The organism is Vagococcus bubulae (genome assembly GCF_003950315.1).
GTDB classification, from domain to species: Bacteria; Bacillota; Bacilli; order Lactobacillales; family Vagococcaceae; genus Vagococcus; species Vagococcus bubulae.
On the sequence record NZ_NGJT01000007.1, the window covers coordinates 1 to 57,671 of the forward strand.

The following is a 57,671-nucleotide window of genomic DNA, read 5'->3' on the forward strand; positions in this document are numbered from 1 at the left end:
AGGTAGTGAACTTACTAATATGGCAATTTTTTTCAACAATTGAACATTGTGCTGTCCAATGATGGCAGCATTTTCTACAATAAAAACGTTGTTTCTTGAGCTTTAAAATAGTAGGTAGGTTTTGATATGGCAATAAGCGAATAGTCACTTCTTTTTTCCCGTTTTTCACAATGATAGAGTTTCCTTCTCTATCAACAATAGAGGAGTGGCAATTCTTACAAGCCGAAGGCATAGGGGAATAAGTCCCTTTAATAATGAGAGTGTTCATTCCATTGATGTTAGCTTCCTCTGTACTAATTAAATTTAAATTGTCATCTGTTATTCTTAGCATTTTTTTGATATGATTATTCATGACATGTCGTCCTTTCTATCTGATATTTTTGTTTGGTACTTAAATTTTACTAGATAGACGGCATGTTTTTAAATAAAATAAACTAAAAAAGGCTGATGAATCAGATTTTGATTCATCAGTCCTTTAAATTATAGAGCCGTTTTTGCTTGAAATCATCTTTTTTTATTGACAAAAACTATATCATTCTATAATATATCAGTTAACGATATATTATAGAATGATATAGTTAGATATGGATTAAAGGAGAGTGAAAAAATGGAACCTATGACAGACTCGACATATTTAATCTTGTTAAGTTTATTAGAGCCAAGACATGGCTATGCAATAATGAAAGGTATTAGTGAGATGACGCATGATAGTGTAACAATTGGACCAGCAAGCATGTACACTATTTTAAAAAAATTAGAAAAAAAAGGAGATATTCGTCTCAAAGAGGATAAAGATAGAAAAAAAATATATGTGATAACTTCTCAAGGGCAAGAAGAATTGATAAAAGAAGTTGACAGACGACGTATGTTTTATGAAGCGGGACGTTCTCTATTAATGGGAGATAGGGTGGATGTGTATGATATGGAAAAACACGAAAATTAAACTATCTAAAGGTTTAGCTTTTTACGCTGAAAAAGAAAGCATTTACTTTTCGAAAGAAGCTAGTAGGGGATGGCAACTAAAAAAAATTAGTCCTTTAGGATTTTATGTATTTAAAAAAGCAGCAGAAGAAGAATCAACTTGGGTAATTGATTTTTATAGTGGGAAAAAAGAAGATATTAATGAGTATGTTGAGTTTTATCAAGATTCAGGTTGGTCGCTAGTCGAAAATTATCGAAATCGTTATTTTGTATTTAAATCAACTGGTAACCATGTTTTTAATTATACTGACAGACAAACTTATAAAGAACGTTTGAAAAATGAAACAGTCTGGATGTTGTTACAGTCTTTATGGGCCTTTTTTCCAAGTTTGTTTATATATCTAATATTGTTTTATTTCAATCATTTTGATATGAGCTTGTGGTTAAGAGCAATAATTAGTGGTGTTCTATTTTTGGGGATTATTTTTCCAGTGATGTTAGCTGTTTTGCTATTATATTTCAAAATGATGTATCGTAAACGGCCAGAATTGTATAACAATCCCAAGGCAATAGATAAAAGCCAAAAATTTGGAAGAGATATGGTTATTGCGATGATTATTGGGGCTCTTTTCGGATTTATTAGTAGTATGTTATTTTTTAATCAATAGGAGGGGAAAGAATGTTAGAAGTAGAAGGATTAACAAAATATTTTGGGGATATGGCAGCAGTAGATGATGTGTCTTTTCGTATACCTGATGGTAAGATTTTAGGATTAATCGGACAAAATGGTGCGGGGAAATCAACAACATTTCGTTTGATTTTAAACTTTTTAGATGCAGATGATGGAACGATTTTATGGAATGGAAAACCATTAAAAGAGAAAGATTATGATGTTATTGGTTATTTACCAGAAGAAAGAGGACTTTATCCTAAAGTAACCATTGAAGACCAGTTGATTTATTTTGGTCGACTACGTGGAAAAAAGAAAAAAGAAATTGTTCCACTAATTGATAAATGGATGGAAAAGTTTCAAGTAAAAGGGAAAAAAACAGATAAAGTAAAATCGTTATCTAAAGGAAATCAACAAAAGGTTCAGTTGATTGCAACACTTATCCATGAACCTAAATTGATTATTTTAGATGAACCATTTAGTGGATTAGATCCAGTAAATGCTGAGCTTTTAAAAGAAGGTATCATCGAATTAAAAGAAAACGGTTCTTGCGTTATTTTTTCTAGTCACAATATGGAAAATGTTGAAAAAATTTGTGATCATTTAGTCATGTTACGAGATGGTGAAATGGTGCTTGATGGATCTGTTCAGGCCATTAGAGAATCTTTTGGTAGAACTCACTTAGAGATAGAAACACCTCTATCTAAAGAAGAATTAGAATCTATTCCTGGGGTATTAAGAGTAGAAAATCCAAGAGAAAATTATTATCATCTAAGGTTGGAGTCTTCAGATGTAGGTAGAGAAGTATTTGAAGAAGCAATCAAGGTGACTGATTATATTCCAATATTTAATCAGCAGCCACCGACGTTAGAGGAAATATTTAAATTAAAGGTTGGTGAAGAGGATGAATAAATTTTGGGTTGTTGCACTTGAAACGTATAAGAAGCATGTTAAATCAGCAAGCTTTATTATGATGGTTTTAGCACCGTTTTTATTAATTGGTTTTTCTTTAGGAATGGGTTATTTTGGAGATAAATTTTCAGATGTAAATGAAATAGCGATTGTTTCGGATGATAAGGCTATTAGTGAAACCTATAGAGAAATGGCTAAAGATGATTTCGATATAAATAAGAAGATTACGACAGAATCTGAGGCAAAAAAAGCACTTGAAAACGAAGAAATTGACGGGTATCTTTCTATTTCGGTTTCTGAAAATCAATTAAAAGGACAATATACAGGAGTAGAAACACTTGGAACAACGAATCAACAAATGTTACTTGGCTTTCTAAATCAAATGCAACTAGGCATTAATTCAGGTTCATTAGGGTTAACGCAAGAGCAGGTGACAACACTATTATCTCAAGCGACTTTATCAGAAAAACAAGTCAAAGTGTCAGATGGCCAGATTAAGGAAAATAAAGATAATCGGATGGCATTAACACTAGTGGGATTCTTTATTGTTTTAGCGATGTATATGATTGTCTTACTATATGCTTCTATTACAGCGCAAGAAGTAGCCTCTGAAAAAGGGACACGCATTATGGAAATTATTTTGTCCAGTACAACGGCAGCAAAACATTTTTACGGGAAAATTATGGGTATTTTTCTTGTGATTTTAACTCAAGTGTTAATTTATCTATTTTCTGGCGTGATTGCTTACATTTTAGCAAAAGATATGGATATGGTAAAAGGATTTTTGGAAACAGTGTCAATTGATGAATTAATCAAAGGAATTTTAGGTTACAATCTCTTATATTTACTATTAGGTGTGTTAATCTATACGATTTTATCAGCTTTTACAGGCTCATTAGTAAGCAAATCAGAAGATGCTGCAAAAGCTGTAACACCTGTGACTTATTTAATTATGATTGCCTCGTTACCAACAATGATGTTAGGAATGTCTGATCCACAAAATATGCTAATTAAAATCTTTTCATTCATACCGTTTTTCTCATCATTTGCTATGCCTGTTAGAATCGCAAATGATAGTGTCACCAATACAGAAATTCTTATTTCTTTAGGCATACTATTAGTTGGCATTATTTTATTACTTAGACTTTCAGCTAAAGTATACAAATCAACTGTTTTAATTTATAGTGATAAGAGTATGATGCAAGTATTTAAAGATGCGGTAAAAGTGACAAAAACAAGATAAAAGAAACGCTTGGAAAATTTTTCCAAGCGTTTTTCGTTATGTCATTTTTACATTTAAAAGATGGTCTGTATGTGTTACAGTACCTGTTTTTGTTAAAACGAATGTGTCAATATCATCCATGTTGGTTAAAATGACAATCATAGAAGTTTCTTTTTTCGCTTCTTTAATTTGTTCTAAATCAACCATGGCTAATAAGTCACCTTGTTTTACTTTCTGTCCTTGTGTTACTTTAACATCAAAAGGTTTTCCATCAAGATTGACAGTATCAATTCCCATGTGGATTAGAACATCTAGTCCATTAGTTGTTGTGATACCAATGGCATGTTTTGTTGGGAAAACAGTGGTAATTGTTCCATCAACTGGAGAATAGATATGACCATCACTTGGATCAATAAAGTAACCATCACCCATCATTTTTTCTTGGAATACAGGATCACTTACTTCTTCTAATGTATGAGCTACACCATTTGCAATAGAAGTTAAACTCACTTCTTTTACTTGGCTTGTAGGTTTGACAATAATATCCTCTGTTGTTTCTGCTAAGGTGTTTTTTTCTAATTGTTCTTTTGGAATACCAAAGAAGTAAGTCGCTAAAAATCCACCAGCATAAGCAGCAAGTAAACCTAAAACATATCCCCACCATCTACCATTCGCAATTAATGGAATTAAGGCTACACCAGAAGGGCCAATAGCAATCGCGCCAATATTTCCAACTAATCCAACAACAGCACCACCAATACCCCCACCGATACAAGCAGTAATAAATGGACGGCCTAAAGGTAAGGTTACGCCGTAAATTAAAGGTTCACCAATACCTAAAATCCCAACAGGTAAAGCTCCTTTAATCATTTCGGTTAATTCTTTGTCTTTTTTGCATCGAACCCATAGTGCAATCGCAGCTCCGACTTGACCAGCACCTGCCATTGCTAGAATTGGTAGTAGCATGGTTTGTCCTGTTTCATTAATCATTTGGACATGGATAGGTGTTAGTATTTGATGTAAACCAAACATCACCATTGGTAAGAAGAATGTTCCTAAAATAAAACCAGAGAATGCTCCACCAACGTTTAGTACCCAATTAATCCCACCAACCATACCATCAGAGATAAATCCAGCTAGAGGCATAATAAAGAATATTTCAATTAGTCCAATAATAATCAAAGATAGAGTTGGAGTCACAATAATATCTATCGAATCAGGAATGACTTTATGTAATCTTTTTTCAACAAGAGAAAGTAACCAAACAGCAAAGATAACACCTAAAATCCCACCTTGGCCAGGAGAAAGAGCTTGCCCTGTAAAGAGATTTTTAAGTGGTGCTTCAGGGTTCATACCTGTTAACATGACAACAGCCCCAATAACCCCACCTAGAGTAGGTGTTGCTTTAAATACTTGAGCAGCGTTAATCCCTGTATAAATAACTAAATAACCAAACATCCCATTTTTTAGAATATTCATCACGTCGATATATTGTTGCCAAGTTGCCCCATTAATACTACCAGCTGTTACTAAGTTGGTTAAAATCGCAGCAATCCCTGCAACAATACCAGTACCAACAAAAGCTGGAATCATCGGAACGAAAATGTTAGAAATGTCCTTAAGAATGACTTTTAAGGTAGATTGTTTTTGCTTGGCTTTTTGAGCTTCTTTCATTTCTCTTGCTTTCTCATTAACCATTTCTTTTCCTGAATGGGCTTCAGGGAATGTTTCACCTAAATCAACGCCAGCCATATCAACCATCTCTTTAGCTACTTTATTGACTTTTCCTGGTCCAATGATAATTTGTAATTGTTCATCATCGACTACTCCTAGTACACCAGGAATAGCTTTTAAGCCATCTAAATCAACTAAATCACGATTTTTAAGAGTCATTCTAACGCGTGTCATACAATGAACAATAGAGACAACGTTTTTCATGCCACCAACATGATCGTAAATTTGTTGTGATAATTCGTTTAAACTTAATTCATTCTTTGCCATAGTGATTCTCCTTTATAATGTTTTTTTTATAAAACCTTTAGCCTGAGTTAACTTGTCCATTGCGTCATCTTTGCTACTGTTTGTCAAAATCATGACAATAGCTAATTTGACATCTTCATCTGCTTCATAAAAATACGTTTCAGCTGTCTCATAATCCACTTCTGTTGCTTGCATAATAATGCGTTTTGCACGCTCTACGAGTTTTTCGTTAGTTGCTTTTACATCGACCATTAAATTATTAAAAACTTTTCCAATTCCAATCATGCTAATAGTTGAAATCATATTTAAAACGAGTTTTTGAGCCGTTCCTGATTTTAATCGAGTGGATCCTGTTAAAAATTCTGGACCAACGCTAACTTCAATTGGAAAGTCAGCACTTTGGCTAATCAATGCATTTTTATTACAAGATAAGCTTGCTGTTTTTGCCCCTATTTCTCTAGCGTAGTTGAGACCACCAATCACGTAAGGAGTTCTACCACTTGCGGCAATCCCAATGACCATATCGTGTTTTGAAAGATTTAAATCAACTAAATCTTTTCTACCAAGTTCCATGGAATCTTCAGCCCCTTCGACTGCAATAGTCATCGCTTTTTCTCCACCGGCAATTAAACCAACCACCATATCAGGACTAACGCCAAAAGTTGGGACACATTCAGCTGCGTCTAAAACACCGAGCCTGCCACTTGTGCCAGCTCCCATATAAATAAGACGTCCTCCTTCGTTAAAGGCTTCAATCGTCTGAATAATCACTGGTTCAATGCTAGTTAATTCCTTTTTAACTGCTTCGGCTACTTTTTCATCTTCTTTATTCATTAATAAAAGGGCTTCTTTGACACTCATCGTATCTAAACCTAATGTATTTTGATTACGTTGTTCAGTAGTTAAATTAGTTAAATCAACTTTACTCATTATCATCATCCTTTCTTAATTCATAACTCATGCCTGCTTTGATGTGATCTATTAAGGGAATATCCTTTTCAATTACATGGGCAACAACATTTACTTTTCCATCTTTAGGTAAGTTAGTTTTTGTGATTTGTAATTCTCCCATATAGCGTAAATATTCGTGATTATCTAACGTCACACTCCCTTTTGAGCGTGGTAGGATTTTTTTGGGGGGAATATCAGGTATTTGTTTAAATCGTGCATTGGCACTTCTTATCACATCACGTGCTTCGTCTTGGCGATTGTGATGTTGACCAAGAAAGAGAGAGCTAAATTTTTCATCAATGGTATCAACATGGAGAGTGAGTGTATCATTTTGTAAAAACTCTTTAAACTGAGATTGTGTAACCTCGCTTAAGCCACCATCTCCGATATATACTAAGTCTGTATAGCTTCCTAAAAGACTCAGCGCGTTTGCCAACGGATGAAGATAACGATGTTCTTCTAGTGTAGGTAAGCCTGCATAAAGTGGGCCTCGTAAATCATCATCACCTGGAACGAAACCTTGAATAGTAAATCCACCTTCTTTTAGCCATTGATTTTTTTCTACATACCACGTTTTATCTAACCCTGTTTCTGGGCGAGGGTAGTAGTTATGCCACGCTTCTAGTTGAGAAAAATTTGCGTTGAAATGACGTAATTCATCAATGTCTTGTTGTGTGATAGTACTAGCATTTAATCCAACTGTCATATGGTGAGAGCACTTGGCAATTATGTCATTTGAAATATGGTAATCCATTCGAAGACCTGTCACACCAATATGTTTTAATTCATCAAGACGATCAATAGAAAATCCTGCTTTAGACAAAGCGTCACCTGATATGTCAACCATTAAATTAAGGTTGTTTTTTTTAGCTTCCTTTCCAAGTTCAATTAGTCTGGAATAGTAGGTAGTGGCATCATCTTCCGGAATATGTAGCGAAGTGAAAATACCTGTAAATCCAATTGTTTTCATTTTTTCTATGTAGCTTTTTTTTTCATTTGATAAAGGTTGATTCATAAAAATAGAAAAACCAAACATGACGATTAAACTCCTTTCTTTGCTGTATTCGTTTTCATATAAGATAACTCTATTATATCTTAATGGAATATTTTTTCAATAAAAATATTATGAATAATAAAATATTATTTCTTAACAATGAGATATATTTTGTGAATAAACCATATCAAGTGACGAATAAAAGAAGATTGTTTAAAATAGTGAGAAATAGTAAAGGAGATGATTTTAATGGAAGAAAAAGCCATATTTGCTGGTGGGTGCTTTTGGTGTATGGTAAAGCCATTTGATGAGTTACCAGGAATTATTAAAGTGGTTTCTGGTTATACAGGTGGTCATACGGTTAATCCAACGTATGAAGAAGTATGCAGTGGAACAACAGGTCACACAGAAGCTGTTGAAATTACATTTGATTCTGAAATAATTAGTTATAAAGACTTGGTTGAGATTTATTGGCATCAAACAGACCCAACGGATGCTATGGGGCAATTTGTTGATAGAGGTGATTCTTATCGTCCAGTTATTTTTTATGAGAATGATGAACAATATGAAATAGCAAAAGAATCGAGGGAAAGATTAGAGAAAAGCGGAAAATTTGATCAACCCATTGTGACACAAATAGAAAAAGCTCAAATTTTTTATCCTGCAGAGGAGTATCATCAAGATTTTCATCGTAAAAATAAGGATCATTATCAAAAATATCGTGAAGCCTCAGGACGAGATCGGTTTATTGATACAAATTGGTAAAAGAAAAAAGTGCGTTGCGTTTTTACGCAAGGCACTTTTTAAAAATGGAAATCAACAATTTGAGTTCCGTGTACTTCTTTTACTTTTAGAAAAGAGGTCACCGTATCAACATTTTTATAGGTGATACCACCACCTGGTAAAATAGTAATTCGATTGTTAGCATAGGAAATTAAATCATTAATGTATTCTAAATGTTGCTCGATTGGAACAATAGGTGATCCACCGTGAGTTAAAATACGAGTGACACCATGATTACTTAGCCAATCGATGGCTTCAAATTGATCATCACGACTCATCACATCAAACGCCATATGAAAGGTTACTTGCATGCCTTCAGAAGCTTCTAATAAAACGGACATGGCTTCTTCATCAATTTTATTTTGTTCGTTTAAACAACCAAATACTACCCCGTCAACACCAAGTTGTCTTGCTTCTAAAATATCTGCTTCCATAATTTTTAATTCAATGTCAGTATAGACAAAATTTCCACCACGAGGTCTGATAATCGCCATCACAGGAACGCCTTTTTCACTACAGTAGGCCATGGTTTCTGCTAAGACACCTTTACTGACTGTTGTTCCACCGACAGCTAAATTATCACAAAGTTCAATCCTTGTTGCACCTGAAGCAATCGCATTTGGAATATTCGTAAAATTTTCAGCACAAAATTCTTTAATCATCACAAACAAATCCTCCGAGTTTCATTCATTCTTGTAATCTTAGTATAGCATAAACCATCATTTGTCGATGAAAATTATGGTATGATAGTTGTAACATTTATTTAGGAGTTTAGATATGCTAAAAAAGAAAAAAGAGTACGCGATAGACCACTTAAAAATGACAGTGGATGCATTGGAGTGTCCCAAATGTCATAGTGCATTTAATTTATTAGATAGTGGATTGGTTTGCCAGAATAACCATCATTTTGATTTGTCGAAAAAAGGGACGATTCATTTTCCGCTTCATCACATGGAAAGTGATTATGATCATCAAATGCTTGAACATCGACGCAATATGATTCAAAAGGGGTTATATCAGCCGATTGAAAAGGAAATAGCCCGTATTATTTCAAATCAAGGGGAAATTGATTTATTAGTAGATATGGGGGCTGGAGAAGGAAGTGTCTTAGAGAGACTAATCATAAACAATGATATTTCTGGTACTAAGATGGGGTTTGATTTATCCAGGGATGGTGTGGTATTAGCAAGTGATTTTTCAAAAGAGGCTTTTTGGTTTATTGGAGATGTCACGAATATGCCATTTAAAGACGAGAGTGTAGATACTTTATTAAATATTTTTTCACCTAGTCACTATGAAGAGATGAGTCGTGTGTTAAAAAAAGAGGGACTGGTGATTAAAGTAATCCCAGAAGAACAGTATTTAAAAGAATTACGTGAGCTATTTTATTATGATGAGCAAGCTAAACAACAATATAGTAATGAAAAAGTGTATCAAAAATTTCTAAAAGATATGCAACTAATAGAAGAAAAAAGAATCACCTATCAGTTTGTTGTGGAAAAAGAAGATTTTCAAGATGTTTTAATGATGTCCCCAATGCATTGGGGAGCCAGTATTCAGGCAAAAGAGCATGCTCGTGATAATTATTTTCAGAAATTAACAATAGATGTGAAAATATTGGTTGGTAAAAAACAATGATTTGCAAAACTAAGGTTGTTTTTTATAGTTGTTAGTGCTACAATAACATCAAGTCATTTTCAGCGGTTTTTATCAGATTCCTGTTCTGATAAAAGTTGGTGAGATGGCAAACCGCCAACGTAGCGACTCGCAGTGAACTAACACCGAGACGATACGTTTTTTTTATGCAAAAAAATAGGAAAGAAGAGACCCAAAACAATGAATCATATCGTATTATTCGAACCACAAATACCGGCAAATACCGGAAATATTGCACGAACTTGTGCTGCTACAAATTCACCACTACATTTAATTGAGCCATTGGGCTTTTCGACTGATGATAAACATTTAAAACGAGCAGGGCTTGATTATTGGAATGATGTGAATATTACATATCACAAAAACTTAGAGGCTTTTTTAGAAACATTAGGCAATTCGCCATTACATTTGGTCACAAAATTTGCTAGACATACTTATAGTGATGTGGCGTTTAATGATGGGCGTGACCATTATTTTATTTTTGGAAAAGAAACAACAGGATTACCAGAAACATTTATGAGAGAAAATGAAGAAAAATGCATCCGTATTCCAATGAACGATGAACATGTTCGATCATTGAATTTATCGAATACTGTTGCGTTAGTTGTTTATGAAGCATTAAGACAACAGGCGTTTCCTGATTTAGAAGCAGTCCATATCTATGACAATGATAAATTAAGCTAGGAGTTAATTGAATGAAATTATATTTTGTCCGTCACGGAAAAACAGAATGGAATTTAGATGATCGATTACAAGGAGTGAAAGACTCTCCTTTATTGCCACAAAGTTATGAAGACATGAAAAAATGTGGTCAAGCGTTAAAAGAGATTCCGTTTAAAGCAGTGTATACAAGTCCTATTAAACGAGCAAAAGAAACGGCTGAGGGCATTGTGTCACAATTTGACTATGATATCCCTATGTATGAAAGACCAGGCTTTGTAGAGCTTAGTTTTGGAGATTTAGAAGGAGCAAAGTTTTTAACAGCAAAGGAAACGTTTCCTAATGAGATGTTTTATTTGAGAAATCACCCAGATAAGTATGATCCATCCGCTTTTAATGGAGAAAATTATGATTCAATGATTAAAAGAAGCACTACTGTTGTAAAAGAAGCAATAGAAGAAAATGAAACTGGTCCATTGTTGTTTGTTGGGCATGGTGCCATGTTAATTGCTTGTATGCGAACACTTTTAGGTGTACCAATTGAACGTATTCGTGAAGTTGAGGGAATGTTAGATAATAATAGTGTGACAGTCTTATCTTTTAATGACGGAGAATTTACTTTAGACGATTGGAACAATACAGATTTCTTATCATGATAGATGGAGGTGACGACAATGGAAGAAATGCCAGAGACTCCTTTTTTAAAAGGAACGGTTGAAGCGATTTTTTTTGAAAATGCCACAAATTTTTATAAGGTCATGTTGGTAAAAGTAAAAGAGACTAATACAACTTATGATGGTGATGAGATTGTTGTCACTGGAACATTTGGTCAGATTCAAGAGGGAGAGCCGTATTGTTTTTATGGAGAAATCGTTAATCATCCAAGATATGGAGAGCAATTAAAAGTAGAGCGTTACGAGCAGGATAAACCAACCTCAACAGAAGGATTGATAAACTATTTATCAAGTAGTAAGTTTCCTGGGATAGGGAAAAAAACGGCTCAGACAATTGTTGAGTTGCTTGGTGAAACGGCTATTGATGACATTTTAGATAATCCAGATTTACTTGATCAAGTTGCAGGACTTAATCAAAAAAAGAAAGAAACACTGGTGTCTTCTTTAAAAGAAAATTACGGAATGGAACAAATTGTTGTCGGTCTAAATCGTTATGGTTTTGGAAACCAGCTAGCTTTTACTATTTATCAATATTATAAAGGCGATACGTTAAAAATTATCGAAGAAAACCCTTATCAATTGGTAGAAGATATTGAGGGAGTAGGGTTTAAAAAAGCCGATATGTTAGCAGAACGAATTGGAATTTCTGCTACTTCTTCAGAACGTATTCGAGCAGCATTAGTTCATGAGTTATATCAAGGTTGCTTAAATGCTGGTGATACTTACATGGAAGCGAAGCAATTATTATCAGCTTCAATTCAGGTGTTAGAAAATAGTCGACCTGTTGAAATTAATCCACAATTAGTCGCGGATGAGGTAATTCATTTAGCTGAAGAGGGTGTGATTATTCAAGAAGGGACTCGTTTGTTTGAAAAATCGTTGTATTTTTCTGAGGTTGGTACGGCTGCATCTATCAAACGATTACTTGAAAAAAAGAAAAAGTTACCTTATAAAGAAAAAGAAATTGATGCCACGATTAAAATGATTGAAAAGCAAAATGGCATCAAGTATGGTAATAGTCAAAAAGAAGCGTTGAAAGAAGCCATTATGTCACATTTCTTTATTTTAACAGGAGGACCTGGTACAGGTAAAACAACCGTAATCAATGGACTTGTTTCTTTATATGCTGAATTAAATGGTCTTTCTCTAAATTTAGAAGATTACACGCAAAAGATATTCCCAATTCTTTTGGCCGCACCAACTGGTCGAGCAGCTAAACGGATGAATGACATGACGAGGCTTCCAGCCAGTACCATTCACCGCTTATTAGGTCTGACAGGTCGAGAAAAAGAAGGCGTAGAAGAGGCTAGAGAACTTGAAGGTGGACTGTTGATAGTCGATGAGTTGTCAATGGTGGATACATGGTTAGTTAATACATTATTAAAGTCTATACCAAATAACATGCAAGTCATTTTTGTAGGGGATAAAGATCAGCTGCCTTCAGTTGGACCAGGTCAGGTACTAACAGATTTGTTACGAGTAGAAGAAATACCCAAAAAAGAATTAGTGGATATTTATCGACAAGATGATGGCTCCTCTATCATTTCATTAGCACATCATATAAAAAATGGTGAGGTACCAAATGATTTAACAGAAAACAAAAAAGATCGGTCGTTTATTCAATGTCATGTTAATCAAATCGAGTCAGTTGTTGAACAAGTGGTATCACGAGCGAAAGATAAAGGCTTTTCTAATCAAGAAGTGCAAGTATTAGCGCCAATGTATCGTGGAAAAGCAGGGATTGATCAATTAAATATCATGATGCAACAGATTTTAAATAGCAACGATACAGGCGAAAGAAAAGAAGTAAAATGGTTGGATAAGTTATATCGTATTGGCGATAAGGTACTTCACCTTGTGAATAGTCCAGAGGTGAATGTTTTTAATGGTGATATGGGAGAAATTGTCGGGATTACTTATGGAAAAGATACAGACGATAAAGTAGATGAGATGACGATTTTATTTGATGAAACAGAAGTGGTTTATAAACGGAATGAATGGCAAAAAATTACATTAGCTTATGCGTGTTCAATTCATAAATCACAAGGTAGCGAGTTTCAAATGGTGATTTTACCGTTAGTGAATCAATATGGTCGAATGCTTCAAAGAAAACTTCTTTACACAGCTGTGACAAGAAGCCGGGATTTTTTGATTTTACTTGGTGAACCAGATGCTTTTGTTAAAGCGATTGAAAGTCAAACACTCGAGCGACAAACAACCTTAGCAGAACGGCTTGTTGAAAGTGATGAGTTACTAGTTAAACGAGCTAAAGAGGAAGAAAATTATCTAGGTGAAAAAGAGCAAGAAGTCAAAGAAACTCTACACCATAAAGTAGAAGAAAAACTTGAACAGTTACCAGAAAAATCAAAAGTTAAAGAAGTGTCTTTATTTGAAAAAGTAGATGAAGAGACTCCTAAAACATATAGACTAACCATGGATAATTATTTATCTATTGATCCAATGATTGGAATGGATAATCAAATACCTCAAGATTTTGAAATAAAAAATAGAGGCTGACCCAAAAGTAATTTATTAAGTAAAAATCACCAAACTAATAAAACAGAAATCCCATGAAATCAATATTTTAATAAACTGATTTCACGGGATTTTTTCTATTTTAAGACTTCTGGGTCAGCCTCATTTTTACATCCAAAATAAACGCTGAGTGGTTTTAAAACGTAACTTAAAGTTTCTTTCTCCTAATTCTTCACCATCTGCTTGACCGACTTGTGCAACAGGACAAGTGAGTGTTAACTCTGAATCAACAAAGCGGTGTAGATGTGGTGACGTTAGATGTTGTTTAAAAAATAATTTGATAATTAACCATGCTAAAGATAAAGGAAAAATCTTTTCGACAATAATTAAGTGAATATCCTCTGTATAAGCTGAAGCTGTTGGGTCAATTGCAACGCCACCACCAAAATAGGGATGATTTGTTGTCGTGCATAAAAAAGCTTTTTTAAATTCTTTCTTTTCAGTACTTGTTTCAACAATTAATGGAAAAGAAGGCTGTTTAAAAATAGATGATAAAGCAGCACTAACATATGATAATGAGCCTAGTTTCATTTGATTTAAGAGTGATTTAGCTTTTGAATGATTGGCTGTTGCGACTATTTTGGCATCAATTCCGACACCGACATTGTTTAAAATAAGCCGAGTATCATTAGAGTCAACGTCCGTTGCTTCCATTAAACTAATTGGTTTTGGTTTTTGAACAGCTAATAATTGTGTTAAAGCCACATCTATTTTTCTTGAAACCCCAACACCACGAGCAAAATCATTGCCAGAACCACTTGGTAAGTAGCCAATGGGAATAGTCGGTTCGTGTTTTAAAGCATTGACTACTTCATGCAGAGTGCCATCTCCACCTAAAACCACGAGTAAATGTTCAAATGGTTTATTGTCTTTATAAGGTGTGAGAACACCTTTTAATAATTCTTGTACAATTTCTCTTTCATGACCTGCATACTCAGTTAGGTAAGTTTGAAAGGGAATTTCTTTTGCAATTAATTGCTTTTGAACTTCTTTATATTGTCTAGCTCCTTTTCCTGAACCAGCGTGTTGATTTACTAACAAATGCAATACTAATTTTTCCATAGAGCAACTCCTTAAATTCTGACCGGTTCTACTAATAAACACGAAAAGAATGATTAAATCTCTTTCTTAAGACATAATTGGTCTTTCAGTTGAATACCATGCTCGAAAATAGGTGTCGAATAGTTTTTGAGAAAGTAGTCAGTCTGAATGTCTGTAATACGAAAGCCGTGTTTTTGATAAAAATAAAGTTGCCAGATACTTGTAGAACCTGTACAAACTTCAAGTGTAGAGTAATGGTTTTCTTTTGCAAAATTTTCAGTAAAAACTAATAGAGAAGACCCGATGCCTTGATGTTGATACTCTTCAAGGACAGAAATATTTAAAATTTCTAATGTGTTCTCTTTAGTCTGATTTAATGCTAGAACGCCTACAATTTTATTATTATAAAGGCATTCGAACAAAAAAGCACGATAAATATATGAATTAATCATATCCTCATCTGGATCTGCTTGTTTTAATAAAGAGAAATGCTGTGTTGTAATCGTTTTGATTTTTTGAATAATAAGTGACATCATTTTCTTCCTTTTTGTTAGTCATGCTCTTATCATACCAAAAAACTTTGACATTTTGGTAAACAAAAGGTAGGATAATATCGTTATGTTGAATAACCGCAGTTCGTTCATACCATCCTGCGATATCAAAACTAGGAAGGGAGAAAAAGAAAAATGGAAAAATCAGTATCACAATCAAAGACAACGGTATTAGTTGTTAATGGGTTAATAGCAGCACTTTATGTTGTGTTAACACTTGTTGTAGCCCCTATTGCGCAAGGACCGATTCAGTTTAGAGTATCTGAGAGTTTGAATCATTTAGTTGTGTTTAATAAAAAATTATTATGGGGTGTTCTTTTAGGAGTCTTGACATTTAATTTGTTCTTTTCTGAGGGAGGCATGATGGATGTCTTATTCGGCGGAGGTCAAACATTGTTGGCTTTAAGTATCACAGCTATATCAGCTAGATGGATTAAAAGTGAGAAAAAACGAATGGTCGTTAATATCATCGCATTTTCAGTGAGTATGGTATTAATCGCTATTATGATTAGTATTTTATCAAAACAACCGATTGGCTCCAATTTTTTCTGGGGAATATATGGCTCATTGTTTTTAAGTGAATTAATCATTATGAGTATATCAGCCCCTATCATGTTTGGGATTAATCGTATGGTTCACTTTGAAAAATTTTAATAAAAACGTAAATAAAAATGCAACCAAATTTAATTGGCTGCATTTTTTTAATTTAAAGGTTGTTGTAAATCTTCAACTTGTGCGACGAAGAAATCTTTTTTATTTAATGCTTTGATGATTAAATCACATGTTTCTTTATCCGTATCAGCTGGTAGCGTGATAATAGTTCGACGGATGTACTCATCACGACCAACATCAAGTGTAATACAACTTGCAATATCAGAGTATTTAGAAATAATTTTCGTCATGTTTGCTAAATCACCTTTACGGCCAGTTGAAGCAATCGTTAATGCGAAGCGTCCTTCTTTAACGTTCCATGATTGAGATAAGATACCTAATAAACTACTATGTGTTAAAATACCATAAAATTGGTCATTGGCATCTAGGACAGCAATATATGGTAATTCTTTAATAGTAAAAAAGATTTTAAAGAATGATGAATTTAAATGGATAAATTTAGTCGCATTTTTAATCAAATGAGTAACCGGTAAATTCATGTCACCACCGTTTGATTTATGACGATATATATGCATTTTATAAATATTTCCTCTAAAAAATTTTCCTGTTTCGTCAAGCACAGGGACGCAACGAAAACCAGACTCTTCTAAGATGTTTAACGCATCTTCTAGCGTACATGTCTCACTAACAGTCGTGAGTAATCTTTTAGGAATACAGACTGATTCAATTAACATAATAAGTAGCTCCCTTCATTTTTCATTACAACCTAATAATACCATAAACAAACAACGAAATAAAAGAACAATAACTTGTTCAGTAAATGAACGTGTTTGACAAATCTTATGTTAAACGTTATAATTTAAAAGTTATTAATACAGTGGGAGGATTCTACCCTTGGCACAAAAAAAATCAGCACTTGCTTGTACAGTTTGTGGTTCTCGTAACTACTCAAAAGCTGTTAGTGATTCACAACGTACTGAGCGTTTAGAAGTGAAAAAATTCTGTAAGTATTGTAAAAAGCACACACTTCATAAAGAGACAAAATAGTCAGAATTTAAGGAGGAGAAAAAGGATGAAATTTTTCAAAAGCGTTATTGAAGAGATGAAACTTGTTACTTGGCCTACTCGTAAAAAATTAGTTAAAGATGTGATTACAGTGATTCAATCCACTATCTTATTTGCACTATTTTTTGCAGCAGTTGACTTCTTATTAGCGAAACTTTCATATCTTGGACTAAAAGGTCTGTAGATATGACTAGAAAAATGCACATTTGAGTGTTACAATTAGGTTGAAAGAAAAACTTCGGCTCTCTGAGGTTTTTTTATTTTATCATGAAAAGGATGGTTGAATTCTGTGGAATCGTTTGAAAGACAGTGGTACGTATTACATACATATTCAGGTTATGAAAACAAAGTAAAAACAAATATTGAATCTCGCGCACAAAGCATGGGGATGGAAGACTTTATTTTTCGTGTGGTTGTTCCAGAAGAAGAAGAAAGAGAAATTAAAAATGGTCAAGAGAAAGTAACAGCTAGAAAGACTTTTCCAGGCTATGTATTAGTTGAGATGATTATGACGGATGAATCATGGTATATCGTACGTAACACACCAGGAGTAACAGGATTCGTTGGCTCACACGGTGCCGGAAGTAAACCAGCTCCATTATTACCTGAAGAAGTGACTCATATCTTAGGTAAATTAGGCATGAGTAAACGTGTCACAGATTTAGATGTTGAACTAGGTGAAACCGTTACTATTACAGAAGGAGCATTTTCTGGGTTAACTGGGGAAATCACTGAAATTGATTTAGAAAAACAAAAATTAAAAGTAAATATTGATATGTTTGGTCGCGAAACAAGTACAGAATTAGACTTTGATCAAGTAGATAAACTATAAAAACCGATATTTTTATCGGTTTTTCTTTTCATGTTTTTTCCTATTAAGGAGGGATTTTCATGCGTTTGAAAAAATTTTTAATTCCTATGATTTTTTTATTAGTTGTTTTAACAGCTTGTCAAACAAAACCACAGGAGAAAAAATCTATAACGGCGACAACTAGTGAAAAGATAGAAAGCAATATAAATTATACGAATGTTCCCACACTATTTATCCATGGAGCTGGTGGAGGACGAGGATCAATGGGACATATGATTAACCGTTTAGCTAGTCAAGATGTTGCGACAAAATCACTTGTTATCATTGTGTCAAGTGATGGGAGTATTTCAACTGAAAATAAATTAGACTCAAATCAATTTTCTGAGGATAATCCAATGATACAAGTTTTATTTCGAGATAATCGAAATAATGAATGGGAACAAGCCAGATGGATAAAATTGGTATTAGAATTTTTACAAAAAGAGTATGGTATGAAAGAAGCGAATATTGTAGGTCATTCTATGGGTGGAATTAGTGGATTGAGATATTTATTACAAGATAGCCAAACGACTGATTTACCTAAAGTTAATAAGTTAGTTGCAATAGGCTCACCATTTAATGAGTTTATTGATACGTTAACTAGTCAAAGTTTAGATGATTTATTAACTAGTGGGCCAAATGAAAAAAGTGATCGTTACATTCTCTATGAAAATGAATTAAGTGGGTTATCTAAAGAGATTAGTCTGTTGTTAATTGCAGGAAAATTATCTGATGATAATTTGAGTGACAATGTAGTCCCACTTAGCAGTTCTTTAGCTGTTAATGCGATGTTATTAGAGCATGGTAATCAGGTAGAACATGTATTGATAGAAGGAAAAGGTGCGGATCATAGTGGACTTCATGAAAATCAGGAAGTGGATGAGATAGTGAGTCAATTTTTATGGGATAAAAAATAAACTATTGACATTTATCAAATAAATAGATAATATGAGTAAAAGTTTTACATTTTATGCAAGTAGGGAATAAGAACTGCGTTTAGAAAGTCGATGGTTGCTGAAAATCGATCCAGCTTATTTATCTGAATTACACATAAGATGAATCTAATTAAATATAACTAAAGAGATGAAGATAGATGGACTATCTTTAAATTAAGGTGGTACCGCGAAAAAAGTCGCCCTTATGTTTAAATGCATAAGGGCGACTTTTTTTATTATAACAAAGGAGAATGGTCATGAGTTGTGGTGGGATGATACGATATCGTTGCATTTGATAAATAAAAAATTTATTAAATGAAAAGAGGAATTATCATGCAAAAGAAGATTAGTTTACTAGAAGCAAGTATTGTATTATTAATTATTTTATGTTGTATTTCAATGGGAGTTATAGTATTTAAACTCTCTCCCAATGTTGTGATATTATTTGCTATTGCGTTGACCATTGGGTATATGGTCATAAAAAAGATGCCATTAGAGTGGGTCAATGAAGGGATTGTTAGTGGATTAAAACCAGGTATTATCCCTATTTTTATTTTTTTATTAGTTGGTGCACTTATTGCGGTTTGGATACAGGCAGGTATTATCCCAACGATTATGGTGATAGGGTTTAAGCTACTCAGTGTAAAATGGTTTATTCCGTCTATTTTTCTTGTATGTGCGATAGTAGGGAGTGCAGTAGGCAGCGCATTTACTGTCATGTCAACAATTGGTATTGCTTTTTTTGGCATCGGTGTCACATTAGGATTAAATCCGCCACTAATTGTAGGCGCAATCGCTTCAGGAGCAATTTTTGGAGATAAGATGTCGCCACTCTCTGAGTCAACTAACTTAGCCTCAGCTGTCGTAGAGGCAGATTTATTTGATCACATAAAAAATATGATGTGGTCTACTATTCCAGCTTTTTTAGTATCATTGATTTTATTTACCGTTATTGGCAAATCAGATGCTACAGCAGAATTAACAAACGTTAAAGAAGTGACACAAGTACTTGAAACAAATTTCCATATATCCATGTGGTCACTCATTCCTATTTTACTGATGTTAATCTGTGCTTGGAAAAAATTACCAGCGATTATCACAATTTTGTTAAATGTTATCGTGGCAGTGGTGATGATTGTAATCCAACAAGGAAATATTGATTTAGCTAATTTAGCGAGTGTCGTTGAAAACGGCTTTGTATCAAACACGGGTAATGAACAAGTGGATATGCTATTGACTCGCGGTGGAATAAACAGCATGACGTTTACTGTATTATTAATTATCTTAACCTTATCTCTTGGTGGGATTTTGATGAAAATAGGGTTAGTTACAACTGTTATTGACTCATTAGCTAAACGTTTAACCTCACCAAGTCAATTGATTATTGTGAGTTTACTTTCTAGTATAGGCGTTAATATTTTTATTGGTGAACAGTTATTATCCGTTATTTTACCAGGTAATGCCTTTAAAGAAGTATACAAAAAAATGGATTTAGACCCAGTTGTTTTAAGTAGGACATTAGAAGACGGCGGAACGGTAATTAATTACTTAATTCCATGGGGGATAGCGGGAAGTTTTGTCGCCAATACATTTGGGGTTCCAACAATGAGTTATTTGCCATTTGTATTTTTTAGTTTGTTATCACCTATTTTTTCTATTCTAAGTGCATTAACTGGAATCGGAGTTAAGCACACAAAAAAAGTTGCCAATTAAGGCAACTTTTTTTGTATCTTAGTAAAGCATCTTATTAGTTAAAGCTTTAACGGGTTTATATAGCAGTGACACAATGATAATAGCGGCAATAGCATTAATCACCGTAATATATAAAGTTGAAAAACTAGCGAATGCTGAAACACCAAACGCATTTCCCATCATTAGTTGAATCACTAAATTTTTCAGGAATGTCATAGTAATTTTTGCGATTGCTGCAATAATCATTATAACAGGGATAAACCAGGCTTTATTTTCATATTTTTCAAAACGGTGATAAGCAAAGGTTAAAGCAGCACCGACAACAAAACTTTCTAATATAAAATAAGGTGCTTCAGCAGCAAATCCGTTTAAAATGTCAAAAATGGCAAACCCTATCCCTCCTGCTAAGGATCCTTTGAAAAATCCGAGTGTTAAAACAGCTAATGATAGAATAGGTAGTCCAAAGTGAAAGAAAGGATTCCCAACAAGAGCGGGTAGCGGCACACGTATACTTGTACCCACCACTGTTAAAGCGGCAAATAATCCCATTAAAGTTGTTTCTTTGATACTCCATTTAGTACTTGTCATCATTTAAAATCATCTCCTAAAGTCATTCGATTTGTTGCTTCTTGAAACGCACCATGCCAAACATATCCTGTGAAATCATTTAAATAGATTCCCTGTTTGATAGCACTTGTAACATAATTTTTAGCAAGTTTAACACTTGACTCCATACTTAATCCTTTTGCTATACCAGCTGTGATTGCTGCAGCGAATGAACATCCTGCACCATGATTAGTATTGGTTTCTAATTTATCTTCATGGATAAATAGAAAGTGTTTCCCATCATAAAATAAATCCGTAGCAATATTCCCTTTAAAACGTGCCCCACCTTTGATGATGACTGATTTTGCTCCTAGCTTAAATATTTTTTGAGCGGCAAGTTTCATATCATCTTCTGTTTCAATGACAGGCATATCAGCTAAAATGCTTGTTTCAACTAGATTTGGTGTGATGATATCAGCTAGTGGGATTAACTTTGTAATCATCGCCTCTACTAAATCAGGTTGCAAGACTTCTTTGTTTGTTTTGACAGCCATAACTGGGTCTAAGACAACATGTGGTTGATTGACTTTTTTGATAGAGGATTCTAACAAATCAATCACTGGTAAACTACCAAGTAATCCAATCTTTAAAGCATCTAGTGGGCCACCAGAAAAAGCTGTCTCTAATTGTTTTTCTACAATTTCAATAGGGATAGGATAAATAGAAGGTATTTTTGTTTTAGGGCTAACAGTTAAAATGCTAGTAATGGTACTTAAACCAAACGTGCCATACTCTTCAAAGGTTTTTAAGTCAGCTTGGATTCCTGCGCCACCTCCAGCGTCAGAACCAGCCACTGTAACTATTTTTTTGACCATAAATTTTCGCTCCTTAGTGATGTTGTACTAAAGTTTATCATGTTCATTTAAAAAAACTACATCCAGTTTTAAAAAACTGGACCCATCCAATTTATGATATACTAAAATATAAAGAGGTGGTTTTATGGAAATAAAAATAGATAAATCCTCCCGTACGCCTTTATATCGTCAAATTATGAATCAATTAATCAAACAAATAAATGACGCTATTTTATATGAAGGGGATCGTTTACCATCAGAAAGAACATTAGCTAATCAACTAAATATTAATCGAAGTACAATTGTTCGAGCATATGATGAACTAGAGGCACAAGGATTTGTAGAAAAAAGAGCGAGTAGCGGAACATATATTTTAAGTCAATCAGAAGAAACAAAAGAAAACCATTTAAGACAGAGGATTCAATACAATGATATTAGATATCAAAAAAATGATTACGAACAACAAATTGAGACATTGTTATTAAGTAAAAAGTATGATGTATTAGATGGCTACACTGGAGAATTACCTTATCGTTTAATCCCGAACATCAGTTTACCGAATGTCAATTGGCAATCTTTTTTGTCAGAAGAAGTATCTGAGTTAGGGTATTTACCTTTAAGAAAAATGATTGCTCAATTAGTATTTAATCAGTATTCTCACCAACCTAAATCTCAAGAACTGATGCTAACAGCTGGTGGTCAACAAAGTTTGGTCTTATTGATTCAGGCTTTACTAAAATCAGGAGATACTGTCGCTGTTGAAGACCCATCTTTTTTTAATGGTATTTCTGTCTTAAATGCTATGTCTATTAAAGTCATTAAAATTCCTGTGGATCAAGACGGAATGTGTGTGTCTGTTTTAGAAAAAATGGTGAAAAAAGAAAGTGTTCAATTGGTTTTAACTAATCCGAATTTTCAAAATCCTACAGGAACAAGTATGAGCTTAACACGTCGCAAAAAATTGATAGAGTTGTGTCAGATGTATCGTATCCCAATCATTGAAGATGATGTATTCGGTCAGCTGTCATTTCACTCATCAACCCACTATCCATTACTAAAAGAGTTAGCTCCACAATCGGTTATTTATATTGGTTCTCTGTCAAAAATATTAGGAAGTCGTATGCAGTTAGGATGGATTGAAGCACCTAAATTTGTGTTAGATGAAGTGGTTAAATTACGAGATGAGTATGAAACGCAATTAAATATTTTTCCACAAGTCATGGCATCTTTTGCATTAACTAATCCAAATTTTTCAAAAAAATTGTCACTTTTACAAGAAACACTTAAAAATAGAATGAATTATTTTATTAATGCACTTCAAACAGCACTATCTGAAGACATTGACTTTACACTTCCAAAGGGAGGATATTACATTTGGTTAACCTATAAAAAAAGAGTGTTAACCAATGAAGACTGGTTGTTATTTCTTAAGGCACACGTAGCTGTACTGCCTAGTTTTATAATGACAGAGAGTAGCCAAAGTTGTCGTGTGAATGTGGCAAGATTAGATGAGAGAAAAATTGATTTATTTGTGTTGAAATTACAAGAAATTACCCAACAATGGAATAAACAAATAACAGAATGATGCACTTGTTTCATAATAAATGAGTAAGAAAGTATATCTTACAGAAATTTTTTGTTTTTTATGATAAAATGGTATCAACTTAAGACGTGTAAAATTTATTGATAAAAATAATTCGCGCAAGAATCATGTAGGCAATTATTTTGTGATATTACCAATAAATATAGATCGTGAACAAGAAAAATAATGAAAGTAGCTATATGAATGAGTTGATATAGCATAATTGAGGTGGAAATTTAGTGAGTCAAGTAAAAATAGTTCCTCTTGGCGGAGTCAGAGAGAACGGTAAAAGTATTTATGTCGCAGAAATAGAAGAAGAAATCTTTGTGATGGACTGTGGATTAAAATATCCAGAAAATGAACAGTTAGGAATTGATATGGTCATTCCGGATTTTTCTTATTTAGTAGAAAAGAAAGATAACATTGCAGGCGTCTTTTTAAGTCATGGACATGCAGATGCGATTGGTGCGTTGCCTTATTTGTTAGAACAAGTATCAGTTCCAGTGTTTGGTTCAGAGTTAACCATTGAGTTAGCAAAAATTAATGTTAAAAATTATCCAAACACAAAAGATTTTAATGATTTTCATGTAGTGGATGAAAATACGATTATTGAGTTTGCTCAATCTGAAGTGAGTTTCTTTAGAACGACTCATACTGTTCCAGACTCAATGGGGATTGTTTTAACAACACCAGAGGGTCAAATTGTGTACACAGGTGATTTTAAATTCGACCAAAGTGCTAGTCCAATGTATCAAACAGATTTTGCAAGATTAGCAGAAATCGGGAAAAAAGGCGTATTGGCACTGCTTAGTGATTCGACAAATGCTGAAAGTAATATTTTATCAGCTTCAGAAAATGAAGTAGCTGATGAAGTCGTTGATACCTTTAGATATTGGGAAGGTCGAATTATTGTCGCGAGTGTGGCTAGTAATTTACAACGTATCCAACAAGTGTTTGATGCAGCTTATTTAAGCGAGCGATTTGTTGTATTAACTGGAAAAGATGTCGAGCAAATTGTTCGGACAGCCATTCGTTTAGGAAAGTTAACCTTACCAAATGATGAGTTGATTATTACAGAAAAACAAATGAAAAATAAAGAGCCACACGAACTTGTTATATTAGAGACAGGACGTATGGGCGAGCCGTTAAATACTTTACAGAAAATGGCAAGTGGTCGTCATCGTTTTATTCGTATTTCTGAAGGAGATTTAATTTATATAACAACAACGCCATCAACAGCAGTTGAAACAGTTGTAGCGAAAACTGAAGATATGGTTTACCGTGCAGGTGGTACTGTGCAAACTATTTCTGATACAGTAAAAGTATCCGGTCATGCAAATCAAAATGATTTAAAATTAATGATAAACTTGATGAAACCTAAATTCTTTATTCCAATTCAAGGTGAGTATCGTGTGTTAGCAAAACATGCGGAATTAGCTAATGAAGTAGGAATACCATTTAAAAATATCTTTATTTTAGGTCGAGGAGATATTTTAGAATTTGAAAATGGTCGTTTGCGTATGACAGGTTCTATTGAAGTTGAAAATATCTTGATTGATGGATTAGGTGTAGGTGATATCGGAAACATCGTGTTAAGAGATCGAAAAATTTTGTCAGAAGACGGGATTATTATTGCGGCAATTACGATTAATCGTCGTGAGAAAAAAATCATTTCACCAGCAAGAATTACTTCTCGTGGGTTTGTTTATATGAAGTCAAGTAACAATCTTATGTCAGAAAGTGGCGAAATTGTTGAAGCAGTTGTTTTAGAAAACCTTGAAAAACAAGATTTTGATTGGGGAATTTTAAAACAAGAAATTAGAGATCAGTTAAGTCGATATCTGTATGAGCAAACAAAACGTCGTCCGGTTATTTTACCAGTTATTATGGAATCAAGTCAAAAAAGAAAATAAAGATAAGTTAAACACGTCAAAACGTGAATTCACGTTTTGACGTGTTTTTTATATCAGTTATTTATTTTCTGTTATAGGATTCAAATGTATTTTTAATGTGTTTTATGATAGAATATAAACATTACAAAAGGATTTGTATTAATACAGATTTTTCAATCGACTATAACAATGAGAAAGTAATAAGGTGACACACATGAGCATGACAAAACACGATCAAATATTAGCACATATTGAGTCACTGCCTGTTGGGGATAAAATATCTGTTCGAGGCATTGCGAAAATATTAGGTGTGAGTGAAGGAACGGCTTATCGTGCGATTAAAGAAGCAGAAAATGTGGGATTAGTATCCACTATACAGCGTGTTGGAACGATAAGAATTGAAACGAAAACAAAGGAAAACATAAAAAATTTAACTTTTAAAGAAATTGTCAAGATTATTGACGGTGATGTACTAGCTGGCAAAAAAGGGCTAAAAAAACCTTTAGATAAATTTATTATTGGAGCGATGACAGAAAAAAGTATGTTACGCTATATCACGCCAGGAGCTTTAATGATTGTTGGCGATAGAGAAGGCGTACAGCGGTTAGCACTAAATAATGGTGCGGCTGTTCTGTTAACGGGTGGATTTGAAGTCAGTCAAGATATAATGAATTTAGCAGATGAAGTTGAGATGCCTATTTTGCGTACATCTTACGACACGTTTACTGTCGGAACGCTAATTAACCGAGCAATTAGCGATCAAATGATTAAAAAAGATATTGTTTTAGTAGAAGATATCCAAACACCAGAAAATGAAACGAGTTACATGACAACCAAAGATACGGTTGAAGATTATTTTAAACTCGTTGAAAAAACAGGCTACACACGTTTTCCTGTTGTAAACAAATCCAAGCGTTTAGTGGGTATGGTAACAACAAAAGATGTGTCTGATAAATCACTGACACAATCTATTGAAAAAGTTATGACGAAAGATCCAAGACATGCTAAATCACACATGAGTGTAGCGAGTATTGGGCATCAAATGATTTGGGATGGTTTAGAAATTATTCCAGTGGTAGAAGATGACTTAACACTTGTTGGCATTATTTCACGACAAGATGTGATGAGAACTGTTCAATCAGCACAAAAGCAACCACAAGCCGCACATAAATTAACCGATCATATTACCAATCAAATTGTGGAAAAAGAAATGCCAGAAAAAGGGGACGCTGTTTTTACTTTTGTCGTTACACCACAAATGATTAATAATTTAGGAACACTTTCTTTTGGAGTGTTAAATCAAATTATTTCAAGTGTGGTTCGTTCAACGATGTTATCGCGTTATAATTTTCACTCAGTAATTGAGCAAAGTAGTTTATACTATTTTAAATTAATCCAAATGGATAGTGAAATTGAAATTAGAACTCAAGTGATAGAAGTTGGGCGACGTTCGGGAAAAGTTGAAGTAAGCGTGTATAAAGATAATATCGTTTCTGCAAAAGCAATTGCGGTATGTCAGTTAATGGATCCAATTTAGGAGGAAAATTATGACTATTAGTCAAGAAATTTTAGAAGAGATAAAACAATATGATACGATTATGATTCATCGCCATCAAAGTCCAGATCCAGATGCTTTGGGTTCACAAGGTGGGTTAGGTGAAATATTAAAGGCAAGCTTTCCTGAAAAAGCGATTTATTTAGTTGGTGGTCCTGTAAATGATTTGGATTACCTTGTAACGATGGATGAAGTCAGTGATGAAATGTATCAAAATGCTTTAGTCATTGTGACAGACACAGCAAATGCCCCAAGAATAAGTGGAGAACAATATTCTCTAGGAAAAAAATTAATCAAAATAGATCACCATCCAGATGATGAACCTTATGGCGATTTATCATGGGTGAACACACAGTCAAGTAGCACAAGTGAATTAATTTATGATTTTTATGATGAAAATAAAACGCAACTTGTGATGACGGATAATGCCGCTAGATTGCTTTATGCGGGTATTATTGGAGATACGGGGCGATTTTTATATCCAGCGACAACCTCTCACACATTGTGGGTAGCTAGCCAATTATTAAATTATGATTTTGATGCAGCAAAATTAAGTCGTTACATGGACGAGGTGGATGAAAAAATTTCGCGATTATCAGGATATATTTATGAAAATATGATTTCTGATGAAAATGGTGCAGCAATGGTTTTATTAACGCAACAAGCTTTAAAAGAGTTTAATGTAGTTGATTCTGAAACCCCAGCCATTATTCCTTTACCAGGTAAAATTCGTGGGATTTTATCGTGGGCTATTTTTGTTGAGCAACCTGAAGGATTTTTCAGAGTGCGTTTGAGAAGCAAAGGTCCTGTCATTAATGGGATTGCTAAACGTCATCATGGTGGTGGGCATCCATTGGCAAGTGGTGCTAATGCTAAGGATATGGATGAAGTCCAAGAGATGTTTGAAGAAATCAAAACGATTGTTAGTGAGTATAAAATATCATAATTTTAAAACTCTTTTTGTTGAAGAATATTCTAACAAAAAGAGTTTTTTTGAGATGAAAAAATTTCTTTTATAACAAATAATAAAAATCTATTGAAAAAAACATTTTAATAACGTATTCTTATATTAAGTTTTGTATATTAAAGGAGAGTATTATGAAGAAAAGTTTATATGGCGTGTGCTTGTTATCAACAGCACTATTATTAGTAGCATGTGGTGGGAACAGTGATTCTACAAAAAGTAGTAACACAAAAGAAAAAACAGAACAGACACAAACCAAAAACAAAGAAAATAAAGAAAAATATGTGTATGAACGTAATGGACATGAATATGAGGTAGACACTGTGTCTGGGGCAACAACCGGAGAGTATTCAGGAACAGAATACAAAGGGGAAGAAAAACAAGAAAAAATGTATTGGTCTGGTCGTCCTGAAGTAGGGACAGTAAAAGGAGATTACTATACCGATACGATTGATTTTGAAGATGGCTATATTGGAACAGCTGATGTGGTGATGGATGGAGATAAACTTGTACTGGTTGAATTTGATGAACGTGGGCCAGATGATTATTATTCAGAAACATGGGCAGGACAAACTAAACGAACATCAGGTTATGCCAATTTCCAAGCTGAAAACGATCGGACAAATGTTACACTTGTCACAATTGTGAATGGAATGACTATTTTAGAAGATCAGATGATGAAAAATAATAGCTTAACAGGAGATTTTGTTAGTGTGAAAGGTTCATCAAACAGTGTGCGTCGTGGATTTATTCCACTAGCTGAAAAAATTGATGGCGAAATAAAAAAAGGTACAACATTAACTTATCAAGCTGTTACCAAAGACTTAGGTGACGGATTATTTGCTCGTTTAATTATTATTAAAGATAAAGATAGTGGTAAAATAACAGAAGCAAAATATAATGAATTTTTCGCCGATACTAAAGATGAAATTAAAAATGAAGACGACAAACAGTTCTATCGTCAAAGTAAATATGATTCTATTACTTATGCCGATGAATCAGGTGTTGACTTTAAAAAGATTTCAGATGAATTAACAGATAAAATTGTTAAAGATCAAACACTTGATATTGCACCAAGTGATGAAACAATTAAGAGTCATTATGATAGTGTTGCAACAGATATGAAAGAACTATTAAAATAAAAAATAAGCGTAAAAATAAGTCAATCTTATTTTTACGCTTTTGTATTATCCGATTATTTTTTCAACTACTAATTGTTTTCCATAGTCGCCATCATAAGTAGAGATAGCTTTATAGCCTTGTTTTTCCCAGAAACGAGCAGCACGTTTATCATTTTCGATAAACGTTAAACGTATGTTTTTTGTTCCTGTATCAGAGACAGTTTTTTCTAATGCACTATATAATTCCTGAGCAAGTTTAGTTCTTCTATACTCATCTTCAAGTACAAAGTAGCCCAATGTGCCAGTTTCTTTTTGAGGATAATCTTCTAACCAGTCAATGAATCCCATTAATCTATCACGATCAAAGATACCATACATGTATTTTTGAGAAGGTGTTGTATTTGAAGGTAATGAGGTAAAGAATTCTTTAACCTGTTCATCTGTTGGTTCAGCTACAAGATAATCTGTAAAATACTCTTTCGTTCTTAATAAAAATTCTTTGAAGATAACTAAATCTGCTTCATTATTTCCATCAAGTAAACGAATATGAATGGATGGAAAATCGACTGTATTAAAGTGTTTCATAAAATATATACCTCTTTCTATCTGTATGGAACAGTTATTACTACCTAAGAATAGCTCATATTATTGAGAAATAAAAGGTATTAGAGTAAAAAAGTTAAAAAACGTTTTGATAATCGGTGTTTTATGTTTAAGATTGAAAAAAATACTTTGCGAAATGCCAATAAGCAAGTATAATAAAACAGGACGTTTTTGCGTTACAACTGAAACAATTTATTAAGAAAGAGAAGTGAGACTATTGGGACGTAAATGGGCTAATATCGTAGCTAAGAAAACAGCTAAAGATGCAAACAACAGTAAAGTTTATGCAAAATTCGGAATAGAAATTTATGCAGCAGCAAAATCAGGTGATCCAGATCCGCACTCTAATCAAAAACTTCGTTTCGTTATTGATCGCGCAAAAACATATAATGTACCAAAACATATTATTGATCGCGCTATCGAAAAAGCAAAAGGATCAGGCGATGAAAACTATTCAGAATTACGTTATGAAGGATTTGGACCAAATGGCTCAATGGTAATTGTTGATACGCTAACAAACAATGTTAACCGTACAGCAGCAGACGTTCGTGCAGCATTTGGTAAGAATGGTGGAAACATGGGTGTTTCTGGAGCGGTAGCTTATATGTTTGATAACACAGCTATTTTTGGTTTTAAAGGCGATGATGTGGATGAAATATTTGAATATTTATTAGAAAAAGATATTGAAGTGAAAGATGTCTTTGAAGAAGAAGATCAAATCATTGTTTACGGAGAATCAAGTGATTTTCATGCGATTCAAGAAGCATTAAAAGAAAAAGGCATTACAGAATTTTCAGTAGCTGAAATTCAAATGCTTGCACAAAATGAAGTAGAATTATCTGAAGATGACCTTGCTCAATTTGAAAAGATGATTGATGCGTTAGATGAATTAGAAGATGTTCAACAAATTTTCCACAATGTAGATATGGACTAATCCAAAAAATCAGAAGAATTATTTCTTCTGATTTTTTTTGCGTCGACTCATGTGGGTTGGTTCTTTAGAAGGTGTATTCTGACCAGATGTTGGATTAGTTTCTTCATCGTTGTCCTTCACACGTAACTCTAAAGTATAAGGCTCTTTATAGATAATACCATCTTTTTCATAAGAACCACCATTGACAAACACACCAAGGGGAATCAAAGAATCAGCGTCATCATTAATTTTGATAGTAGCAACTTCATGTAAGTCCTTGTAGCTACTACCGATAAATAATTGTCCTTTTGATATTTTATAAAATGGAATTAAGGTATAGTCTTTTAATTCATAGGCATAATCAGTCAATTTTTTTGCCTGAATATAATTTTTATCAAGTAACTCATGAATAACAGTATCAATGATTTGGTCACTATCATTTGTTAGAGTCAATGTAAGTAACTTACCCTGAATTTTAGGAGTTGCTGACGATGTTTGAACCGTTTCATCAAATGTCACATCTTCTGGGACAATATTTTCTATCAGATTAGTAACATCCCATTTTACTTTTTGATTTTTAAAATAATAGATAAAATTTAGGACAATGAAGTAAGCTAATATAATGAAAATGGCTAAATAAAGAGTCATTCTTAGATAATTTCCATTTTGAAAATAGCCTTTTACAATTCGTAAGATATAAAGTGTTGGAAACACACTCACAACTGTTAATATTTTATTTTGTAATCTTGGGTTAATGTTTAAATAATTCAAAAATTTAGTAATATTGCTTAAAATTAACGTTAGGATGGCATCCATTAGTTATTCCCCCCAGTAGCTGTTTTATTGTCATTTGTTTTTGGGGAAACTTGATTAGTTTGCACATCTGGTGTGACTGTCTCTTCTGTCTTTTCAGCGCCATTTTGATTATTATTTGATTGTTGATTATCAGAAGATGGTGTACTATTTTCAACAGATGACTGAGTGCCATTTGTTTTATTTTCTTTACTATTTTTTGTTTTATCTTGGTTCTCAGAAACAGAAGGTTCAGTTTGCTGAGTATAGCTATTGGTTGTTTCAGTATAGTTTGTTTCTTTTGTAGTATCTGTTTTGTCTTGAGTCGTATGTGTTGTTGTTTCTGTTGTTGATGTGTCAGTTTTTTTTGTTTTGTAATTACTACCATCAACAACTGCAGTTGTCGCACTAATTCCTAAAGCGATACTAAAAATTGCGATAGGTTTTAAAAAAGGAGCAACAATTTTTTTATCTTTTGCCATACAAGACTCTCCCTTCATCTTAAGTCATAGTTCTCCTATTATCATAACAGATTTCTTTATTTTTCAAAAAATAAGACACAGATTTTCAGTATATTTAAACTATTTTTAATAAGAATAAGGTTATAACAATAGTCTGACTTGGCATTTTTTTGAAAAACGTGGTAAAATTTTCATACAGTGAATATTACGTTAAGTGTAGGAACCATCTGACAAGATGGTTTCTGCACTTTTTTTTCGCTAATTTTTAAGAAAAGAGGAAAAACAATGCATGAAGAAAAACGATTACCAATGAATAAAAAAGAAGGATTACTATATGGCGTGGTTATTTGTGGGATTACGGCAACGAGCATGTGTTTTTATAATTTGTATTTAGGATTTGGTGCGATCAATCAAGAGATGTTACAAACATTCTTAAAAAGTTTGCCTTTATTTTTTGTGATTGCTATGTTACTTGAAAATTTTGTTATTCGTCATTTTGCAGATTTTTTAGTGAAAAAATTTGGTCATCCAGAAGATAGTTTTAATGCACAGTTGCTGTTCTCAATTTTATTTACAGTTCTTGGTATGTCTTTTTTAATGACCTTTATTGGAGATATAGTGGGGCATGGGTTAGTAGTTAATGCAGCAACGTTTAGTCGTTTTGTTATGTCATGGCCCAGAAATTTTGGTGTAGTACTGGCATTAGAGTTATTGGTTGCTCAACCAATTGCTCGAAAAGTCATGGTTATAATTCATGCAAAACAGTTAGAAGACTATGTGGAATATGATTAATGAATAACTTTGATGGTGACATCAAAGTTATTTTTTTATGGTATAATTTGTAAAATTAGCAAAGGAGATGGGAGGAGTAACATGATTAAATCAAGTAGATTAAAACGTGGAGATAAAGTAGCAATAGTGAGTTTATCAAAAGGATTGTTAGGCGAAAAATTTATTGAACATAATCTCATTTTAGGGAAAAAGAGATTGGAAGATTACGGATTAGAAGTTATTTTTATGCCTCACACTTTAATGGGAATAGACTATGTTGACAAACACCCAGAAAAAAGAGCAGAGGATTTGATTCAAGCGTTTGGAGATGATTCTATTAAAGGGATTATTTGTGCGATCGGTGGAGATGATACCTATCGCACACTGCCTTATCTAATGGAGAATGACAAGTTTAAAGGATTAGTTAAAACTAAACCGAAATTGTTCACCGGATTTTCCGATTCAACGATTAATCATCTCATGTTTTATCATCTTGGTTTAACGACTTATTATGGTATGTCTTTTATTCCAGATTTAGGTGAAATAAGTGATACTATGCTACCTTATACTAAAACCTATTTTAGCTACTATTTTGAAGAGAGTCCACTGTATGAAGTGATAAAGCCAAGTGAAGTTTGGTATGATGAACGGCTAGACTTTTCTAAAAAGTCATTAGGGCAACAACGCATTAGCCATGTTGAGACAAAAGGATATGAGTTGCTACAAGGCAAGTCCGTTTTTGAAGGGGAACTGTTAGGTGGCTGTATTGATAGTTTATATGATATGTTAACACCATTTACACACATTGATGAACCTAGAGTGATTGAAAGATACCATATTTTCCCAGACTTAGATACATGGAAAGAGAAAATATTATTTATAGAGACGTCTGAAATTAAAGAATCACCTCAAACGTTTGAAAAAATGTTAAAAGTGTTAAAAGATAGAGGTATTTATGATGTGATTAATGGCATAATTGTTGGCAAGCCACAGGATGAAGTATTTTATGAAGAATATAAACAATCGCTGATTGAAGTAGTAGATAATAGTAACTTACCAATAGTTTATAATGTTAATTTTGGACATGCTACACCGCGTTGTGTGTTACCTTATGGCATCCGAGTCCAGGTTGATAGTGAAAAACAAGAAATCAGATTTTTAGAGTCAGCATTTTATGAGGAGGTAGGTTATGGAAAATAGACTAGCAGATGTATCCACTATTTATCACTCAGCTTTAAATTTGTTTCCATATTGGACAAGTAAAGAATTAGAGAAATGGAAACAGGCATACCTAGATACGATAAAAAAGACATTACTAAGTGACTCGCTTCCAGATTTTTATCATCTATTATGTCATTTTACTGCTAAATTAGATGATGGGCATACCATGATTTATTTACCAAAAGAGTTTAAAACAGACTTAGTGTATCCTGTAATGTTCAATATGATAGAAAACCAACTAGTGATAGTGAAAACAACTGAGGAGTATCAACACTATTTGTATTTACCTATTAAAAAAGTAAATGGATTGTCTGTTTCGGACTTTTTAACAGAAATTAATTCTAAGTTTTGGTTTAGTAATGGAGTAGTATCACTTTACTATTATCAAAACTATTTGTTTTTTTTTCATCTTAATCAATTATTAATAGAATTTTCCTCTAATGATAGCTTAGTGTTATCTCCTCAAAATAAAGAGACAGTTGTATGGGTACAAGAAAGAATGAACAAAGAAATAGTCATTGAAACAGATGCGATTATTATAATAAAAGAGAAGAATAAAATTTTGATAAAGCTTAATCATTTCTTGGAACAAGAAATAGTAACGGTTTTTTATCAATATATGAATTTATATAAAGAATCGGATGAAATTATTTTTGATTTAAGAGGAAATATGGGTGGAAATTCAGGAATTGCTAATGATATCTGTGCAGCATTTTTTGAAGAGACATTTGAAACTGAGTTATCATTTTATCAAGTGCTAGATGCACAACGTTATGCGTCGGGTACACAGCTTTATTATAAAAGAGACATAATAGATGATAATGACTATACTCAAACGTTAACTCACCAATATTTTGTAGAGGAAATTGATAAAGAAACAGTACCAAAAAATAAAGGACAACTTTTAAATAAACCTGTGACTATCATACAAAATAGACAAACTTACTCATCAGCTGAAAATTTTGTGATGAATTTTTATAACAGACCTAATACGAGAATTATTGGAACATATTCAGCTGGATCGACAGGTCAGCCGGCTTTGATCCCTCTTGAAACAGGGGGAACATTTATGGTGACAGCAAAAGGAGTTAGGATTCCCAATGGAAGAGTTATTGCATGATAAATTAAATGGTGAGGATAGATTATTAGACTATGCTTTACAAACTAACATTGATTTTTAAGTAAATTGAGTGCATAGTTTAAATCAACATCTTCAGTTATATGACTAGGCGTCCAAGGAATATAAATATCAGGTTTTACACCTTAGTTAGTTCAATCAGTGTTAAATGAGCATCCTTATAGGTTTTTAAAAAATCCATTGTTAAATAATAAAATTCTTCATCAGAATTAATGAAGGAACTTGTTTGATGTGATTATTTTTGCTTCATTTTGTGGTAATTCTTTGCAACCTGGATAATCATTACTCACTAACTCAATAATATCATTGGCAATTTTTTCGTAGGTCATATTGGACACCTCGTTTATAGAATATAATAAGTTTACCAAACAATTCATTAAAAGTAAGTATTTTATTATAAAGGAGTGAAGAAATTGGCATATCATTGTCAGTGTCTATGTGGAAAAGTTAACTATGATGTGATACTGGATAATTTAGATTTTAGTATTTGTCATTGTTCAATGTGTAGAAAAAATACTGGTGGAACAGGATTTTCATATTTTTATACTTATTGTCAACCTAATTTTTCTTCAAGTGATTTTCTATCAACTTATAATGCTCAAAATATTGCAGAAAGAGTATTCTGTAATCAATGTGGCACATTACTATATTATAGACATTTTGAAAGTAATGGATATTGTATTCCGATAGGGATAGTAGACAACTTATCGGAAGAAAAAGTAAAATTAGTATCAGAATGGTATTATCAAGATAAACCGAGCTATTATGATTACAACGAAGAAACAAAAAAATTTTAAAAAAGGAGAAATAAACAATGACATGGAGAGAAAATCGAATTAAGTCTGCACAAAATGGTACAAATCCAATGTTGATCAAAGAGATGACAGGAGGCTTTTTAGTGTTTGGTGATGTTCAGTTTTTACCTGGATATTGTGTGCTATTACCAAAAAGAGAATTAAATTCACTAAATGATTTGTCATTAGAAGAAAGAGAATCTTTTTTATTAGATATGTCGCTAGTGGGAGATGCCTTGCTAAGTGTGTGTGGAGCTACTAGAGTAAACTACGATATTTTAGGTAATACAGATAACTATCTGCATGCTCATATTTTTCCTAGATATGATTGGGAAGAAGAGGAAAGACGTAAAATGCCTGTATGGTTGTATGATAAATCAAATTGGAATAACCCAGACACAGCCTATCAAGAAGAAAAACATGGAGAGATTCGTGCAAAAATAAAAGATTATCTAGACCAAAAAAGCTAACTGTTCTTATCTAAATAATCTAAAGACTTTTCAAAAAGGACTAAAAAAATAGAAAATAAAAGAATTGTCTGAACAGAAAGATACACAGAATCGACAAAATAATCAGTGATGGTTAAAGAGATGATATTTTGACAAAACGTTAAAAAAATGAACTCTTTCTTAGTAATCAGGTGAAAAATTGAATCTATCAAAAAATCAATGATTAAATAAATAACAAAAAATAAACCAAGTTCTTTTTCATCAGATGAGTTCTGTCAGATTTTAGATAAATTAGGAGCTACAGAGATGGTTGTTACAGGTTTAATGAGTAATGCCTGTATTCAAGCAACGAGTAAAAGTGCATTAGAAAAGGGGTACAAGGTAACGCTCATTGAAGACGGACATGATTCTATCATTAAACCAATGAGAGGTGTTTTTAATAAGATTTTACATAAAAAAGGTGCTAATTTGATAAGTTGTACGGAGTTTGTATCTGACAAATAATGATTAAAAAAAATAGAAAATATTAGGTGACTACATGAAAGTAACAACATATGATTTAGAGGAAATCAGTGACGAACAACTAGTTATTGCGATGATTGTTGCAAGATATAAAGGAAAAAATGTTTACGTTCGCTATAAAGATAGAACCACCTTTGAAATACCTGGTGGACATAGGGAATTAAATGAAACAATAGAGGAATGTGCTAAAAGAGAATTAATGGAAGAAACGGGTGCTATTAAATTTATTCTTAAACCTTTGTTCATATTAGGAGTAGACAGAGAGGGAATTGAAGACTATGGGCAAGTCTATTCAGCAGAAATAGAGGAATTTTCAACTAAATTAGAATATGAAATGGAAGAAGTTGTTTTCTTAGATGATGAACCAGAAGAAAATACCTATCCTGCTATTCAAAGTGCCATTAAAAATCGACTATCAAAAAAAGAATTATGAGAATAAATGGCACACTATAGAGTGAAATGATGATGATTTCTGATATAATCAGTTTATATTATAGTCAAGGAGATTATTAAATGAAATTTGTTAACTTAAAGTGTTCAAATTGTGGTGGTAAATTAAAAATAATCAATAATCATCTAGCAAGGTGTAATTCCTGTCAGTCAGAGTTTATTATTGATGATGAAAAAAATATTGTAAACAACTATATCATTCATAACCATACTAAAAAGAAAAAAACTAATTCATTGTTAATCGTTATTCTTTCAATTTTTGTCATAACTAGCATAATGACCATCTTAATCTTGGGGATTGCCTCTAAGAGTACGGTGACTAAGGAGAATTTTAATACTAAGATTGTGGGGGATATTTATCAGTATCTTGAAAAACCTGAATCTGAGGCTGGAGTAGCTTTTGTCGAACAAGTTTTTCGAAAAAATATTGATAACATCAAACCTGAGGAGCTACAAAAAATTAAGTATTTATCTGTTACATCTGATAGTCGTTCTGAGAATTGGAATTTAACTTATAGCTTTGAAGACTGGAGTAATCCTTTTGATGATTTTGAAACCAAAAAAATTGTTTTATCAACTGATCTAGCTTTAAATGCTCTAGATTTTACTAGTTTTAGTGGGTTAACATATTTGGATTTTAATAATACGTCTGATATAGAGGGAATGTACGATGCTTTTTCTTTGAAAAATTTGGATAATTTAATATTTTATGGAGGTGATTTTAATCAATCTCTAGATGAAATTATAGATGCGTTACCTCAACCGAAAAAATTAAAATACCTAAAAGTACAAATTAGAAATGATAACCAACTTCATCGCTTACAAGAACTTACGAATTTAGAGAATTTAGACATTACTTACTTAGCTGAAGAAGTGACTGTTGCTAATATGAATGACCTTAATCAGCTTAAATCTCTTGCTATAAATGGTTATAACTTAAAGGATATTTCATGGCTATCCAATTTTAGTAAATTAACTAGTTTATCGCTTTCTAATGTATCAAAAATTTCTGATTATTCAAGTTTATATAGTTTGGCGAACTTAGAAAATTTATCGATCAATTCAGGTGATAAGTTAAACAACATTGATTTTGTAAAAAATATGCCTAAGTTAAAGAGACTATCTTTAGATAATACATTTATTCATGATACTAAAGACATTGCTAATAAAGAAACCATTATTTCTCTGCATTTAACAGGAAATCGTCAACTTAATAACATTGAAAGTATTTCGTCGTTAAAAAATTTAAAAAATCTTCACTTGGAATCTTATTCTGATAATATTCAAACAACTAACTTAAGCCATTTAGGAAATTTAACCGACGTTACTGTCTCTGGAAAATTTTTAGGACTTATAGACCAATCATCTAGTGTCAAAAAATTATTGGTTGTAAAAAGTAGTGATTTAGATCTAGGAATTTTGAGAAATATGTCCTCTTTGGAAACACTTATACTAAATGACGTTTCTGATATGGTTAATTTATCTACGCTTAGTCACTTAGACAAATTAAAAAAATTGACCTTAGAAAAAAGTAAGATTAATTTTCATAGTAACTCTGAACAAATTGATTTGATTCCCTCTGTTGAAGAATTAACACTGCTAGATTCAAGTTTAGTATTAGGAACATTAAATCAGTTACCTTTTCCAAATTTGAAATATTTTGAGATTGACCAAGAGTCAGACTTCTCCGTTAGAATTAATAATAAATATATGGCTTCTTCGGATTATGGATTGACTCTTTTACCAGATAAAATAAAAAATATAACCAACTTGGAAACCTTAATTATACCTAATAGTCGATTAGATTCTTTAGACTTTATCAATGTTTTTAAAAAATTAAAAGTTTTAGATATATCGAATTCGTATATAACTGATGTGACACCTTTAAATCAATTACAAGATTTAGAACTTTTAGATATTCGTAACACACCTGTTAAAAATAAGGATATTCTATCTAACAAAGTTTTTATTATTAAGTAAAATAGTTTTAGAGTTAATATTTAGCTATTTAAAAAAGAATATTACTTTTTTCTATATCAAAAAAACCACATGAAACGAAAAGTCTCATGTGGTTCCTTTTATATCAATGTAAGTTTAAAACTTAGTTTACATCATACCGCCCATCATTGATGGATCCATTCCACCAGGCATTCCTGGAGTTTCTGGTTCAGGTTTGTCAGCAATAACCCCTTCAGTAGTTAAGATTAATGCAGAAACACTTGCAGCGTTTTGTAAAGCTGAACGAGATACTTTAGTTGGATCTACGATACCAGCTTCAATCATGTTTACCCAAGTATCATCTTTAGCATTGTATCCAACGCCTGATTCAGCTTGTTTTAATTTATCAACAACAACTGAACCTTCCATACCAGCATTTTCAGCGATTTGACGAACAGGTTCTTCTAAAGCACGAACAACAATATTCACACCAGTTTTCTCGTCACCAGTTACATCAAGTTCAGCCACTTTTGGTAATACATTAACAAATGCAGTACCACCACCGGCTACAATTCCTTCTTCAACAGCGGCACGAGTAGCATTTAATGCATCTTCAATACGTAGTTTTAATTCTTTTAATTCAGTCTCAGTTGCAGCACCAACTTTAATGACAGCCACACCACCAGCTAATTTAGCTAAGCGTTCTTGTAATTTTTCACGGTCAAAGTCTGATGTTGTTTCAGCAATTTGAGAACGGATTAATGATACGCGGTTTTCAATATCTTTTTTGTCGCCATTACCTTCAACAATTGTTGTGTTATCTTTGTCGATAACAACTTTGCTTGCAGATCCTAATGCGTCGATTGTTGTGTCTTTTAAGTCTAAACCTAAATCTTCAGTGATAACAGTTGCGCCAGTTAAAGCAGCAATGTCTTGCAACATTTCTTTACGACGGTCACCAAATCCAGGAGCTTTAACAGCAGCCACATTGAATGTACCACGGATTTTGTTTAAGACTAATGTTGGTAATGCTTCACCATCAACATCATCAGCAATGATTAATAATGGTTTACCTTGTTGTAAAATTTGTTCTAATAAAGGTAAAATATCTTGAATGTTAGATATTTTTTTATCTGTAATTAAGATGTATGGATTTTCTAAAACAGCTTCCATTTTATCGTTGTCAGTTACCATGTATTGAGATAAGTAACCACGGTCAAATTGCATTCCTTCAACAACGTCTAATTCAGTTTCAATCCCTTTAGATTCTTCGATTGTGATAACACCATCGTTACCAACTTTTTCCATTGCTTCAGAGATTAATTCACCAATTTTTTCGCTACCAGAAGACACAGCAGCTACTTGTGCGATTGATTCTTTCGAGTCAATTTTTTTAGAAATAGCATGTAATTCTTCAACAGCTTTTTTAGTAGCAAGTTCAATCCCACGACGAATACCGATTGGGTTTGCACCAGCTGTGACGTTTTTAAGTCCTTCACGAACGATTGCTTGTGTTAAAACAGTTGCAGTCGTTGTTCCGTCACCTGCGATGTCATTTGTTTTAGAAGCCACTTCAGCGACTAATTGAGCACCCATGTTTTCAAAACGATCTTCCAGTTCAACTTCTTTGGCGATAGTCACTCCATCATTTGTAATTAATGGAGAACCAAATGATTTATCTAAAACAACATTACGTCCTTTAGGTCCTAAAGTTACTTTCACAATATTTGCTAATGTATCCACACCACGTACCATTGAGCTACGAGCGTCTTCAGAGAATTTAATATCTTTTGCCATTTATTGTTCACCTCATCATTTATTTTTATTCTACGATTGCAATAATGTCTTTATCATGTAGTACTAAGTAATCTTCGCCAGCATCTGTTACTTCTTGTCCAGCGTATTTTTCAAATAGGACAGTTTGTCCAACACTTACAGATACGGATAATTTTGTCCCATTTTCTAAAGTACGGCCATCACCAACAGCAACAACTTCACCTGTTTGAGATTTTTCTTTTGAAGCTGATGTTAAAACTAGTCCACTGGCAGTTTTTTCTTCCGCTTCTTTTACTTTAATAACAACACGATCTCCTAATGGTTTTAACAATGTGTATCCCTCCATAATTTTTATATTTTTAGCACTCTTTAACTTTGAGTGCTAATCACATCTTTTATAATACAGATAAATGTTTTTTTTTGCAAGTATTTTGATACAATAAGTAAAGAGATAAAACAGATAGGTGGAAATAAAATGTCAATCAATCAAAATATGCTGTATACAAGTTTTCTTTACTTATTTTTATTAAATAGGTCGCTACTTTTTTCATTAAATAATATTTCAACTATTCTGTTGTATACAGTGATATTAGTATTGATGCTACTGATTTATGTAAAAACTAATAAAGAACAAACATTAAATCATTCTGGGACATCATTAAAACAACTAGTTGCTTTAATAGTGATAGGTTTAATGATGAGTTTTTTGATTCAAATTATACTTATTTTTTTGACAACTTATTTTTTTCCTAATTTAGTATTGGGAAATGATTTATCTGGAAACAACTCATTTAGTTTTATTCTCATTTCGGTTTTATTTAATCCTATCATGGAAGAGCTGGTTTTTCGGTTTAGTTTTGTCAATTGGGTTGGACAAAAATTACCTATTTGGCTTGGTATAGGTATTAGTTCATTGTTTTTTATGTTAATGCATGTAAATGGAAATCTTTTTATTTATTTTTGTTTAGGACTCATTTTTTCTTATCTATATAAGATAAGTGGTACCATTATGACTTCTATTATGGTGCATATATTGCTTAATACGATTGTATTATGGATCAATTAAAAAAAGCTTAACGAAATGTCTCGTTAAGCTTTTTGATTAATCTTCTTTATAGTTAGATAAGAAATAGATTAAGGTTTGCATTTCATTTGTTAAATCAACATTTTGAATTTGAACTTCTTTTGGCACATTGATTCTGATAGGGGTAAAATTCATAATCCCTTTAATACCAGCCTCAACCAATCTATCGGCATTTTCTTGTGCGTGTGTTGGTGGCACAGTTAAAATAGCGACATCAATATGTTGTGCGCGAATTTGTTCAACCATTTCATTGGCATTATAGACAGGAACACCATCAAGTATTCGGCCAACAATATCTGGATTAACATCAAATGCAGCACTAATACGAATGCTGTCACTTTGATGGAAACGATAGTTTAGTAATGCATGACCTAAATTACCAACACCAACAAGAGCTACGTTTGTTAGACGGTCTTCATTTAATGTTTTAGCAAAAAAAGTCATCAAGCTTTCAACATCATAGCCGTAACCACGTTTACCAAGTTCCCCAAAATATGAAAAGTCTCGGCGAATCGTAGCACTATCAACCTTGACAGCTTCGCTTAATTCAGTTGAAGATACCTTTTTTTTACCTGAATCGAATAAAAATTTTAAATAACGATAATACAAAGGTAACCTTTTAGCAGTTGCCTTTGGAATAGTTGTGTCTTTCATAATAATTCCCTCACTTTTTTATCTTATACCCTAATTGTTATAAAGTTCACGTTAATAGGATACCTTTACTACAACATAAAAGCAATTTTTACGCTTGAAATTGCGTAATGATGAACGATAAATATACCAAACTTTCGAATGAATTTATGATAAACTGTTTTTAGAAGTTAAAATATGGAGGAAGTCATGATTTTATTACAAGCGAACAACGTCTCACGATTATTTGGAGACGATGTCTTATTTGAAAACATACAATTAGATATTCAAGATAAAAGTCGAATCGCTCTAGTCGGACGTAATGGAGCCGGAAAATCGACGTTACTAAAAATATTAGCTGGTATGGAAGAACCAGATACAGGATTAGTTACAAAATCAAAAGAGTTAACAATAGGGTACTTGGATCAACATACAGGTCTTGAATCAGATAAAACGATTTGGGAAGAAATGTTAAGTGTTTTTGATTATGTACAAGAAATGGAAAGAAAACTACGACAATTAGAACAAGATATTGCCAATCCTACCATTCATGATGATGAAGAAGCTTATCAGCAAGTTTTAAAGGATTATGATAAGTTACAACATGAATTTAATGAGATAAATGGATATGGTTATGAATCGGAAATAAAATCAGTGCTACATGGTTTTCGGTTTGATGAAACATTTTTTGATGTGCCAATTCAAAATCTATCTGGGGGACAGAAAACACGATTAGCATTAGCACGATTGTTACTTGAAAAACCAAGTTTACTAATATTGGATGAGCCGACAAACCACTTAGATATTGATACTCTTAACTGGTTAGAAAACTATTTACAAGGTTATCGTGGGGCGATTTTAATGGTGTCCCATGACCGCTATTTTTTAGATAAGATTGTCAATGAAGTTTATGATATTAGTCGACGAAAAATAACCCATTATAAGGGGAATTATTCGACATTTTTAGAAAGAAAAGCTGAAAGACTTGAGCAAGAGGAAAAAGAATACGAGAAGCAACAAGACCAAATTGCAAAATTAGAAGATTTTGTAGCAAGAAATATTGTCCGTGCTTCTACGACAAAACGAGCACAAAGTAGACGAAAACAGTTAGAAAAAATGGAAAAATTAGAGAAACCTCTAGGCGACGAAAAATCAGCTCATTTTCTTTTTAAAACCAATCGCCCGTCAGGTAGAGAAGTTTTAACGCTAGACAATGTTGCTGTAGGATATGATTCATTAATTTTAAGTGACCCAATTAATTTAGCCTTACGTAAGCAAGAAGCAATCGCACTTGTTGGCCCAAATGGGGTGGGGAAATCAACACTACTAAAAAGTATCATTGGAGACATTCCATTTGTAAAAGGAACAGCCGAAATTGGTCATAAAGTTGATATAGGTTACTATGATCAAGAGCAAGGAAAATTAAGTGGTAGTCAAAGTGTATTGGAAGAGTTGTGGAGAGAACACCCGACTACACCAGAAAAAGATATCAGAACACTTTTAGGTAGTTTTTTATTTTCTGGGGAAGATGTGAAAAAGACGATTAACTTATTAAGTGGGGGAGAGAAAGCGAGAGTGGCATTAGCTAAATTAGCGATGCAAAAAGATAATTTCCTAATTCTTGATGAGCCGACTAACCATTTGGATATTGATAGTAAAGAAGTATTAGAGAATGCGTTAATCGAATATGATGGAACATTGTTATTTGTCTCTCATGACCGCTATTTTATTAATCGTATCGCAACAGGAGTGTTGGAATTATCCGAAGAGGGCAGTACCTACTATCATGGTAACTATGATTATTACATGGAGAAAAAAGCAGAAGAAGAGGAACGACAAGCGTTATTAAATGACACGCAAAATGTTGAAGATAATAAAGTGACTAAAGATAAATTAAGTTACGAAGAATCAAAGGAGCGACAAAAAGAACAACGTAAATTGGAGCGATTAGTCGATTCATTGGAAGTTGAGTTACAAGAAGCAGAAGAAAAAATAGAGTCTATCCAAAAAGAGATGGAACAACCAGAAATTTTAGAGGATCATGAAAAGCTCTTAGATTTAGATAAAGAATTACAAGAAGTCTATGCTAAACAAGAAACACTATTAGAAACGTGGGAGAAGGCTTCGTTGGAATTAGAGTCATTTTAAAAAAGCAACTAATCATTTTTTTGATTAGTTGCTTTTTAGTGGCTATTTTTTTCGAAGTTGGTTTATTTGAGAATATAAATCTCCAGTTGTTTTAACATTTTTTAATTTTGTTTTATCAATGTTAGCTTTTTTACTTAGTTTTGTTATATCATCGTCGTTGGCAACTTCATCAACATTGATTGATTTTATATTGGTTACTTTTCCGTCTTCCATACTTGGAATCTCAATAATATCATCATTAATCAATTCAGCAACGTCTTGATGAGCTTTAGAGTCAGTATCAATACCAACGATTTTCCAATTATTCAGTAACTTACCTTCATAGACACCATTTTTTTCTTCTTTAATATATCGAGCAGATAATTCACGAATACGACCTTCAACTTCACCAAAAGCATCAGGAGAAAAGGTTGAGTATACTTGGTTGAATTTTCTACCAGCTAAAGGACCTTCTTCTGAAGTTAAGAAATTCATTCGATATTGATTCATTCCAATTTTCAAAGGCTCATTTAAATCAATAGGGGTGTCATCAAGTCGTCTTAAATTAGTAATACGTTCACCAGCTGGTTGGGATAAATCAATGTCATATTTCACATTGTAAAAACGATCGTTTGTATTGTATTTACTAATTCTTCTTTTTGGATTGTAACTAATGGTTACATCTCCTGGTTGGCTTTGATTGTAGTAATCAGCTCCCCATTCCATGTAATCTTTTAAGTCTTTTCCGGTAATATCAAAGACTGTCACTTCGCCATCAGTAAATTGATAGTTTCTGGCAATATCTTTTTTCTTAATGTCACCGATATCTAATGATGGTGTATCAGTATCGATTTGGAAAGCCACAACATCAGCATTTTTACTATAATGAAGCATCACTTCACCAAAGAAGTTAACTAAAGGTGTTTCTTCTATTTGAGCATTTGAAATCCCTTTAATATCGTTTTTAGGAACTAAGTCCATTCCAGTTAATTGACCAACGACAGTGTTCGCGACTTTACGTGCTTTTTCATGAGATGATTTTAATAAATCATTGATTTCTTTATCTTCTTCATATTTAGCCACTTCAATCGCTGACCCTTTTTTATTTTTTACTTTGTAGCCATCTTTTGTTTTGTCTAATGTTAAATCAACGCGTGAGACAAATCGACCATATTTATCAGGTTCCACAATTAAGACATTATTAATGTATTCCTCTTCTACTAATTTATGCATGTGTCCGGCAAAAACCACATCTAATTCAGGAATGGCTTCAGCCATGTCAGCAACACCAGTGTTATGTACATCATTTTCATTATCTAATCCCATATGTACTACACCAACTAAAACATCTACTTTACTTTTTAACTCTTTTACAACGTTAATCGTTTCTTTGACTGGGTCTGTTAGTTTTTTTCCATCAAAAATTGTGGTATCTTTTTTAAATTCCGCAACCATTGGAGTGGTCATTCCAATAAAACCAACTTTAACCCCATCTTTTTCAATAACTTTGTAAGAATCAAAATAAGGTTGATCATTATCTAATTTGACATTACCTGCTAGGACAGCTCCATCAAATTGGTCAGTGATGTTGTCTAAAACATCAAAACCATAATCAAATTCATGATTTCCCATAGTCCAAACATCGTACTTAAGAGCTTTTAGTACAGTTGTTGCGGGGTGATTATCATCGTTTTTAAAAATTTCAGCTGAGTTGTCTTGAATTAAATCCCCGGCATCAACAAGTAGAGTGTTCTTATTTTTATCTCTAACTTCTTTTACGATAGTTCCAATTTGAGAAAAACTACCGATTTTATTTTCGACATCTGTTGTATAATCCCAAGCCATGTACCGACCGTGAATATCAGATGTTCCTAAAATGGTTAATTCTTTTTGTTCTGACTCTTTTTTCTTAGAAGAGTTTTCATTTGTTTTAGTTGTACAACCAACTAACCCGACAATCCCTAATAATGTGATTGTTGCTAATTTAACTTTTTTCATAATCTGTTGTATATCACCTTTATTTGATATACTTCCCCTTTCGATTTTTGGCGACATTTATGTATCCCCTTACAAAACCTAACATAGCTGTTTATAAATAACAATATCAGAAGATAAAGTGTTATATTTTTAGTATATTTGATATAACATAGTTGAATTATAAAAAAACCAAAGTGCGTATAAGCGTACTTTGGTTTTGGTATTTAGTCTTTTTTACGTCTCTCATAGCGATTAAATAAAAGCAGGGCAATTAGTGAGAATAATACAGGTCCGGCAATTTGCCATAATGTATCTCCCCACACAGGGCCATCTTTTCTAAATAAAGGCTCAATAATGGTAAAGATATTAGCAAACCCAATGACGGACATGACAACGATTGTACTTACCATATATTGTGTTTTGGTTTTAAAGATATTAATGGAATGATCAATATCTGTTTTTTGTTTAAATGCTGGAAATGCTCCTGTTAAAAATAGATAAGGAATTGTCATAGAAACATTAACCATTAATGTTAAAACATTATAGAAGGATTGAGCATCTTTTCCGCCAAATGATACAAGTGCTAAGATGACAACAACGATCACACATTGAATCCACATAGCAAAAGCTGGCATGCCTTTATCATTTTCTCTGACCATTTTTTCAGGCCAAAGACCTTTTGGTGTTCCTTCGATAATGGTTTTTAGTGGTGAATAGATTAACGTAAAGAATGCGCCTAGGTAAGCTAAAAACATAGATAGACCAGTAAATCTTGCGAAAGCGTGACCAATAGCTAAAGCTGTATCTGTTGATAAATTAATTGCTCGTCCTAATTCAAATCCTAGATTGTTCATTAAGACATAAGTGATATTACCAAGATTCACATTATCTCCGCTTAAAACAGAATTCCAGTTTGTTGACACACCCCATAAAAGAATCGTTAATGCATACCCAATAGAGATAATAATCGCTGAAAGAATAACTCCTTTAGGAAAATTTTTCTCAGCATTTTCTGTTTTATCTACTAATCCACCAACAGCTTCCAATCCACCATAAGCAAAAATAGCAAATACTAAAAATGAAATAATGGCTAGTGGAGAATTAAATCCTGGATTAGGTGAATCAATAAAACTTTTCATGCCTTCGATTGGTTGGGCAACTTGTCCTTTGTTAAAGACTAAAATAATCAAGCTGACAACAATCAATACAACGTTTAAAAATGTGACAGCAATCCCACCAACAGAGGTGATTTTAGTGATTTTATCCAAACCTCTTGCGGCAAAAAATGTTACGATAATGATAAATAAAATAGCTAACAACCCGATTGTTTGTGTCGAATCAAGACCGAATAAACTCCAATAATTTGTGTGGTCCGATCCGGAATAAGTGGTTGATAACGTAATGAATACTTTAGTAGACACGTTAACCATCCAAATGATATAAGAGGTGTACCACATAAATGTTCCGATGAACGCATATTTTGGTCCAACAGATTTTTCCATCCAAGTGTACATCCCACCACTTTCATGTTTGAAAGTAGACCCATATTCAGCCATCATAAGTGCATATGGTATAAAGAAAAAGAGCGCAGCTAAAATATACCAAATGATTGCACCATATCCCATACGATAAAAGGCGACTGGAGCATTACCGAACCCGAATACCGAGGTAAAAATCATTAAGATTAAACCGAACAGGGTTACTTTTTTTGTTGCTTTTGTCATAAAAATCCTCCTTAATTTAAAATACCTTATTATACCCCATATTTATAGTATCAAACATTCTGAGAATAGATTAAAAGAACTAAGTAAAATGTTAGTAAATTTACTCAGTTCTTTTAATATGTTTATTAAATTGTTACTTTTTTGTTAGCTTATTCTTACCTAAATTCATCTATTATCTTATTTTTCTTTTAAATTCTCATTTTCTCAATAGCTTTTCTCATTTCTTCTTTTGCTTCATCGTCTGTTTCTTTGTTAAAGTATTCGATTAAAAAGTCAAGAATTGCTTGATTACTTGGGTCAATCATACTAAGTGACCAGGCAGCTGTGCCTCTTATAACGGGACGAGGATCATTTTCTATACAGCTTAATAGATTAGGAACACTTGTTTTGTCTCTCACATTTGCTAAAGCAATAATGGCATTTCGTTGGATTGGTTTTTTCCCACGCCAAGATCCGGCAAGGTAACCAAAGCGTTCTTTAAATTCACGATTGGAGATTGTTAATATCGGTTTTAGTAAAGGCGTCACGACTTCAGGATCTGGTTCCATTTCTTTATGAAAATGAAAGTTTTTGCCTTTATTAAAAGGACAGACTTCTTGGCAAATATCGCACCCATAAATAATTGACCGAATCTTTGGTCGATATTCTTCAGGCATGAACCCTTTTGTTTGTGTTTGATAGGATAAACATTTTTGAGCATTCATCCTACCATCTCCCAGTAAAGCAGATGTGGGACATTGATCGATACACTTAGTACATTCTCCACATTGATTTTCAATTGGCGTATCTGGTTCAAATGGAATATTTGTAATGATTTCACCCAAATAAACATAAGATCCAAACTCTTCTGTGATTAATAACCCATTTTTTCCAATAAACCCAAGACCTGCTCTTTGAGCAACAACCACGTCTATTAATTCACCAGTGTCGACCATTGGTTTAAAAGTAACATCTAAGTTTTGAGATGCTTCTTCTTTGATAAAATCGATTAGTTTATTCAGTCTGTCTTTTAAAATATCGTGGTAATCAATCCCCCAAGATGCTCGAGCAAATTTTCCACGTTTTTCGCCTCGGACAGATTTTAAACGGTCATTCATTCGTGTTGGATAAGCTAGAGCAATCGAAATGATCGATTGTGGTTGATCAAAAATTAATTCTGGATAAAGGCGCTCATCAATGTTTCCATATTCAAAACCTGTTGTATGATGGTTTTCTTTTTGTTCGATGAGACTGTCTTTTAAATGGTCAAACGGTTCAGCAGTAGTAAAACCAATCTTATCAATGCCGATGTCTTTGCTTGCTTCAATTATTTTTTGTTTTAATAAGTGAGTATCCAACACATTATCCCTCCAGTTTGATTCTTTATTAAGTATCAAACAAACCTTTTTATATTTCAAGCTTTTTTGACGCTATTTGCGAATGTAGTTTATAAGAGGTGAGGGTATGCTTATTGCAATCAATGAAAAAGAAGAGATGATTATGAGTCATGATGCAAATAAAAAAGAAACGTATTATTGTCCAAGTTGTCATAGTGAAGTGATGTTAAAAAAAGGTGAGATTAAGTATCCTCACTTTGCACATAAAACAACAACAGTTTGTCAGACAGCAACTGAAAATGAATCTGTTGAGCATTTAGCAGGAAAACTACTTATTGCCAAAAATTGTGAGATATTTGGTTTAGAGTACCAAATAGAAGCGTATTTACCAGAAATTAACCAACGAGCCGATGTATTGATTGATAAAAAATTGGCAATTGAATTTCAATGCAGTCCATTAAGTATTGAACGGTTAAAAGAAAGGACAGAGCATTATAAACAAAATGGTTACCAAGTTTTCTGGATTTTAGGCCAGAAGTTAGGGCAGTTGAGCAGTTTGACAGAATTAAAAAAACATTTTATTTATTTTGATCATTGCAGAGGCTATGTTGATTTTTGTTTGTTAATTGATAAAGAGGCATTAGTCATGACACATTATTTAACTCATAATGGTAAAGATATGATTGTCCGAAAGAAAAGCTATTCGCTACAAGATTATAGTTTAAAAGAGTTGTTGTTGAAACACTGTATGGTCGCTAGTTATAGTATTGTGAGTCCATTAAAAGAAGTGAGTCGAAGAAAAGATAGACTATCCAAACGCTTGTTGCAATCAGATAAGTCATTAAGAGTGTTACAAGAGTATTTATATCAACAATTGTATCATTTGTTATATTTACCAGAAGTGGTGTATTTACCAAGTTTATATCATCCTTTCTTTAAAGAGACAGAGCTTGTAGTTCGTTTGATTATATTTAATGAATTAAAGCATCAAAAAAAGATATCTTATGTTGAATTAAAAGAAATGATTATAAGTGAGATACCAAATGAAATGTTGGACGATTATGCTAATTTAGGAAAATATCAAGTCATAGATTATTGTTTATCTTTATATCTTCATTTTTTAAAAGAAATAACAGTCGTTGAAGAAATATCTCCAAATGTATTTCATTTTAAAGAAGAGGAGGTATTGAATAACGCTCAATGGAAAAATTTCTTTAAAAAAAGAAGTGAAAGACTAACTCTTCCGTTAAAATATGATATGATTATTAAGTGATAATGAGAAAGGGGTTATTTAAAGATGAGTGAAACAAAACAATTACCAAATCGTTCAGAACTATCAGAGGAATTAACATGGGATTTAACACCTATTTTTGCATCAGATGATGCCTTTAATGATGCATTAGAGTCATTAACATCAGATTTAGAAAAAGCAAGTGACTATCAAGGGACATTGAAAAATGGAGCAACTGATTTTTTAACTGCTATTGAATATGTGTTATCTATTCATCGTATGACAGAAAAAATTTATGTGTATGCCCATTTAAAAAATGACCAAGATACAAGCAATGCGATTTACCAAGGAGTATATGCTAAAGCTAGTACGATTGCTGCTAAAGCAGGAGAAGCAGTATCATGGTTTGGTCCAGAGGTTTTAACATTATCAGATGAGACAATAGAGGCATATTTTAAAGAAGAATCTGGTTTAGAAATCTATCGTCATTTTATCAACCAAATTACAGCAGATAGAGCACATACCTTATCTGAAAAAGAAGAAGCGTTATTAGCTGGAGCAAGTGAAATTTTTTCAGCATCAAGTCATACTTTTTCAGTATTAAACAATGCTGATTTAGAATTTCCAATTGTGACAGATGAAGAAGGCGAAAAAGTTCAACTATCTTCAGGTATGTACGGTCAATTAATGGAAAGTACTAATCGTGAAGTTCGTAAAGAGGCGTTTGAAGGATTGTACAAAGTCTATAAACAATTTAGAAATACGTTTGCAAGTACGTTATCTTCTCACGTGAAAAAACATAATTTTAACGCACAAATTAGAAATTACAGTTCTGCCCGTGAAGCTTCTTTAAGTGCTAATCATATTCCAGAATCAGTCTATGATACATTGTTAGATGTGGTACATAAAAATTTACCATTATTACATCGTTATGTTGCGTTGCGTAAAAAATTATTAAATGTTAGTGAGTTGCATATGTATGATATGTATACACCAATATTAGGTGATGCACCAATTCGTTATACGTATGAAGAAGCCAAATTAAAATCACTTGAAGGATTGTCTCCATTAGGTGAAGAATACTTAGAAATCGTTCAAGAAGCATATGGTGACCGTTGGATTGATGTGATTGAAAACAAAGGTAAACGCAGTGGGGCATATTCTTCAGGTAGTTATGACACAAAACCTTATATCTTATTAAACTGGCATGAAAGCTTAAATCATTTATTCACGTTAGTTCATGAAATGGGACACAGCGTGCATAGTTACTATACAAGAAAATCTCAGCCTTATGTGTATGGGGATTATTCAATCTTCTTAGCAGAAATTGCCTCAACAACTAATGAAAACTTATTAACAGATCATTTGTTAAAAACAGAAAAAGATCCGAAAGTTAAGGCGTTTATTTTAAATCATTATTTGGATGGTGTAAAAGGCACAATCTTTAGACAAACGCAATTTGCTGAATTTGAACATTTTATTCACACTGAAGACGCAAAAGGAACGCCACTAACAAGTGATTATTTAAGTGAGTACTATGCTGATTTAAATGCGAAATACTACGGTGATTCAGTAGAACGCGATCCAGAAATCGCGTATGAATGGAGTCGTATTCCTCATTTCTACTATAATTATTATGTGTATCAATATGCAACAGGTTTTTCTGCTGCAACTGCTTTAGCGGATAAAATCATTCGTAAAGAAGAGGGCGCTTTGGAAAATTACTTAACATTCTTGAAATCAGGAAGTAGTGACTACCCAATCGATGTCATGAAACGTGCTGGCGTTGATATGACACAGTCTGCTTATATTGAAGAAACAATGAAAGTTTTTGAAGCACGTCTTGATGAATTAGAAACATTAATTGATTCATTTTAATAACATAAAAGGAATGCTCTAGTGTTTAGGGCATTCCTTTTTTAGTATTCTAATAATTTTGCACAACTTGTCTGCGTATGTTCCACTTTTAATAATTGTTTGATTAAATCAGTCGAAGAGAAAGCATCGATTAATACACCAAAGTTTCGTGTACAATCATAATTAAATATAACGGCTTTAGCGAACCGATTGATGCCCATCTCATTTGCTATTTGTTGATCTGTTTTGAAAAAATCTTTAATTAATTTAGATTGTCTATCTAATTTAAATGTTTCTTTATCAGCGTTAATCTTAGTTAGTATCATATCAACTAATTCCTCAGAATAAGCCATCTTCTTTTTTCCGACTAAATCTTGTAAATGGAATAAGAATTTTCTTTCCATTTTTTTCCCTTGAAGTTGAGCCGCTTTAACATCTAAACAGGCAGAATAAACTGTTTCGATTAAGTGATTTCTAAAAACTAAATCATTGGTGGGATAGTTGTTATCAATCAAGTAATGGTGGATAATTAAAGGATTTAATACAGGAATTAATTTTAAATAGACTTTCGTGTGTTCGTTCTCAATTGCTTTTAAAAAACGCTGTTCAGACAAAAGACAACGCTCGTCTAATGGATTAACAAATAAATAAATCTCTACCATTATGCCCCCCCTTACATAGGAAAACTGTTCTACTACTTACGTATAATGTAACAAATATTCACAAAAAACAAAAGAGAAAAGCCTTTTGTATCAATGTGTTAAAATCAACCGTGATATTCTATCATACGTGCGATTTTTTTGCTAGCAGGACGTCTTTTAATGCCTTCTTTTATTAGAAAGTCATTAAAAAAAGATTCTCCTTGTAAAGAGTCACTGACTTCCATTTCAAGTTCAAAATCAACAACGTCACCAAAATGACTTTCATCAAGAACTAGTAAGACGTTGTTATTTAATTTTTTTTCACGTCGATTGGTTGTTAATGAACCAATCAGATTCAGATCGTTTATAGGAATATTAATTGATTTTAAAAAACGAGCAACCTCTCCGTGTGTGTAAATTTGTTTTTCCATGATTAAGGCAGTCATTTGCTCCTCAGTTAAATCATCTGTAATTTCTTGATAAGTGTGACTATTTTTTGTTGGGACTTTTAATGTGCATTCATTTTTTCCAAAACGTTTTCTAAGTCGTAATCCCATCCCTTGTTCTTTTAACTGTTGACTAGGTGTATCAAAATAACAATTTGTTTGAGAAAAAGCTAGCGTTGTTGGAAAATATTTCGTTATCAGTTGTTCAAATTCTGTTTTAGTTAACATGTTTTTAAATTCGATTTCTAGTTCTTTAGACACAATCTTCACCTCGTTGGTAGTGTAATGAATTCATTCTAAAAAAACAACTATAATGACTTATTTGTGAGCTAACTTTTTAAGAGCAATTATGTTAAAATATAGCATGTATGTTGATAGTGAAGGTGGCGAATAGGATGGAAGAAAGAAATTGGCAATTATTTTTGGCACCATACGAACAGGCTGTTTCAGAATTAAAAGTTAAACTTCGAAATATTCGGACACAGTATAAAGAAAATAATTTGCACACCCCGATTGAATTTGTAACAGGTCGTGTGAAACCTAAAGATAGCATTTTAACTAAAGCAACATTGCGTGGTATTGAGTTAGATAGATTAGAAGAAGAGATGCAAGATATTGCAGGGCTTCGTGTGATGTGTCAGTTTGTTGAAGATATTTATGAGGTGGTGGCACTTCTTCGAAAACGAACTGATTTTAAAATTATTCAAGAAAGAGACTACATCACGAATAAAAAAGCAAGTGGGTATCGCTCATACCATGTGGTCATTGAATACCCAGTTCAACTTATTATGGGTGAGAAAAATATTTATGTTGAGATACAGATACGGACGTTAGCGATGAATTTTTGGGCAACCATAGAACATTCACTTAATTATAAATATGACGGTGAATTTCCAGAAGAAATCAATAAACGATTAGAATTAACAGCAGAAGCTGCCTATTTGTTAGATGAAGAAATGTCAAAAATACGTGATGAAATTCAAGAAGCCCAACATCTCTTTTCATATCGAGACTTGGAACACTTGGAAAGATATGTCAATGAAAAGAGGGCAGATAATGATGAGAATTAGGGTTTATTCTAATCGAAAACCAACGTCAAGGAAAGTCACGCAAGAACTATTATCAAAATTGCGTAAAGCGGGATTTATTTTAGATAAAAAAAATCCTGATGTAGTCATAACAATTGGTGGAGATGGGACGTTATTAAGTGCGTTTCATGCTTATGAAAGTCAATTAGATACCGTTAGATTTATTGGTGTTCATACAGGTCATTTAGGTTTTTATACGGACTGGCGAGACTATGAAATAGATGAATTGGTACGAAGTTTGAAAGAAGAAAAGCAAAACAGTGTGAGTTATCCCTTGTTAGATGTTTGTTTGACTTATACAAATAATATGCCAGACCGACATTTTTTAGCGCTTAATGAAGCAACCATTAAAAATGTCGAGCGAACGATGGTAGCTAATATCTACATTAAAGATGAACTATTTGAATGTTATAGAGGAGATGGGTTGTCGGTTTCAACGCCAACAGGCTCTACTGCTTATAGTAAAAGCTTAGGTGGAGCAGTAGTTCATCCACGAGTGAATACTCTTCAATTAAACGAAATAGCCTCATTAAATAACCGAGTATACCGTTCGTTAGGCTCACCAATGATTATAGCACCAGATGAGTGGATTAAATTAGATATGAAAAAAAGAGAAACGTATAGTTTACATGTGGATAATTTATCATTGACTAATTCTAATGTTAAACAAGTGACGTTTCGTTTATCGGAAAAAAGAATTCATTTTGCACTATATCGACACACTCATTTTTGGCGCCGAGTGAATAATGCGTTTATAGGAACTTCAAAGGAAAGTAGCGAGAAATTATGAGATTTAGCTGGACAGTAGATGAAGAAAAGACTACTTTAAAACGTTTTTTAAATAATAAAGGGGTATCGAGAAGACTTTTAGCTAAAATAAAGTTTCAAGGTGGAACACTTTTAGTTAACAAACAAGTTCGAAACACAAAATATGAAGTAAATTTAGGTGATATCGTCACGATTATTATACCTGATGAAGGGGAGCATGAAACAATGCTTCCTTTTGAGTCTAAACTAGATATCGTGTATGAAGATGAACACCTATTGATTGTCAATAAACCAACAGAAGTGGCATCGATTCCGTCGCAATATCATAAAAATGGTACGATGGCCAATTATGTAAAATATTATTACAATCAACAACAATATGTTAATCGTATCATTCATGTCGTGACGCGCTTAGATAGAGATACAACAGGATTAATGATGTTTGCCAAGCACGGTTTTGCTCATGCTATGATGGATAAGCAACTTCAATCAGGTGAATTGAAAAAATATTATCATGCGTTAGTTGGTGGCGATTTGTCTCGTTTGAAAAAACATGAAACCATTGATTTACCAATTGGAAGAGATGAAACATCCATTATTAAACGTTGTGTCACAGAAAATGGTCAGCATGCGATAACGGAATATAAATTAGTCGAAACAAATGAAGATATCGCACAAGTTGCTGTACAGTTACATACAGGGAGAACGCATCAAATTCGCGTTCACTTTTCAGCAATCGGTTGTCCTTTAATCGGAGATGAGTTGTATGGTGGGGACTTAACAAAAGGATTAAATAGGCAAGCACTTCATTGTCAGAAGTTAGTTTTCCTACATCCATTTACAAGAGAGGAGTTAACATTTGAGTTGCCATTACCAAATGATATGGAAGAGTTGATAGAGTAAGGGGAGTTCGTTGGTATGACAGAAGTGTTAAACAAAGAAGAACAAGAAAAAGAATTATTATCTCTGTTGCAGAGCCAAGAGATGGAGTTATTTAGGGAAAAATTCTTAGACTGGCATTTATATGAACAAGGACAGTTTTATTTATCTCTTGATGAGAAAGAACGTCATTTAATGTATGCCTATCTTTCACCAAAAGAGATGGCAGACATGTTGGATGTGATTGAAGAAGATCATGAGGGTTTGACTGACTATATTACAGAAATGTCACCAAACTATGTCGTAGCTATTTTAGAAAGTATGTATACTGATAATGCGGTGGATATTTTAAGTCAGCTAGAAGAAGACACAGCACGAAAATATTTAGATAGAATGAAGCCAGAAACGTCAGTTAATATGAAAAAATTGCTTCATTATGAAGATAAAACAGCTGGTTCGATTATGGCAACCGAATATGTATCCATTGTTGCCAATCAAACTGTACGTTCTGCTCTAACGCTATTAAAAAAGAAGGCGCAAGAAGCAGAAATCATTTATTATGTCTATGTGGTTAGTCTCAGTAATCAATTGGTGGGAGTTATTTCTTTAAGAGATTTAATTGTCAGTGATGATGATATGATGATTGAAGACATGATGGGTGAGCGTGTGATTAGTGTTAGCGTGAATGAAGATCAAGAAGAAGTAGCAAAAATGATTCGTGATTATGATTTCTTGGCAATTCCAGTAGTGGATGATAATAATCATTTGTTGGGGATTATTACGGTAGATGATATTATTGATGTTATTGATGATGAAGCAGCTAGTGATTATTCTGGACTAGCCGGTGTCGACGTTGA

General features: G+C 33.0%; 58 protein-coding genes (1 of these 58 running past the window's edge). 37 read left to right on the plus strand and 21 right to left on the minus strand.

Annotated features, from left to right (window positions below):
- The coding region (locus tag CBF36_RS12560) for a transposase family protein (RefSeq protein ID WP_133306812.1) at positions 1-352 on the minus strand (352 nt) is incomplete at its 3' end.
- Positions 353-607: 255 nt separating this feature from the next.
- Here CBF36_RS12560 and CBF36_RS05070 point away from each other — a divergent pair.
- The 4 genes from CBF36_RS05070 to CBF36_RS05085 are packed head-to-tail and all read left to right on the plus strand — an operon-like array spanning position 608 to position 3,746.
- Positions 608-943, plus strand: coding sequence for a PadR family transcriptional regulator (locus tag CBF36_RS05070; RefSeq protein ID WP_125957187.1), 336 nt, complete (start codon positions 608-610; stop codon positions 941-943).
- Positions 918-1,589 carry a DUF2812 domain-containing protein gene (locus CBF36_RS05075; RefSeq protein ID WP_165865388.1) on the plus strand — a complete coding sequence of 224 codons (672 nt, stop codon included), beginning with the start codon at positions 918-920 and terminating at the stop codon, positions 1,587-1,589. The genes CBF36_RS05070 and CBF36_RS05075 overlap by 26 nt, the downstream gene beginning before the upstream one ends.
- 11 nt (positions 1,590-1,600) lie before the next feature.
- A complete protein-coding gene (locus CBF36_RS05080; protein WP_125957191.1) occupies positions 1,601-2,503 on the plus strand; it encodes an ABC transporter ATP-binding protein in 903 nt (300 codons plus the stop codon).
- Positions 2,496-3,746 (plus strand): ABC transporter permease, encoded by a 1,251-nt coding sequence (locus CBF36_RS05085; protein ID WP_125957192.1) that lies wholly within the window; start codon positions 2,496-2,498, stop codon positions 3,744-3,746. Before CBF36_RS05080 ends, CBF36_RS05085 begins: the two co-directional genes overlap by 8 nt.
- Positions 3,747-3,782: 36 nt before the next feature.
- Here CBF36_RS05085 and CBF36_RS05090 read toward each other — a convergent pair whose 3' ends face one another.
- From CBF36_RS05090 to CBF36_RS05100, 3 genes are read right to left on the minus strand one after another with little or no spacing between them, the layout of a single operon-like run.
- Positions 3,783-5,726 carry a glucose PTS transporter subunit IIA gene (locus CBF36_RS05090; RefSeq protein WP_125957194.1) on the minus strand — a complete coding sequence of 648 codons (1,944 nt, stop codon included), beginning with the start codon at positions 5,724-5,726 and terminating at the stop codon, positions 3,783-3,785.
- 12 nt (positions 5,727-5,738) lie between these two features.
- Positions 5,739-6,635, minus strand: a complete 897-nt coding sequence (gene murQ / locus CBF36_RS05095) for an N-acetylmuramic acid 6-phosphate etherase (protein ID WP_125957196.1) — start codon at positions 6,633-6,635, stop codon at positions 5,739-5,741.
- Positions 6,628-7,692 (minus strand): DUF871 domain-containing protein, encoded by a 1,065-nt coding sequence (locus CBF36_RS05100; RefSeq protein WP_125957197.1) that lies wholly within the window; start codon positions 7,690-7,692, stop codon positions 6,628-6,630. Before CBF36_RS05100 ends, murQ begins: the two co-directional genes overlap by 8 nt.
- Before the next feature lie 198 nt (positions 7,693-7,890).
- On the opposite strand from CBF36_RS05100, the gene msrA reads away from it, so the two are divergent.
- Positions 7,891-8,415, plus strand: a complete 525-nt coding sequence (gene msrA, locus CBF36_RS05105) for a peptide-methionine (S)-S-oxide reductase MsrA (RefSeq protein WP_207854466.1) — start codon at positions 7,891-7,893, stop codon at positions 8,413-8,415.
- A gap of 38 nt (positions 8,416-8,453) precedes the next feature.
- On the opposite strand, the gene CBF36_RS05110 is transcribed toward msrA, so the two are convergent.
- Complete coding sequence (locus CBF36_RS05110; RefSeq protein WP_125957201.1) at positions 8,454-9,095, minus strand: copper homeostasis protein CutC; 642 nt, start codon at positions 9,093-9,095, stop codon at positions 8,454-8,456.
- 115 nt (positions 9,096-9,210) lie between these two features.
- Between CBF36_RS05110 and CBF36_RS05115 the strand changes: the two genes are divergently transcribed.
- The 4 genes from CBF36_RS05115 to recD2 all read left to right on the plus strand — a co-directional run bounded on the left by CBF36_RS05115 (position 9,211) and on the right by recD2 (position 13,940).
- The gene (locus CBF36_RS05115) at positions 9,211-10,071 is read left to right on the plus strand and encodes a methyltransferase domain-containing protein (protein ID WP_125957203.1); all 861 of its coding nucleotides are present in this window, start codon (positions 9,211-9,213) and stop codon (positions 10,069-10,071) included.
- Between the two features lie 198 nt (positions 10,072-10,269).
- Positions 10,270-10,773 (plus strand): tRNA (uridine(34)/cytosine(34)/5-carboxymethylaminomethyluridine(34)-2'-O)-methyltransferase TrmL, encoded by a 504-nt coding sequence (gene trmL / locus CBF36_RS05120; RefSeq protein WP_125957205.1) that lies wholly within the window; start codon positions 10,270-10,272, stop codon positions 10,771-10,773.
- Between the two features lie 11 nt (positions 10,774-10,784).
- On the plus strand, positions 10,785-11,405 hold the full coding sequence (locus CBF36_RS05125; protein ID WP_125957207.1) for a histidine phosphatase family protein: 621 nt from the start codon (positions 10,785-10,787) through the stop codon (positions 11,403-11,405).
- Between the two features lie 18 nt (positions 11,406-11,423).
- Complete coding sequence (gene recD2, locus CBF36_RS05130) at positions 11,424-13,940, plus strand: SF1B family DNA helicase RecD2 (protein ID WP_125957209.1); 2,517 nt, start codon at positions 11,424-11,426, stop codon at positions 13,938-13,940.
- Positions 13,941-14,066: 126 nt separating this feature from the next.
- Here recD2 and CBF36_RS05135 read toward each other — a convergent pair whose 3' ends face one another.
- Both CBF36_RS05135 and CBF36_RS05140 read right to left on the minus strand, forming a co-directional pair.
- Positions 14,067-15,020 carry a diacylglycerol/lipid kinase family protein gene (locus CBF36_RS05135; protein WP_125957211.1) on the minus strand — a complete coding sequence of 318 codons (954 nt, stop codon included), beginning with the start codon at positions 15,018-15,020 and terminating at the stop codon, positions 14,067-14,069.
- 53 nt (positions 15,021-15,073) lie between these two features.
- Positions 15,074-15,532, minus strand: a complete 459-nt coding sequence (locus CBF36_RS05140) for a GNAT family N-acetyltransferase (protein ID WP_165865389.1) — start codon at positions 15,530-15,532, stop codon at positions 15,074-15,076.
- Between the two features lie 153 nt (positions 15,533-15,685).
- On the opposite strand from CBF36_RS05140, the gene CBF36_RS05145 reads away from it, so the two are divergent.
- Complete coding sequence (locus tag CBF36_RS05145; RefSeq protein WP_125957214.1) at positions 15,686-16,204, plus strand: QueT transporter family protein; 519 nt, start codon at positions 15,686-15,688, stop codon at positions 16,202-16,204.
- 47 nt (positions 16,205-16,251) lie between these two features.
- On the opposite strand, the gene cbpA is transcribed toward CBF36_RS05145, so the two are convergent.
- The gene (cbpA, locus tag CBF36_RS05150) at positions 16,252-16,896 is read right to left on the minus strand and encodes a cyclic di-AMP binding protein CbpA (protein ID WP_125957216.1); all 645 of its coding nucleotides are present in this window, start codon (positions 16,894-16,896) and stop codon (positions 16,252-16,254) included.
- Positions 16,897-17,056: 160 nt separating this feature from the next.
- On the opposite strand from cbpA, the gene rpmG reads away from it, so the two are divergent.
- The 5 genes from rpmG (at position 17,057) to nhaC (ending at position 20,725) form a co-directional block, all read left to right on the plus strand.
- Positions 17,057-17,209, plus strand: a complete 153-nt coding sequence (gene rpmG / locus CBF36_RS05155; RefSeq protein WP_125957218.1) for a 50S ribosomal protein L33 — start codon at positions 17,057-17,059, stop codon at positions 17,207-17,209.
- A gap of 25 nt (positions 17,210-17,234) precedes the next feature.
- Positions 17,235-17,411, plus strand: coding sequence for a preprotein translocase subunit SecE (gene secE / locus CBF36_RS05160; RefSeq protein ID WP_125957220.1), 177 nt, complete (start codon positions 17,235-17,237; stop codon positions 17,409-17,411).
- 105 nt (positions 17,412-17,516) lie between these two features.
- Positions 17,517-18,059 (plus strand): transcription termination/antitermination protein NusG, encoded by a 543-nt coding sequence (nusG, locus tag CBF36_RS05165; RefSeq protein WP_125957222.1) that lies wholly within the window; start codon positions 17,517-17,519, stop codon positions 18,057-18,059.
- Positions 18,060-18,118: 59 nt separating this feature from the next.
- Positions 18,119-18,994: an alpha/beta fold hydrolase gene (locus CBF36_RS05170; RefSeq protein WP_125957224.1), complete on the plus strand. Its 876-nt coding sequence runs from the start codon at positions 18,119-18,121 to the stop codon at positions 18,992-18,994.
- A gap of 351 nt (positions 18,995-19,345) precedes the next feature.
- A complete protein-coding gene (gene nhaC, locus CBF36_RS05175; protein ID WP_125957225.1) occupies positions 19,346-20,725 on the plus strand; it encodes a Na+/H+ antiporter NhaC in 1,380 nt (459 codons plus the stop codon).
- An 18-nt stretch (positions 20,726-20,743) separates the two neighbouring features.
- On the opposite strand, the gene CBF36_RS05180 is transcribed toward nhaC, so the two are convergent.
- Positions 20,744-21,295, minus strand: a complete 552-nt coding sequence (locus CBF36_RS05180; protein ID WP_333502254.1) for an ECF transporter S component — start codon at positions 21,293-21,295, stop codon at positions 20,744-20,746.
- Positions 21,292-22,125, minus strand: coding sequence for a bifunctional hydroxymethylpyrimidine kinase/phosphomethylpyrimidine kinase (gene thiD / locus CBF36_RS05185; protein ID WP_125957227.1), 834 nt, complete (start codon positions 22,123-22,125; stop codon positions 21,292-21,294). Before thiD ends, CBF36_RS05180 begins: the two co-directional genes overlap by 4 nt.
- 124 nt (positions 22,126-22,249) lie before the next feature.
- Between thiD and CBF36_RS05190 the strand changes: the two genes are divergently transcribed.
- The 5 genes from CBF36_RS05190 (at position 22,250) to CBF36_RS05210 (ending at position 29,239) form a co-directional block, all read left to right on the plus strand.
- On the plus strand, positions 22,250-23,689 hold the full coding sequence (locus CBF36_RS05190) for an aminotransferase-like domain-containing protein (RefSeq protein WP_125957228.1): 1,440 nt from the start codon (positions 22,250-22,252) through the stop codon (positions 23,687-23,689).
- A 236-nt stretch (positions 23,690-23,925) separates the two neighbouring features.
- Positions 23,926-25,599: a ribonuclease J gene (locus CBF36_RS05195; RefSeq protein ID WP_125957230.1), complete on the plus strand. Its 1,674-nt coding sequence runs from the start codon at positions 23,926-23,928 to the stop codon at positions 25,597-25,599.
- A gap of 199 nt (positions 25,600-25,798) precedes the next feature.
- On the plus strand, positions 25,799-27,115 hold the full coding sequence (locus CBF36_RS05200; RefSeq protein WP_125957232.1) for a DRTGG domain-containing protein: 1,317 nt from the start codon (positions 25,799-25,801) through the stop codon (positions 27,113-27,115).
- Positions 27,116-27,125: 10 nt separating this feature from the next.
- Positions 27,126-28,079, plus strand: coding sequence for a DHH family phosphoesterase (locus CBF36_RS05205; RefSeq protein ID WP_125957234.1), 954 nt, complete (start codon positions 27,126-27,128; stop codon positions 28,077-28,079).
- Positions 28,080-28,231: 152 nt separating this feature from the next.
- A complete protein-coding gene (locus tag CBF36_RS05210) occupies positions 28,232-29,239 on the plus strand; it encodes a hypothetical protein (RefSeq protein WP_125957236.1) in 1,008 nt (335 codons plus the stop codon).
- A gap of 45 nt (positions 29,240-29,284) precedes the next feature.
- Here CBF36_RS05210 and CBF36_RS05215 read toward each other — a convergent pair whose 3' ends face one another.
- The gene (locus CBF36_RS05215; protein WP_125957238.1) at positions 29,285-29,803 is read right to left on the minus strand and encodes a GNAT family N-acetyltransferase; all 519 of its coding nucleotides are present in this window, start codon (positions 29,801-29,803) and stop codon (positions 29,285-29,287) included.
- A 235-nt stretch (positions 29,804-30,038) separates the two neighbouring features.
- Here CBF36_RS05215 and CBF36_RS05220 point away from each other — a divergent pair, with 235 nt between their 5' ends.
- Complete coding sequence (locus tag CBF36_RS05220) at positions 30,039-30,755, plus strand: YebC/PmpR family DNA-binding transcriptional regulator (protein ID WP_125957239.1); 717 nt, start codon at positions 30,039-30,041, stop codon at positions 30,753-30,755.
- A gap of 18 nt (positions 30,756-30,773) precedes the next feature.
- On the opposite strand, the gene CBF36_RS05225 is transcribed toward CBF36_RS05220, so the two are convergent.
- Positions 30,774-31,550 (minus strand): DUF6681 family protein, encoded by a 777-nt coding sequence (locus tag CBF36_RS05225; protein WP_125957241.1) that lies wholly within the window; start codon positions 31,548-31,550, stop codon positions 30,774-30,776.
- Complete coding sequence (locus CBF36_RS05230) at positions 31,550-32,008, minus strand: hypothetical protein (RefSeq protein WP_125957243.1); 459 nt, start codon at positions 32,006-32,008, stop codon at positions 31,550-31,552. The genes CBF36_RS05225 and CBF36_RS05230 overlap by 1 nt, the downstream gene beginning before the upstream one ends.
- Positions 32,009-32,272: 264 nt before the next feature.
- Between CBF36_RS05230 and CBF36_RS05235 the strand changes: the two genes are divergently transcribed.
- The 8 genes from CBF36_RS05235 (at position 32,273) to CBF36_RS05270 (ending at position 39,312) form a co-directional block, all read left to right on the plus strand.
- A complete protein-coding gene (locus CBF36_RS05235; RefSeq protein WP_125957244.1) occupies positions 32,273-32,779 on the plus strand; it encodes a DUF2798 domain-containing protein in 507 nt (168 codons plus the stop codon).
- Positions 32,780-32,860: 81 nt separating this feature from the next.
- Positions 32,861-33,958, plus strand: a complete 1,098-nt coding sequence (locus tag CBF36_RS05240; protein ID WP_125957246.1) for a S66 family peptidase — start codon at positions 32,861-32,863, stop codon at positions 33,956-33,958.
- Complete coding sequence (locus tag CBF36_RS05245) at positions 33,948-35,099, plus strand: S41 family peptidase (RefSeq protein WP_125957248.1); 1,152 nt, start codon at positions 33,948-33,950, stop codon at positions 35,097-35,099. The genes CBF36_RS05240 and CBF36_RS05245 overlap by 11 nt, the downstream gene beginning before the upstream one ends.
- A 431-nt stretch (positions 35,100-35,530) precedes the next feature.
- On the plus strand, positions 35,531-35,914 hold the full coding sequence (locus CBF36_RS05250) for a GFA family protein (protein ID WP_125957249.1): 384 nt from the start codon (positions 35,531-35,533) through the stop codon (positions 35,912-35,914).
- A 17-nt stretch (positions 35,915-35,931) separates the two neighbouring features.
- Positions 35,932-36,381 (plus strand): HIT family protein, encoded by a 450-nt coding sequence (locus CBF36_RS05255; RefSeq protein ID WP_125957251.1) that lies wholly within the window; start codon positions 35,932-35,934, stop codon positions 36,379-36,381.
- A 210-nt stretch (positions 36,382-36,591) separates the two neighbouring features.
- Complete coding sequence (locus tag CBF36_RS05260; RefSeq protein ID WP_125957252.1) at positions 36,592-36,864, plus strand: cysteine hydrolase family protein; 273 nt, start codon at positions 36,592-36,594, stop codon at positions 36,862-36,864.
- Between the two features lie 34 nt (positions 36,865-36,898).
- Positions 36,899-37,315, plus strand: coding sequence for an NUDIX domain-containing protein (locus CBF36_RS05265; protein ID WP_125957254.1), 417 nt, complete (start codon positions 36,899-36,901; stop codon positions 37,313-37,315).
- Positions 37,316-37,395: 80 nt separating this feature from the next.
- A complete protein-coding gene (locus CBF36_RS05270; RefSeq protein WP_125957256.1) occupies positions 37,396-39,312 on the plus strand; it encodes a leucine-rich repeat domain-containing protein in 1,917 nt (638 codons plus the stop codon).
- 126 nt (positions 39,313-39,438) lie between these two features.
- Here the strand turns inward: CBF36_RS05270 and groL are convergent, their stop codons facing one another.
- Together groL and groES are read right to left on the minus strand one after the other, a co-directional pair.
- Complete coding sequence (gene groL / locus CBF36_RS05275; protein ID WP_125957258.1) at positions 39,439-41,067, minus strand: chaperonin GroEL; 1,629 nt, start codon at positions 41,065-41,067, stop codon at positions 39,439-39,441.
- Between the two features lie 25 nt (positions 41,068-41,092).
- Positions 41,093-41,392, minus strand: a complete 300-nt coding sequence (gene groES, locus CBF36_RS05280; protein WP_270279642.1) for a co-chaperone GroES — start codon at positions 41,390-41,392, stop codon at positions 41,093-41,095.
- A 129-nt stretch (positions 41,393-41,521) separates the two neighbouring features.
- On the opposite strand from groES, the gene CBF36_RS05285 reads away from it, so the two are divergent.
- A complete protein-coding gene (locus CBF36_RS05285; RefSeq protein WP_125957262.1) occupies positions 41,522-42,112 on the plus strand; it encodes a CPBP family intramembrane glutamic endopeptidase in 591 nt (196 codons plus the stop codon).
- Between the two features lie 36 nt (positions 42,113-42,148).
- Here CBF36_RS05285 and CBF36_RS05290 read toward each other — a convergent pair whose 3' ends face one another.
- A complete protein-coding gene (locus CBF36_RS05290) occupies positions 42,149-42,784 on the minus strand; it encodes a redox-sensing transcriptional repressor Rex (RefSeq protein WP_125957264.1) in 636 nt (211 codons plus the stop codon).
- 186 nt (positions 42,785-42,970) lie between these two features.
- Here CBF36_RS05290 and CBF36_RS05295 point away from each other — a divergent pair, with 186 nt between their 5' ends.
- Positions 42,971-44,908: an ABC-F family ATP-binding cassette domain-containing protein gene (locus tag CBF36_RS05295; RefSeq protein WP_125957266.1), complete on the plus strand. Its 1,938-nt coding sequence runs from the start codon at positions 42,971-42,973 to the stop codon at positions 44,906-44,908.
- A 42-nt stretch (positions 44,909-44,950) separates the two neighbouring features.
- On the opposite strand, the gene CBF36_RS05300 is transcribed toward CBF36_RS05295, so the two are convergent.
- The 3 genes from CBF36_RS05300 to queG all read right to left on the minus strand — a co-directional run bounded on the left by CBF36_RS05300 (position 44,951) and on the right by queG (position 49,925).
- Positions 44,951-46,942: a bifunctional metallophosphatase/5'-nucleotidase gene (locus CBF36_RS05300; RefSeq protein WP_243637980.1), complete on the minus strand. Its 1,992-nt coding sequence runs from the start codon at positions 46,940-46,942 to the stop codon at positions 44,951-44,953.
- Between the two features lie 146 nt (positions 46,943-47,088).
- Complete coding sequence (gene yjeM / locus CBF36_RS05305; protein WP_125957267.1) at positions 47,089-48,588, minus strand: glutamate/gamma-aminobutyrate family transporter YjeM; 1,500 nt, start codon at positions 48,586-48,588, stop codon at positions 47,089-47,091.
- A gap of 188 nt (positions 48,589-48,776) precedes the next feature.
- The gene (queG, locus tag CBF36_RS05310) at positions 48,777-49,925 is read right to left on the minus strand and encodes a tRNA epoxyqueuosine(34) reductase QueG (RefSeq protein WP_416340695.1); all 1,149 of its coding nucleotides are present in this window, start codon (positions 49,923-49,925) and stop codon (positions 48,777-48,779) included.
- Between the two features lie 106 nt (positions 49,926-50,031).
- On the opposite strand from queG, the gene CBF36_RS05315 reads away from it, so the two are divergent.
- Together CBF36_RS05315 and pepF are read left to right on the plus strand one after the other, a co-directional pair.
- A complete protein-coding gene (locus CBF36_RS05315; protein ID WP_125957271.1) occupies positions 50,032-51,177 on the plus strand; it encodes a competence protein CoiA in 1,146 nt (381 codons plus the stop codon).
- A gap of 24 nt (positions 51,178-51,201) precedes the next feature.
- Positions 51,202-53,013, plus strand: a complete 1,812-nt coding sequence (pepF, locus tag CBF36_RS05320) for an oligoendopeptidase F (protein WP_125957273.1) — start codon at positions 51,202-51,204, stop codon at positions 53,011-53,013.
- 41 nt (positions 53,014-53,054) lie between these two features.
- Here the strand turns inward: pepF and CBF36_RS05325 are convergent, their stop codons facing one another.
- Together CBF36_RS05325 and CBF36_RS05330 are read right to left on the minus strand one after the other, a co-directional pair.
- The gene (locus tag CBF36_RS05325; protein WP_125957275.1) at positions 53,055-53,654 is read right to left on the minus strand and encodes a DsbA family protein; all 600 of its coding nucleotides are present in this window, start codon (positions 53,652-53,654) and stop codon (positions 53,055-53,057) included.
- 104 nt (positions 53,655-53,758) lie between these two features.
- On the minus strand, positions 53,759-54,340 hold the full coding sequence (locus CBF36_RS05330; RefSeq protein ID WP_125957276.1) for a CYTH domain-containing protein: 582 nt from the start codon (positions 54,338-54,340) through the stop codon (positions 53,759-53,761).
- A 134-nt stretch (positions 54,341-54,474) separates the two neighbouring features.
- Here CBF36_RS05330 and yjbM point away from each other — a divergent pair, with 134 nt between their 5' ends.
- The 4 genes in view from yjbM to mgtE are tightly spaced (at most 15 nt apart) and all read left to right on the plus strand, a layout consistent with a single transcriptional unit that may run on beyond the window.
- The gene (gene yjbM / locus CBF36_RS05335) at positions 54,475-55,149 is read left to right on the plus strand and encodes a GTP diphosphokinase (protein WP_165865390.1); all 675 of its coding nucleotides are present in this window, start codon (positions 54,475-54,477) and stop codon (positions 55,147-55,149) included.
- A complete protein-coding gene (locus CBF36_RS05340; protein WP_125957351.1) occupies positions 55,139-55,957 on the plus strand; it encodes an NAD kinase in 819 nt (272 codons plus the stop codon). The genes yjbM and CBF36_RS05340 overlap by 11 nt, the downstream gene beginning before the upstream one ends.
- On the plus strand, positions 55,954-56,838 hold the full coding sequence (locus CBF36_RS05345; RefSeq protein WP_125957279.1) for an RluA family pseudouridine synthase: 885 nt from the start codon (positions 55,954-55,956) through the stop codon (positions 56,836-56,838). The genes CBF36_RS05340 and CBF36_RS05345 overlap by 4 nt, the downstream gene beginning before the upstream one ends.
- A 15-nt stretch (positions 56,839-56,853) precedes the next feature.
- Positions 56,854-57,671, plus strand: partial view of a magnesium transporter gene (gene mgtE / locus CBF36_RS05350; RefSeq protein WP_125957281.1) — the 5' portion only. 553 nt of this gene lie beyond the right edge of the window; only the first 818 of its 1,371 coding nucleotides appear in the window; its start codon is at positions 56,854-56,856; its stop codon lies off the right edge, out of view.

Coding starts and splice junctions, on each gene's coding strand:
- CBF36_RS05090 (WP_125957194.1), bottom strand. CDS start 5,726: ATGGCAAAGAATGAATTAAGTTTAAACGAATTATCACAACAAATTTAC.
- CBF36_RS05270 (WP_125957256.1), top strand. CDS start 37,396: ATGAAATTTGTTAACTTAAAGTGTTCAAATTGTGGTGGTAAATTAAAA.
- CBF36_RS05230 (WP_125957243.1), bottom strand. CDS start 32,008: ATGGCAAAAGATAAAAAAATTGTTGCTCCTTTTTTAAAACCTATCGCA.
- CBF36_RS05135 (WP_125957211.1), bottom strand. CDS start 15,020: ATGGAAAAATTAGTATTGCATTTGTTAGTAAATCAACACGCTGGTTCA.
- groL (WP_125957258.1), bottom strand. CDS start 41,067: ATGGCAAAAGATATTAAATTCTCTGAAGACGCTCGTAGCTCAATGGTA.
- CBF36_RS05210 (WP_125957236.1), top strand. CDS start 28,232: ATGAAGAAAAGTTTATATGGCGTGTGCTTGTTATCAACAGCACTATTA.
- CBF36_RS05070 (WP_125957187.1), top strand. CDS start 608: ATGGAACCTATGACAGACTCGACATATTTAATCTTGTTAAGTTTATTA.
- CBF36_RS05125 (WP_125957207.1), top strand. CDS start 10,785: ATGAAATTATATTTTGTCCGTCACGGAAAAACAGAATGGAATTTAGAT.
- CBF36_RS05110 (WP_125957201.1), bottom strand. CDS start 9,095: ATGATTAAAGAATTTTGTGCTGAAAATTTTACGAATATTCCAAATGCG.
- groES (WP_270279642.1), bottom strand. CDS start 41,392: ATGGAGGGATACACATTGTTAAAACCATTAGGAGATCGTGTTGTTATT.
- CBF36_RS05190 (WP_125957228.1), top strand. CDS start 22,250: ATGGAAATAAAAATAGATAAATCCTCCCGTACGCCTTTATATCGTCAA.
- yjeM (WP_125957267.1), bottom strand. CDS start 48,588: ATGACAAAAGCAACAAAAAAAGTAACCCTGTTCGGTTTAATCTTAATG.
- pepF (WP_125957273.1), top strand. CDS start 51,202: ATGAGTGAAACAAAACAATTACCAAATCGTTCAGAACTATCAGAGGAA.
- CBF36_RS05240 (WP_125957246.1), top strand. CDS start 32,861: ATGATTAAATCAAGTAGATTAAAACGTGGAGATAAAGTAGCAATAGTG.
- CBF36_RS05075 (WP_165865388.1), top strand. CDS start 918: ATGATATGGAAAAACACGAAAATTAAACTATCTAAAGGTTTAGCTTTT.
- CBF36_RS05245 (WP_125957248.1), top strand. CDS start 33,948: ATGGAAAATAGACTAGCAGATGTATCCACTATTTATCACTCAGCTTTA.
- CBF36_RS05255 (WP_125957251.1), top strand. CDS start 35,932: ATGACATGGAGAGAAAATCGAATTAAGTCTGCACAAAATGGTACAAAT.
- CBF36_RS05080 (WP_125957191.1), top strand. CDS start 1,601: ATGTTAGAAGTAGAAGGATTAACAAAATATTTTGGGGATATGGCAGCA.
- CBF36_RS05300 (WP_243637980.1), bottom strand. CDS start 46,942: ATGTCGCCAAAAATCGAAAGGGGAAGTATATCAAATAAAGGTGATATA.
- CBF36_RS05340 (WP_125957351.1), top strand. CDS start 55,139: ATGAGAATTAGGGTTTATTCTAATCGAAAACCAACGTCAAGGAAAGTC.
- CBF36_RS05215 (WP_125957238.1), bottom strand. CDS start 29,803: ATGAAACACTTTAATACAGTCGATTTTCCATCCATTCATATTCGTTTA.
- CBF36_RS05315 (WP_125957271.1), top strand. CDS start 50,032: ATGCTTATTGCAATCAATGAAAAAGAAGAGATGATTATGAGTCATGAT.
- CBF36_RS05170 (WP_125957224.1), top strand. CDS start 18,119: ATGCGTTTGAAAAAATTTTTAATTCCTATGATTTTTTTATTAGTTGTT.
- trmL (WP_125957205.1), top strand. CDS start 10,270: ATGAATCATATCGTATTATTCGAACCACAAATACCGGCAAATACCGGA.
- CBF36_RS05085 (WP_125957192.1), top strand. CDS start 2,496: ATGAATAAATTTTGGGTTGTTGCACTTGAAACGTATAAGAAGCATGTT.
- CBF36_RS05285 (WP_125957262.1), top strand. CDS start 41,522: ATGTCAATCAATCAAAATATGCTGTATACAAGTTTTCTTTACTTATTT.
- nhaC (WP_125957225.1), top strand. CDS start 19,346: ATGCAAAAGAAGATTAGTTTACTAGAAGCAAGTATTGTATTATTAATT.
- secE (WP_125957220.1), top strand. CDS start 17,235: ATGAAATTTTTCAAAAGCGTTATTGAAGAGATGAAACTTGTTACTTGG.
- CBF36_RS05345 (WP_125957279.1), top strand. CDS start 55,954: ATGAGATTTAGCTGGACAGTAGATGAAGAAAAGACTACTTTAAAACGT.
- CBF36_RS05115 (WP_125957203.1), top strand. CDS start 9,211: ATGCTAAAAAAGAAAAAAGAGTACGCGATAGACCACTTAAAAATGACA.
- cbpA (WP_125957216.1), bottom strand. CDS start 16,896: ATGTTAATTGAATCAGTCTGTATTCCTAAAAGATTACTCACGACTGTT.
- CBF36_RS05225 (WP_125957241.1), bottom strand. CDS start 31,550: ATGGATGCCATCCTAACGTTAATTTTAAGCAATATTACTAAATTTTTG.
- CBF36_RS05265 (WP_125957254.1), top strand. CDS start 36,899: ATGAAAGTAACAACATATGATTTAGAGGAAATCAGTGACGAACAACTA.
- CBF36_RS05180 (WP_333502254.1), bottom strand. CDS start 21,295: ATGATGACAAGTACTAAATGGAGTATCAAAGAAACAACTTTAATGGGA.
- CBF36_RS05325 (WP_125957275.1), bottom strand. CDS start 53,654: ATGGTAGAGATTTATTTATTTGTTAATCCATTAGACGAGCGTTGTCTT.
- murQ (WP_125957196.1), bottom strand. CDS start 6,635: ATGAGTAAAGTTGATTTAACTAATTTAACTACTGAACAACGTAATCAA.
- CBF36_RS05290 (WP_125957264.1), bottom strand. CDS start 42,784: ATGAAAGACACAACTATTCCAAAGGCAACTGCTAAAAGGTTACCTTTG.
- msrA (WP_207854466.1), top strand. CDS start 7,891: ATGATTTTAATGGAAGAAAAAGCCATATTTGCTGGTGGGTGCTTTTGG.
- CBF36_RS05295 (WP_125957266.1), top strand. CDS start 42,971: ATGATTTTATTACAAGCGAACAACGTCTCACGATTATTTGGAGACGAT.
- CBF36_RS05100 (WP_125957197.1), bottom strand. CDS start 7,692: ATGTTTGGTTTTTCTATTTTTATGAATCAACCTTTATCAAATGAAAAA.
- CBF36_RS05200 (WP_125957232.1), top strand. CDS start 25,799: ATGACAAAACACGATCAAATATTAGCACATATTGAGTCACTGCCTGTT.
- CBF36_RS05205 (WP_125957234.1), top strand. CDS start 27,126: ATGACTATTAGTCAAGAAATTTTAGAAGAGATAAAACAATATGATACG.
- CBF36_RS05145 (WP_125957214.1), top strand. CDS start 15,686: ATGGAAAAATCAGTATCACAATCAAAGACAACGGTATTAGTTGTTAAT.
- CBF36_RS05140 (WP_165865389.1), bottom strand. CDS start 15,532: ATGTCACTTATTATTCAAAAAATCAAAACGATTACAACACAGCATTTC.
- yjbM (WP_165865390.1), top strand. CDS start 54,475: ATGGAAGAAAGAAATTGGCAATTATTTTTGGCACCATACGAACAGGCT.
- thiD (WP_125957227.1), bottom strand. CDS start 22,125: ATGGTCAAAAAAATAGTTACAGTGGCTGGTTCTGACGCTGGAGGTGGC.
- CBF36_RS05235 (WP_125957244.1), top strand. CDS start 32,273: ATGCATGAAGAAAAACGATTACCAATGAATAAAAAAGAAGGATTACTA.
- recD2 (WP_125957209.1), top strand. CDS start 11,424: ATGGAAGAAATGCCAGAGACTCCTTTTTTAAAAGGAACGGTTGAAGCG.